General features: G+C 42.4%; 52 protein-coding genes and 2 pseudogenes (1 of these 54 running past the window's edge). 38 read left to right on the top strand and 16 right to left on the bottom strand.

From position 1 onward, the window contains the following. The 3 genes in view from B5F87_RS04565 to B5F87_RS04555 are tightly spaced (each overlapping or abutting the next) and all read right to left on the bottom strand, a layout consistent with a single transcriptional unit that may run on beyond the window. On the bottom strand, positions 1-220 hold the beginning of the coding sequence (locus tag B5F87_RS04565) for a hypothetical protein (protein WP_087277491.1). It extends 410 nt beyond the left edge of the window; only the first 220 of its 630 coding nucleotides appear in the window; it begins with the start codon at positions 218-220; its stop codon lies beyond the left edge, outside the window. Beyond that, a complete protein-coding gene (locus B5F87_RS04560) occupies positions 204-560 on the bottom strand; it encodes a hypothetical protein (RefSeq protein WP_087277488.1) in 357 nt (118 codons plus the stop codon). The genes B5F87_RS04565 and B5F87_RS04560 overlap by 17 nt, the downstream gene beginning before the upstream one ends. Further along, positions 547-1,128, bottom strand: coding sequence for a sigma-70 family RNA polymerase sigma factor (locus tag B5F87_RS04555; RefSeq protein WP_242964264.1), 582 nt, complete (start codon positions 1,126-1,128; stop codon positions 547-549). The genes B5F87_RS04560 and B5F87_RS04555 overlap by 14 nt, the downstream gene beginning before the upstream one ends. A 240-nt stretch (positions 1,129-1,368) precedes the next feature. Here B5F87_RS04555 and B5F87_RS04550 point away from each other — a divergent pair, with 240 nt between their 5' ends. The 8 genes from B5F87_RS04550 (at position 1,369) to B5F87_RS04515 (ending at position 6,939) form a co-directional block, all read left to right on the top strand. Further along, positions 1,369-1,731, top strand: coding sequence for a DUF3784 domain-containing protein (locus B5F87_RS04550; RefSeq protein ID WP_087277485.1), 363 nt, complete (start codon positions 1,369-1,371; stop codon positions 1,729-1,731). Between the two features lie 36 nt (positions 1,732-1,767). Beyond that, positions 1,768-2,142: an ACT domain-containing protein gene (locus B5F87_RS04545; protein ID WP_087277482.1), complete on the top strand. Its 375-nt coding sequence runs from the start codon at positions 1,768-1,770 to the stop codon at positions 2,140-2,142. Between the two features lie 17 nt (positions 2,143-2,159). Next, positions 2,160-3,032 (top strand): GNAT family N-acetyltransferase, encoded by an 873-nt coding sequence (locus B5F87_RS21670; RefSeq protein WP_343215725.1) that lies wholly within the window; start codon positions 2,160-2,162, stop codon positions 3,030-3,032. Continuing rightward, positions 3,025-3,444 (top strand): nuclear transport factor 2 family protein, encoded by a 420-nt coding sequence (locus B5F87_RS04535; RefSeq protein ID WP_087277478.1) that lies wholly within the window; start codon positions 3,025-3,027, stop codon positions 3,442-3,444. Before B5F87_RS21670 ends, B5F87_RS04535 begins: the two co-directional genes overlap by 8 nt. Before the next feature lie 35 nt (positions 3,445-3,479). Continuing rightward, positions 3,480-3,995 (top strand): GNAT family N-acetyltransferase, encoded by a 516-nt coding sequence (locus tag B5F87_RS04530; protein ID WP_242964263.1) that lies wholly within the window; start codon positions 3,480-3,482, stop codon positions 3,993-3,995. Between the two features lie 161 nt (positions 3,996-4,156). Continuing rightward, entirely contained in the window at positions 4,157-5,614 is a 1,458-nt protein-coding gene (locus tag B5F87_RS04525; RefSeq protein WP_087277475.1) for an IS1182 family transposase, read from the top strand. A 664-nt stretch (positions 5,615-6,278) separates the two neighbouring features. Then, positions 6,279-6,440: a DUF6440 family protein gene (locus B5F87_RS04520; protein ID WP_087277472.1), complete on the top strand. Its 162-nt coding sequence runs from the start codon at positions 6,279-6,281 to the stop codon at positions 6,438-6,440. A 61-nt stretch (positions 6,441-6,501) separates the two neighbouring features. Next, positions 6,502-6,939 carry a GNAT family N-acetyltransferase gene (locus B5F87_RS04515; RefSeq protein WP_087277469.1) on the top strand — a complete coding sequence of 146 codons (438 nt, stop codon included), beginning with the start codon at positions 6,502-6,504 and terminating at the stop codon, positions 6,937-6,939. Between the two features lie 54 nt (positions 6,940-6,993). On the opposite strand, the gene B5F87_RS04510 is transcribed toward B5F87_RS04515, so the two are convergent. Then, positions 6,994-7,272 (bottom strand): type II toxin-antitoxin system YafQ family toxin, encoded by a 279-nt coding sequence (locus B5F87_RS04510; RefSeq protein ID WP_087277466.1) that lies wholly within the window; start codon positions 7,270-7,272, stop codon positions 6,994-6,996. After that, positions 7,273-7,545, bottom strand: a complete 273-nt coding sequence (locus B5F87_RS04505; RefSeq protein ID WP_087277463.1) for a type II toxin-antitoxin system RelB/DinJ family antitoxin — start codon at positions 7,543-7,545, stop codon at positions 7,273-7,275. It abuts the gene before it with no gap. Between the two features lie 101 nt (positions 7,546-7,646). On the opposite strand from B5F87_RS04505, the gene B5F87_RS04500 reads away from it, so the two are divergent. From B5F87_RS04500 to B5F87_RS04475, 7 genes and pseudogenes are all read left to right on the top strand, one after another. Beyond that, positions 7,647-8,021: a DUF3795 domain-containing protein gene (locus tag B5F87_RS04500; RefSeq protein ID WP_087277460.1), complete on the top strand. Its 375-nt coding sequence runs from the start codon at positions 7,647-7,649 to the stop codon at positions 8,019-8,021. 26 nt (positions 8,022-8,047) lie between these two features. Continuing rightward, entirely contained in the window at positions 8,048-8,512 is a 465-nt protein-coding gene (locus tag B5F87_RS04495; protein WP_087277457.1) for a GNAT family N-acetyltransferase, read from the top strand. A 65-nt stretch (positions 8,513-8,577) separates the two neighbouring features. Further along, positions 8,578-8,904: a DUF3784 domain-containing protein gene (locus tag B5F87_RS04490; protein WP_087277454.1), complete on the top strand. Its 327-nt coding sequence runs from the start codon at positions 8,578-8,580 to the stop codon at positions 8,902-8,904. 228 nt (positions 8,905-9,132) lie between these two features. Continuing rightward, a pseudogene (locus B5F87_RS21365) lies at positions 9,133-10,218 on the top strand (CDP-glycerol glycerophosphotransferase family protein); the annotation flags it as partial. A 108-nt stretch (positions 10,219-10,326) separates the two neighbouring features. Continuing rightward, positions 10,327-10,926 (top strand): aminoacyl-tRNA hydrolase, encoded by a 600-nt coding sequence (gene pth, locus B5F87_RS21360; RefSeq protein ID WP_242964269.1) that lies wholly within the window; start codon positions 10,327-10,329, stop codon positions 10,924-10,926. Between the two features lie 2 nt (positions 10,927-10,928). Next, a complete protein-coding gene (gene mfd, locus B5F87_RS04480; RefSeq protein WP_087277447.1) occupies positions 10,929-14,447 on the top strand; it encodes a transcription-repair coupling factor in 3,519 nt (1,172 codons plus the stop codon). A 158-nt stretch (positions 14,448-14,605) separates the two neighbouring features. Beyond that, on the top strand, positions 14,606-15,838 hold the full coding sequence (locus B5F87_RS04475; RefSeq protein ID WP_087277444.1) for a peptidyl-prolyl cis-trans isomerase: 1,233 nt from the start codon (positions 14,606-14,608) through the stop codon (positions 15,836-15,838). A 158-nt stretch (positions 15,839-15,996) separates the two neighbouring features. Here B5F87_RS04475 and B5F87_RS04470 read toward each other — a convergent pair whose 3' ends face one another. Next, positions 15,997-16,392 carry a DUF3783 domain-containing protein gene (locus B5F87_RS04470; protein WP_087277441.1) on the bottom strand — a complete coding sequence of 132 codons (396 nt, stop codon included), beginning with the start codon at positions 16,390-16,392 and terminating at the stop codon, positions 15,997-15,999. 783 nt (positions 16,393-17,175) lie between these two features. Between B5F87_RS04470 and B5F87_RS04465 the strand changes: the two genes are divergently transcribed. Further along, positions 17,176-17,595 carry a CBS domain-containing protein gene (locus B5F87_RS04465; RefSeq protein WP_087277438.1) on the top strand — a complete coding sequence of 140 codons (420 nt, stop codon included), beginning with the start codon at positions 17,176-17,178 and terminating at the stop codon, positions 17,593-17,595. Beyond that, complete coding sequence (locus tag B5F87_RS04460; protein ID WP_087277435.1) at positions 17,592-19,193, top strand: RsmB/NOP family class I SAM-dependent RNA methyltransferase; 1,602 nt, start codon at positions 17,592-17,594, stop codon at positions 19,191-19,193. The genes B5F87_RS04465 and B5F87_RS04460 overlap by 4 nt, the downstream gene beginning before the upstream one ends. Positions 19,194-19,354: 161 nt before the next feature. Here B5F87_RS04460 and mtnA read toward each other — a convergent pair whose 3' ends face one another. The 3 genes and pseudogenes from mtnA to B5F87_RS20925 all read right to left on the bottom strand — a co-directional run bounded on the left by mtnA (position 19,355) and on the right by B5F87_RS20925 (position 22,116). Then, a complete protein-coding gene (gene mtnA / locus B5F87_RS04455) occupies positions 19,355-20,545 on the bottom strand; it encodes an S-methyl-5-thioribose-1-phosphate isomerase (protein WP_087277971.1) in 1,191 nt (396 codons plus the stop codon). Positions 20,546-20,590: 45 nt separating this feature from the next. Further along, positions 20,591-21,736, bottom strand: a pseudogene (mtnK, locus tag B5F87_RS04450) (S-methyl-5-thioribose kinase); the annotation flags it as partial. A gap of 227 nt (positions 21,737-21,963) precedes the next feature. Continuing rightward, positions 21,964-22,116, bottom strand: a complete 153-nt coding sequence (locus tag B5F87_RS20925; protein WP_158096952.1) for a hypothetical protein — start codon at positions 22,114-22,116, stop codon at positions 21,964-21,966. Between the two features lie 113 nt (positions 22,117-22,229). On the opposite strand from B5F87_RS20925, the gene B5F87_RS04445 reads away from it, so the two are divergent. The 3 genes from B5F87_RS04445 to B5F87_RS04435 all read left to right on the top strand — a co-directional run bounded on the left by B5F87_RS04445 (position 22,230) and on the right by B5F87_RS04435 (position 26,493). After that, a complete protein-coding gene (locus B5F87_RS04445) occupies positions 22,230-23,843 on the top strand; it encodes an RNA-guided endonuclease TnpB family protein (protein WP_087277432.1) in 1,614 nt (537 codons plus the stop codon). Positions 23,844-24,013: 170 nt separating this feature from the next. Beyond that, positions 24,014-24,550, top strand: a complete 537-nt coding sequence (locus tag B5F87_RS04440; protein ID WP_087277429.1) for a restriction endonuclease — start codon at positions 24,014-24,016, stop codon at positions 24,548-24,550. A 935-nt stretch (positions 24,551-25,485) separates the two neighbouring features. Then, entirely contained in the window at positions 25,486-26,493 is a 1,008-nt protein-coding gene (locus B5F87_RS04435) for a M14 family zinc carboxypeptidase (RefSeq protein WP_087277426.1), read from the top strand. Positions 26,494-26,657: 164 nt separating this feature from the next. Here the strand turns inward: B5F87_RS04435 and B5F87_RS04430 are convergent, their stop codons facing one another. Then, complete coding sequence (locus B5F87_RS04430; RefSeq protein ID WP_158096951.1) at positions 26,658-28,133, bottom strand: leucyl aminopeptidase; 1,476 nt, start codon at positions 28,131-28,133, stop codon at positions 26,658-26,660. A 359-nt stretch (positions 28,134-28,492) separates the two neighbouring features. On the opposite strand from B5F87_RS04430, the gene B5F87_RS04425 reads away from it, so the two are divergent. Together B5F87_RS04425 and B5F87_RS04420 are read left to right on the top strand one after the other, a co-directional pair. Continuing rightward, positions 28,493-29,863, top strand: a complete 1,371-nt coding sequence (locus B5F87_RS04425) for a citrate/2-methylcitrate synthase (RefSeq protein WP_087277420.1) — start codon at positions 28,493-28,495, stop codon at positions 29,861-29,863. 17 nt (positions 29,864-29,880) lie between these two features. After that, a complete protein-coding gene (locus tag B5F87_RS04420; RefSeq protein ID WP_087277418.1) occupies positions 29,881-30,444 on the top strand; it encodes a MarR family transcriptional regulator in 564 nt (187 codons plus the stop codon). A gap of 102 nt (positions 30,445-30,546) precedes the next feature. Here the strand turns inward: B5F87_RS04420 and fsa are convergent, their stop codons facing one another. Together fsa and mazG are read right to left on the bottom strand one after the other, a co-directional pair. Then, positions 30,547-31,200 carry a fructose-6-phosphate aldolase gene (gene fsa, locus B5F87_RS04415; RefSeq protein ID WP_087277415.1) on the bottom strand — a complete coding sequence of 218 codons (654 nt, stop codon included), beginning with the start codon at positions 31,198-31,200 and terminating at the stop codon, positions 30,547-30,549. 226 nt (positions 31,201-31,426) lie between these two features. Then, positions 31,427-32,137, bottom strand: coding sequence for a nucleoside triphosphate pyrophosphohydrolase (gene mazG / locus B5F87_RS04410; protein ID WP_158096950.1), 711 nt, complete (start codon positions 32,135-32,137; stop codon positions 31,427-31,429). Between the two features lie 253 nt (positions 32,138-32,390). On the opposite strand from mazG, the gene B5F87_RS04405 reads away from it, so the two are divergent. The 13 genes from B5F87_RS04405 to B5F87_RS04345 all read left to right on the top strand — a co-directional run bounded on the left by B5F87_RS04405 (position 32,391) and on the right by B5F87_RS04345 (position 49,955). Then, the gene (locus B5F87_RS04405) at positions 32,391-34,103 is read left to right on the top strand and encodes a CDP-glycerol glycerophosphotransferase family protein (protein ID WP_087277410.1); all 1,713 of its coding nucleotides are present in this window, start codon (positions 32,391-32,393) and stop codon (positions 34,101-34,103) included. Then, entirely contained in the window at positions 34,093-35,181 is a 1,089-nt protein-coding gene (locus tag B5F87_RS04400; RefSeq protein WP_087277408.1) for a hypothetical protein, read from the top strand. The genes B5F87_RS04405 and B5F87_RS04400 overlap by 11 nt, the downstream gene beginning before the upstream one ends. Positions 35,182-35,288: 107 nt before the next feature. Continuing rightward, positions 35,289-36,176, top strand: coding sequence for a glucose-1-phosphate thymidylyltransferase RfbA (gene rfbA / locus B5F87_RS04395; protein WP_087277405.1), 888 nt, complete (start codon positions 35,289-35,291; stop codon positions 36,174-36,176). Positions 36,177-36,229: 53 nt separating this feature from the next. After that, on the top strand, positions 36,230-37,264 hold the full coding sequence (gene rfbB, locus B5F87_RS04390) for a dTDP-glucose 4,6-dehydratase (RefSeq protein WP_087277402.1): 1,035 nt from the start codon (positions 36,230-36,232) through the stop codon (positions 37,262-37,264). A 153-nt stretch (positions 37,265-37,417) separates the two neighbouring features. Further along, positions 37,418-38,266 (top strand): dTDP-4-dehydrorhamnose reductase, encoded by an 849-nt coding sequence (gene rfbD, locus B5F87_RS04385; protein WP_087277399.1) that lies wholly within the window; start codon positions 37,418-37,420, stop codon positions 38,264-38,266. Positions 38,267-38,340: 74 nt separating this feature from the next. Beyond that, positions 38,341-39,519 carry a DUF1972 domain-containing protein gene (locus tag B5F87_RS04380; RefSeq protein ID WP_087277396.1) on the top strand — a complete coding sequence of 393 codons (1,179 nt, stop codon included), beginning with the start codon at positions 38,341-38,343 and terminating at the stop codon, positions 39,517-39,519. A gap of 30 nt (positions 39,520-39,549) precedes the next feature. Beyond that, entirely contained in the window at positions 39,550-40,158 is a 609-nt protein-coding gene (gene rfbC, locus B5F87_RS04375) for a dTDP-4-dehydrorhamnose 3,5-epimerase (RefSeq protein ID WP_087277393.1), read from the top strand. A 65-nt stretch (positions 40,159-40,223) separates the two neighbouring features. After that, complete coding sequence (locus B5F87_RS04370) at positions 40,224-41,192, top strand: glycosyltransferase family 2 protein (RefSeq protein WP_087277390.1); 969 nt, start codon at positions 40,224-40,226, stop codon at positions 41,190-41,192. Between the two features lie 46 nt (positions 41,193-41,238). Next, positions 41,239-42,993 (top strand): glycosyltransferase, encoded by a 1,755-nt coding sequence (locus tag B5F87_RS04365; RefSeq protein ID WP_087277387.1) that lies wholly within the window; start codon positions 41,239-41,241, stop codon positions 42,991-42,993. Between the two features lie 48 nt (positions 42,994-43,041). After that, positions 43,042-43,839, top strand: coding sequence for an ABC transporter permease (locus tag B5F87_RS04360; RefSeq protein WP_087277384.1), 798 nt, complete (start codon positions 43,042-43,044; stop codon positions 43,837-43,839). A 12-nt stretch (positions 43,840-43,851) separates the two neighbouring features. Continuing rightward, positions 43,852-45,216, top strand: coding sequence for an ABC transporter ATP-binding protein (locus B5F87_RS04355; protein WP_087277381.1), 1,365 nt, complete (start codon positions 43,852-43,854; stop codon positions 45,214-45,216). A 36-nt stretch (positions 45,217-45,252) separates the two neighbouring features. Continuing rightward, entirely contained in the window at positions 45,253-47,751 is a 2,499-nt protein-coding gene (locus B5F87_RS04350; protein WP_087277379.1) for a class I SAM-dependent methyltransferase, read from the top strand. Between the two features lie 14 nt (positions 47,752-47,765). Then, entirely contained in the window at positions 47,766-49,955 is a 2,190-nt protein-coding gene (locus tag B5F87_RS04345) for a glycosyltransferase (RefSeq protein ID WP_158096949.1), read from the top strand. Positions 49,956-50,030: 75 nt separating this feature from the next. On the opposite strand, the gene B5F87_RS04340 is transcribed toward B5F87_RS04345, so the two are convergent. Continuing rightward, positions 50,031-50,990: a glycosyltransferase family 2 protein gene (locus B5F87_RS04340; RefSeq protein ID WP_087277373.1), complete on the bottom strand. Its 960-nt coding sequence runs from the start codon at positions 50,988-50,990 to the stop codon at positions 50,031-50,033. A gap of 118 nt (positions 50,991-51,108) precedes the next feature. Here B5F87_RS04340 and B5F87_RS04335 point away from each other — a divergent pair, with 118 nt between their 5' ends. Genes B5F87_RS04335 through B5F87_RS04325 form a run of 3 tightly spaced genes read left to right on the top strand, consistent with a single transcriptional unit; the run spans position 51,109 to position 55,504 of the window. After that, positions 51,109-52,491 (top strand): DUF6056 family protein, encoded by a 1,383-nt coding sequence (locus tag B5F87_RS04335; protein WP_087277370.1) that lies wholly within the window; start codon positions 51,109-51,111, stop codon positions 52,489-52,491. Between the two features lie 12 nt (positions 52,492-52,503). Then, a complete protein-coding gene (locus tag B5F87_RS04330; protein WP_087277367.1) occupies positions 52,504-53,454 on the top strand; it encodes a glycosyltransferase family 2 protein in 951 nt (316 codons plus the stop codon). A gap of 28 nt (positions 53,455-53,482) precedes the next feature. Then, on the top strand, positions 53,483-55,504 hold the full coding sequence (locus B5F87_RS04325) for a hypothetical protein (RefSeq protein WP_143405194.1): 2,022 nt from the start codon (positions 53,483-53,485) through the stop codon (positions 55,502-55,504). 113 nt (positions 55,505-55,617) lie between these two features. Here the strand turns inward: B5F87_RS04325 and B5F87_RS04320 are convergent, their stop codons facing one another. The 3 genes from B5F87_RS04320 to B5F87_RS04310 all read right to left on the bottom strand — a co-directional run bounded on the left by B5F87_RS04320 (position 55,618) and on the right by B5F87_RS04310 (position 57,552). Continuing rightward, positions 55,618-56,553, bottom strand: a complete 936-nt coding sequence (locus B5F87_RS04320; protein ID WP_087277360.1) for a glycosyltransferase family 2 protein — start codon at positions 56,551-56,553, stop codon at positions 55,618-55,620. A 266-nt stretch (positions 56,554-56,819) separates the two neighbouring features. Continuing rightward, positions 56,820-57,221, bottom strand: a complete 402-nt coding sequence (locus tag B5F87_RS04315) for a hypothetical protein (protein ID WP_087277357.1) — start codon at positions 57,219-57,221, stop codon at positions 56,820-56,822. Positions 57,222-57,291: 70 nt separating this feature from the next. Beyond that, positions 57,292-57,552, bottom strand: a complete 261-nt coding sequence (locus B5F87_RS04310) for an ATP-binding protein (RefSeq protein ID WP_343215727.1) — start codon at positions 57,550-57,552, stop codon at positions 57,292-57,294. Between the last annotated feature and the right edge of the window lie 119 nt (positions 57,553-57,671).

The raw sequence follows: 57,671 nt of genomic DNA, 5'->3' as shown, positions 1-57,671 counted from the left end.
CTGCAATCCAGCCAATATCCGATACATAGAATATGGGTGATGTATCAGTGATCAAAATCGCATAGAGCAGCCAGTATAGTCCGGCAAGGGCAAAGCAGCCGTAAAAACAGAATAGGATGAAGTAAGGCTGCTTCCGGTCTTTTAGATAGAATATGCCTGAGAAGATACAGCCCAGTAGCATAACGAAAAGTTGAGATAAATTATCAATGATTTCCGGCATTGTTGTTTTCCTCTTTTTTATTGTTCTGCTGAGATCTGCTGAGGCGGAAACACAGGATTGTGACGCATACGCCCAGTAAAAAAGAAAGCACGCCGATTATGATATAACCAATAGATTCGCTGCTGCTGAATATACTTGCCGTTGATGCGAAACCGGTGTAATTGTCTGTGGTAATCTGCGAAATAACGCCGGGCATAAGAACAGATAAAGTGATGATTAATATAAGGCAGGCTGCCGCAGAGCAGGCAGTGATGATCTGACTGTGATGCAGCTTCTTTTGATGTTCTGCTTCTATGATTCGCTGTCTGACAGCGGCAACCCGTTCTTCATGACTGCGCATCAGAAATGCCCTCCTTCTCTAAAAGTTTTCGTAAAGTTTGTTTTCCACGATATACGATGTTTGTGATCTGCTTAATGCTCTTTCTCATGACTGTTCCCGCCTCCTGGTAAGTCATATCTTCAAAATAAATCAGGTAAAGCGCTTCACGGTAAACGGGATTCAACTGTTCCATGCACAAACGCAGAATGTGATGTTTTTCTGCAGTTATGACAATTTCTTCTACCAATACTTTACTTTCGGGTTCTTCTTCCAGAATATCCAGACTGAAACAAGAGTTCCATTTATGTTTATGACGAAGCGCCATATGCCGGGCAGTTTTATAGAGATAAGATTTCAGCTTTCCATCCTGAATGCACGGCTTTTTGGTAAACAGATAAGTGAAAACATCGATCATCAGATCTTCCGCCGCGTGGATATCATGTAAATAGCCAGTTATGTATAAGATCAGTGAAGTCTCATGACGCTTCATTAATGCATCAAGGCATTCTTCATCGCCATTCAGATAGCGGCGGTAATATTCTTCGTCAGTTATGATTGCTGCCTCTTGTTCGGAAAAATACTCTTTCAAGATTATACCGCCTTTCAAAAAATCATGTCATAAAATGAGCAGAACAAAAAGAAAAATGTCTTTGCCCTAATTATTATGTGTCACAAGGCTATAGTACATATTCTATATGAAGATCGGTATTTTTTCAACCATATATGGGAATCATCCTGAATGCTAAAATAAGCACGATACCGATTGAATATTGTAAAAACTATATTGTATAATATCTAAAATAAAACCGATGGAGGGAGGTTCTGCCAGATGAAATTATCTGATATTTCAAACGGCCCGGACTGGGTCCTGTGGGTTGTGATTATTCTTTTTGCCGCTTTGTCCGTTCTTTTTCTGTCCGGCCGCGGAAGCTGGCTGATCGCGGGCTATAACACAGCCTCCAAAGAAGAAAAAGCAAAATATAACACGAAAAAATTATGCAGAGTATTCGGAATAGGGATGACGGTCATTACCCTGCTGCTCGTCGTGACAGGTCTCTTTGAAAATGTACTGCCAGCGGAATTTGTATACATCGCCGCCGGGATCATTCTGGCGGACGCCATCATTATGATAATCCTGGGCAATACGATCTGTAAAAGAAGACAGGACGGGAAACGTCATACGGAGAGGTAAAAAAGAACATTGTACATTTACAGAGGAGGGATGACCATGGAAATCAAGAAACTGCCCGGTATTTTTTCTGTGTGCAAGGTCGAGGATTACTCACTTGTGGACGAACATACAGAGTTTTGCTTTACAGGCAAAACCGACGAGGAAAATTCACTGGTGTGTCCGACGGACAAGGCGCCGGCCAACACGACGGATCGGGAAGACGGATGGAAAATGTTTCGGATTCAGGGCGTGCTGGACTTTTCACTCATCGGAATACTGGCGGACATTTCCCGAATACTGGCAGAAAACAAAATCGGAATCTTTGTCATATCGACCTTTAACACCGATTACATACTGACAAAAGAAGAAAACTATCAGAAAGCGCTGGATGCCCTCAGCCGGGCGGGTTATAAAATCATAGAATTATACTGAGAAAGCGAAGGTACTATATGGAAATAAATATCAAAAAGATAAATAATACACAGATACCCGACGCCCTTTCCCTCATATGGACGACATTTCTACAGTTTGAAGCTCCGGATTACTCAGAAGAGGGCATACAATCCTTTAAAGATTTCATCGAAAACGAAGAGATCATTCAGACGCTGGAGTTCTGGGGCGCATATGACAAAGACGAGCTGAAAGGCGTGATAGCCTCCAACGAGAACCGAAAACACATTTGCTGTTTCTTTGTGAAAGCGCAGGATCACAGGAAGGGCATAGGCAGAAAATTATGGGAACATTTTCTGAAAAACAGCCCTCAGGAGACAATCACGGTCAACTCTTCACCATACGCCGTGCCAGTTTACCATAAACTGGGATTCTCTGATCTAGACACAGAGCAGCTGGCCGACGGTATGCGATATACGCCTATGAAGTTTGAGCGGCAGGAAGTAAGATTTTATGATCAGGTGGATGACAGACTGCTGCAATTCGCTGTTATTATCGCAAAAACCAATGGAAAATGGGTATTTTGCAAACATAAAGAACGGGACACCTATGAACTGCCTGGCGGGCACAGGGAAAAAGACGAGGATATTCTGACCACAGCCAAAAGAGAACTGAAAGAAGAAACAGGAGCGGTAGAATTTCATATGGAACCGGTTTGCGTATATTCGGTTACGGGGAAAACAAGAGTAAATGATAAGGCAGACGAGGAAACATTCGGAATGCTTTTCACTGCCGACATATTTTCTTTTGAACCAATACATAGTGAGATAGAAAAAATTTTGATTACCGAGCATTTAATCGATGATTGGACATATCCTCTGATACAACCAAAATTAATCAGAGAAGCTCGGAGAAGGGGCGTTTATGAATGAAAGAGAAAGAATTATCCGCTCATGGTTTGATATGTGGCTTGTTCAGCGGGACACAGGTATTGACGATATTTTTACAGAAAATGTAATTTACACAGAAAGCTGGGGACCAAAATACAATAATCGAAAGGCCGTAAAACATTGGTTTGAGGAATGGAATACTCGCGGCAAAGTTGTTGTCTGGGAAATCAAACAGTTTTTTCATAAAGGAGATCAAACAGCTGTAGAGTGGTATTTCAAGAATGAGATGAACGAAGGCAGAACAGAAGAATTTGACGGGATATCTCTGGTAGAATGGACGGCAGACAATAAAATAAAATCATTAAAAGAATTTGGATGTAACCGGCATAATTATAATCCATATGAACATGGAGAACAACCTGTATTCACAGATGAAGAAATAAATTGGTTTTAAAATTTTGTGACGGGTTAGAAAGGAAAACTTGAATCATGGAAACACTTAACCATGAGAAAGAGGAAATGTTCGAAATTCAAAAATACAAAAAAGAATACGATGACAGTCTGCTGATATTTCTGCGGACCTGTCTGCCCGAATCAGGAAGAAGGCTGGAACTGCATGGGCGCCATAAAATGTATGGAAACATCGAGGCTTTCTTTGAAGATTTCTGGTGTCTGCTCGACGGAGAAAATATAATTGGAACCGTTGCACTAAAGAGATTAGATGAGGACAAATGCGAACTGAAATCTTTGTATCTTTTACAACAATATCACGGCAGAAAACTAGGATTTCGTCTGCTGAAAACAGCAATATCCAAAGCACGGAGCAGCGGCTACAAAGAAATGTACCTGGACACATTATCCACAAGCAGAGAAGCTATTTCTCTATATAAGAAAATAGGATTTGTCCTGACAGAGCGTTATAATTCCAATGACAGAGCCGATGTGTTTATGGTATTGCGGCTTGATGCTGCTGAGGACGAAGAAGACAAAATGTTGGAAAAATAATTTTTGAATGAAACAAGAATAATTCTGTTGTGATATTTTTTATTTTTGTGATATAATTTAAGGGCTACCACCCCTAGACGGGTAGAGGAGGGCACTGAAAAAGTAGATAACACCGCCTATATTTGGTACAATGTGTATATCAAATATAGGCGGTGTTTTTTATGATCGAACAACAGCAGAAACTAATACTGAGTCCATACATGGAAATATACGAATTAGTAATTCCAAAAGATAATCTTCTTCGGCAAATAAAAGAATTGGTTGATTTTAGCTTTATTTATAATGAACTCCTTGATAAATATTGTCTGGATAACGGACGAAATGCAGTTCCACCTATCAGGATGTTTAAGTATCTGCTTCTAAAATCAATCTATGATCTATCAGATGTTGATGTTGTGGAACGTTCTAAATATGATATGTCTTTTAAATATTTTTTGGACATGGCGCCGGAAGATGAAGTCATTAACCCTAGTTCATTAACTAAGTTTCGCAAGCTGCGCTTAAAAGATATGAACCTTTTAGATATGCTAATCGCAAAAACGGTCCAGATTGCATTGGATAAAGGGATCATAAAATCAAAATCTATCATTGTGGATGCCACGCATACAAAATCAAGATACAACCAAAAAACACCGCGTGAAGCGCTCCAGAATCAATCTAAGAAACTGCGGCGTACCATCTATGAAATAGATGAAACAATGAAAGATAAATTTCCCAATAAAAACACCGAAGATTCTTTAGAAAAAGAATTAGAATACTGTAATCAGCTTATCTCAGTTATTAAGGGAAATGAAAAATTATGCAGTTATCCAAAAGTGCAGGAGAAATTAAATCTGTTGGAAGAATCTGTAAGTGATGATATGGAACATTTGGAAACCTCAAAAGATGGCGATGCAAAAATCGGTCATAAAACAGCCGATACATCTTTCTTTGGATATAAGACTCATATTGCCATGACAGAAGAACGGATTATTACGGCAGCAACTGTTACCAGCGGAGAAAAAACAGACGGAAAAGAATTGCCGATGCTAATCCAGAAAAGCCGGGAAGCAGGGATGGAGATCAAAACCGTAATTGGAGACAAAGCGTATTCAAGCAAAGAAAATATAGAAGCAGCTAAAAATGGAGATTATGAACTTATATCCCGATTAAACAGTATTGTTACCCAAGGGAATCGTACAAAGCCAGATGAATTTGAGTTTAATAAAGATGCAGGCATGTACCAATGTAAAGCTGGGCATCTGGCAATACGAAAGGCAAAAGACAGCAGGAAATCAGAGGGGAAAAATCCAAGAGTCGTATACTTTTTCGATATTGAGAAATGTAAAAGATGTCCATATAGGGATGGCTGTTATAAAGAAGGCGCAAAGTCAAAACAATATACGGAAACTCTTATCTGCGACAGCCATAGTGAACAGGCACAATTTCAGGAAACGGAATATTTTAAAAGCAAGGCAAAAGAACGATATAAAATAGAAGCCAAGAATAGTGAATTGAAGCGTAGACATGGTTATGACGTTGCGTCATCGTCAGGTCTTATTGGCATGGAAATGCAGGGGGCAATGGCTATATTTGCAGTAAACCTTAAAAGGATCATAAAGTTAATAGATAAAAAATAATCAGATTTAGCGTATAATCCATTCAAACAGAATTTAGAAAATCCACCAAAACTCGATTTGAGACTGGTAGATTTCTTATTGTTGAAAATAAAATTTACAAAGACTATGTTTTTCAGTGCCCTCCGGGTAGAGGAAGGGGGTGAGCTGTATTGGGTATATTTTCGTCATTTTTAATCTCTGTTATGGCAGGTATAGTCGCCTACTATATTTGCAAACGGCTGGACGGAGATGATTAGGCGGTAGCCAGCCGAAGGTATAAGCCACCTTTGCCAAAACGGAATAGGAAAACCCGGAGACCGCCATCTCCGGGTTTTCTGCGTGCTGTATTGAGCATTTCTCGTCATTTTGCCTGAACCTAGTATAGCATAAGCGTTTTTTTATTTCAAGTATTCCCTTTTTGAAAATGAAAAATTCAAATTTATTATAATGGAAAAATTGGAGTGCTGCTCACAGAGGACATAGCTGTCCGATAATAGTGAGTTTAGATAGTTAAAGACAGCGACCTGTGTTATACTGATGTTATAGAAAACTGAAAATAAAAGACAAATATAAACATTTGTTATAATTATTTAGGGCAGGACAGAAAAAGAGGATATCTAAATATAGAGACAGGGTGGCTTTTATACATTTGGCAAACAAATTTCGTGAAAAAAGGAGGAAGATTATGGAACGCTTTAAAAAGATTTATCAGCAGGGAACCATTGATGTAATTGAAATCTGGCTGGACACCGAAACCGGCGTACAATATGTATTCCACAGAAACGGAAACGCGGCAGGCTTCACGCCGTTGCTTGACAAAGATGGCAAGCCGGTAGTGACGCCGTAGCGTGGAGACATAGAGAAGGGCGGCAAGTGCGAAAGGCTGTTGTTCAGCGAGGTGAAACACGATGGTGAGAGAAGCAACGAAAAATGATTTGAATGATCTGCTTCAGTTATATCTACATTTGCATGAAGATAAGATTCCGGAAGACTCGCAGAATCTGAGAGAAACATGGGAGACGATCCAGGGCGACAGAAATCATCATATCATTTTAAATGAAGTAAATGGAATCCTTGTGTCCTCCTGTGTGTGCGTGATTATCCCGAATCTCACAAGAAATGTCCGGCCATATGCCTTTGTAGAAAATGTAGTTACACATGAGAAGTACAGGGGACGAGGATATGCAACGGAGTGTCTGAACTACGCAAAGCAGATTGCGATAGAAAACAACTGTTATAAAATGATGCTCTTAACAGGTTCCAAAAAGCAAAGTACATTAAACTTCTATGCAAAGGCCGGTTATAACAATACGGACAAAACAGCATTTATTCAGTGGCTGGAGTAACAGTCGTCATACAAAATGAGACGGAATCCCTTTGATAGAGTTCCCGTCTCATTGTTAAAGCTTAAAAATATCCGAATGTGTCCCGGTGTCTACGAGCGTAAGTGTCAGAATATCATTTTCAATCAGATAAACCAAAAGCCAGTCCGGTTTGATATGGCATTCTCGGAAACCTTTGAATTTGCCGCTTAATTCGTGATCACGGTATTTCGCATCAAGTTGTCTGCCCTGACGGAGTGCATCGACAACATTGTCCAGAAGGGAAAGATCAAAACCACGTTTCTTCATAAGCTTATAGCTTTTCTTGTAAGCGGTTGTGAATTTTACTGTGTACATTTATTCTTCAAGTGCCTTTCGCAGTTCGTCCATGCTGGTATATCCCTTGACGTCAGGATCATGGGAAATGCGTCTGGCTTCATCCATGGCATCAAGTGTGTGTTGGCTGTAAGAAGGCATCTCTACAGTAAAAGGAAGCCCACCTCTCAGGACGCACTGATGGAGAAAAAGATTAACTGCGCTGGACATATCCAGACCGAGATTGTTGAAAAGGTCTGTAGCTTGTTGTTTAATATCTGCATCAATTCTGATTTGAGTAGGTGTTTTAGCCATGTTATCACCGCCTTTCAATTATATTATATGCATTTTGGTTTACAATGTCAATTAAAATGAAAATATTTACAACGTGAAGTTGGAGTTTTGGAGGTACCCCTATGAAGAGAGAACTTGGAATCGCGAGATGTGGACTTGCCTGCGGCCTGTGTTCTGAAAATGTAACCTGCGCTGGCTGTGATTCGGGTGAATGTCCAGATAAAGACTGGTGTGAGAACAGAAAATGTTCCATCGCAAAAAATATTGCGCATTGCTACGAATGTGGTGAAGCGTGCAGAAAAGGATTGCTGGGTAAGATCAAGCCCTATGCTTTTACAGAGTTCGCCAGAAGATATGGTGAGGATGAACTTCTGGACTGCCTTGAACGGAATGAGAAAAATGGAGTGGTTTATCACCGGGAGGGCATAAACGGCGACTATGATGATTTTGATGATGTGGAAACATTGATAGAGTACATAAGAACAGGGCATAAATAATCAGGATTTAGGAAGTGGAGATAAAAATGAGCATAAGACAGGCTGTTTTATCAGATATAGATACAATCAAATACATTTCAGAAAGAACAATCTCTGAGATTTATCCACATTATTATCCGGAAGGAGCGGTAAAATTCTTCCTGGAGCACCACAGCGAAGAGCATATTTTAAATGATGTGAAAGCAAACAGGGTATTTCTCTGTCTGAATGTCTCGCAGAAAGTCATTGGAACCATCACTATAAAAGCCAATGAAATATGCCGCCTTTTTGTCCTGCCCTCCTGCCAGGGGAAAGGATATGGCACAGAGATGCTTCAGTTTGCAGAACACAGAATCCTGACTAAATTTCCAACCATCATACTGGACGCATCTCTTCCGGCCAAAAAGATATATCTCAAGAGAGGATACAAAGATGTTTCATTTCATATCGTCCCCACAGGAAATCAGGATTTTTTGTGCTATGATGTTATGGAAAAGAAGACGGAATCATAACGCAGTACGGATGATTTTTGAGCAAATGATTTGGCAAAAGGACGGAAAGCAGCGGGAGGCAAAAGGTGTTTCAGATATTCGTGATTATATTTGATTTGTTCATGGCATTATTGATGTTTTTTATGGGACGATACTTCTGTAATTCCAAAGGCAGAGCAAGTAACCTCCTGACTGGATATAATATGCGCCCCGAAAATGAACGGAAGCAATTCGATGAAGATGCCATGTGCCGCATTTACGGAAAGAGAATGATGGGGATGGCGGTTCCTTTTGTATGCGGAGCAGCTATTGACTTTTTTAAACCCGGCGTAGGATGTACGGCTGCGTGGGTCGTGTGGATCGTTCTTTTTGTAATGTTGTGTATAAAAAGAACATCCATGGAGAAGAAGTAGTGCTCTGAACGGTACAATCGCGGAAGCAGCAGGCAATCCGGCGGAATTTCTCTCTAATGTCTGAACAGAGGGCGTCGGCGGCTGAATTTTTATGTCCGTCCTGCCGTCGTCTGTGTATCATTCCTTATCACCTCGACAAATCCCTATTTTTTCATTGAGAGAATCTCCCGGGAAGTGTATAATAATCCAGATACAGACGTATAAGTATAAAGAAAAGAGAGAGCTATCATGAATACAAATAAAATCTTCGCCCGGGCGTTTAATTTTTTCCGCCACTGGAAGGTAAGGGAGAACCGGGTGACCCTCATTGAGAAACTGGACACCGGCGGCGTCGGCAGTTTGTTTGATATACAAAAGGAATGTGAGAGACGGGGGCTGCCCCTGTCTTTTCATGTCATCCGACATTCGGATTATGAGGTGAGCCTCCGGAATCTTCCGGGCCTTTTTGCGCTCTTTACCAAAAAGGCTTACTATATGGCGACTTCCGCCCACATTTTTCTCAACGATAATTTCATGCCTATGGCGTACATGGATATCGCGTCGGAGACCACGGTGGTGCAGCTCTGGCACGGCATGGGTTCCTTTAAGAAGTTCGGCGGTTCCACCGAGCTGGAGCCGGAGCTTCTTGCCGAGCTGAAGCAGGTCAATGAAAATGTAACGCACATCCTCGCAAGCTCCGAACATATCCGGGAGAATTACGCGGAGGCGTTCTGCGTGCCGGAGGGCAAGGTGCTGGCCATCGGCTGTCCGCAGGCGGATTATTATTTCAGAAAACATAATGTGCAGGCCATAAGAGAGCATCTGGAGCAGCAGTTCCCGCAGCTGAAAGGACGGAAGCTGGCCCTCTATGCGCCGACCTTCCGGGACGATGAACAGAGAGACCGGGAGCTGCTCTCTCATTTTGATTTTGAACGGTTTGAGCGGGAGTGCGGAGATGAATACTGTCTGGCCGTTCGTCTGCATCCGCAGATACAGTCCTCGAAGGTGCCGGAACAGGTGCCGAATCTGACCGGCTGGCCGGATGTGCGGGAGCTTCTGCTGGCGACGGATCTGCTCATCGCCGATTATTCTTCCATCGCGGTGGAATATTCCCTGCTGGAGCGGCCTATCCTGCTTTATGCTTTCGATAAAAAATGGTATCTTGACCAGGACCGGGGATTTTATTATGATTATGAAGAAACTGCGCCGGGGCCAATCCTCACGACCATGGACGACCTGTGTGCCAGTGTCCGGCAGCAGAGCTGGGATATCGGGAAGGTGCGGGCCTTCGCCAGACTGCACAACGACTACTTTGACAGTCAGTCCGCCCGCCGGGTGGCGGAATTTTACTTCCCGCCGGGATGCATGGGAGCGGAAGCTGCCCCGGAGGGAGCCGACACATTTGCCAATGAAGAAAATCAACGAAAGGAAAAGATTCAAAATATGAAGATTATCGCAGGTCTGGGTAACCCGACCGATAAATATAAAGGAACAAGACACAACGTGGGATTTATGGCCATCGACAAGCTCAGCGAGGCGCTGGGCATCGCCGTAAATCAGCACAAACACAAAGCCATGACCGGCAGCGGGTTTATTGCGGGTCAGCGGGTGCTGCTCATGAAGCCCCTGACTTACATGAATCTGAGCGGGGAGAGCATCCGCGCGGCAGCGGACTTTTACAAGGTGGAGCCGGAGGATATCCTCATTATCTATGATGATATCAGTCTGGACCCGGGCATGCTGCGCATCCGGAAGAAAGGCAGCGCCGGCGGGCATAATGGAATCAAGAGCATCATCAGCCATCTGGGCTGCGATACATTTCCTCGCATCCGGGTGGGCATCGGCGGAGAGAAACATCCGGGGCAGGATCTGGCCGACTATGTGCTGGGGCATTTCTCCGGCGAAGAGAAGGAGAAGCTGGATGAGGCTCTGGAAAATGTGGTGAAGGCCGCGGAGCTCATCGCCATGGACGAGATTGACGAGGCCATGAACCGTTACAGTGTGGGAAAGAAAAAGAGAGCAAAGAAAAATGAAGAGGTGTAACTGTGGGGGTATTAGCGGAACCGCTGCGGCGGCTGAGTGAATATCGGGAAATAGAAAAAAATCAGAAAGAGGGCCGGTATCCTGTGGGGATTACCGGCTGTGTGGACTCCCAGAAAGGCCATTTTATCGCCAATCTGGGAGAAAAAGCGCCCTGCCGTCTGGTCGTGACCTGGAAAGAGGAAAAGGCCAGGGAAATGTACGAGGATCTGAGCTTTTTTGACCGGAACACCATGCACTATCCGTCCAAGGATATTCTGTTTTACAGCGCGGACGTGCACAGCAACCATACGGCCATGAAGCGTATGCGGGTGCTGAAACGTGTGGCGGAGAGGGAGCCGCTGACCATCGTTCTCTGCTTTGACGTACTCATGGAAAAAATGATTCCGCCGGAGGCGTTTCAGGAAGCCAGTCTGACCATCGGCCTGGATTCGGTCATAAAAACCGATGAGCTCCGGAGGACTCTGGTGGAGATGGGATACCAGAGCAGCGGACTGGTGGAAGGCCCGGGCGAGTTTTCTGTGCGGGGCGACATTGTGGACATTTTCCCGCTGACAGAGGAAAGTCCTGTCCGCATTGAGCTGTGGGGCGATGAGATTGATTCCATGCGCTCCTTCGATGTGGAGAGCCAGAGAAGCATCGAGAATCTGGACGAGGTGCGCATTTATCCGGCATCGGAAATGATTCTTCCTCAGGACAGAATGCCGGAGGCCATCCGGCGGATGAAGGAGGAATACACCCGGCAGGCAGAAGTTTTTAAAAAAGAGAAGAAACGTCAGGAAAAGGAACGACTTCGGAAAATGGTTGAAGCGACAGAAGATGAACTCTCTTCCCTGGGCACCGCAGCCGGAAGTGAAACTCTGCTGTCGTATTTTTATGAGAAAACAGCGTCGTTTCTGGATTATCTGCCGGAAGATACGATGATTTTCATTGACGAGCCCCATCGGGTGGAGGAGAAAGGCAGAACCAATGAGCAGGAGTTTTCCCTGTCCATGCAGAGCCGTCTGGAAGGCGGCTACGTACTGCCGTCCCAGGCAGATCTGCTTTACGGCTGTGAGGAGACGGTTTTCCGCATCCTGCAGCGCCCGACGCTGCTGCTGTCCGGTATGATACAGCAGTATGAGCTGTTCAAACCGAAGGAGTCAGTGCATATAGAAGCCAAATCCATTTATTCGTACAATAACAGCTTCGACCAGCTCATCAAGGATCTGCAGCACTGGTGCAGGGAGAAATATGAGATCATGCTCATGTCCGCCTCAGCCACCCGTGCCAGAAGACTGGCGGAGGATATCCGTGAGGAGGGACTTCTGGCTTATTTTGTCGACGACTATGAGCGGGAAATGCATCCGGGCGAGGTGATGGTCACCACCGGACGGCTGAACAGTGGTTTTGAATACCCGGCCATCAAGTTTGTGGTCCTGTCGGAGAAGGACATTTTCAAGGAGCGCAGACAGAAGAGCCGGAAGAAAAAGAGTCAGTACAGCGGCCAGAAAATCCGCTCCCTTGCCGATATTTCCATCGGGGATTATGTGGTTCACGAGAAATACGGCCTCGGCATTTACCGGGGTATGGAGCAGATTGAGACCGACGGCGTGGCGAAAGACTATATCAATATCGAATACAAGGATTCCAGCAATCTGTTTATCCCGGCGTCTCAGCTGGAGATCATACAGAAATACGCCGGCGTGGGGGCGAAGAAACCGAAGCTTAACAAGCTGGGAGGAAATGAGTGGGAGAAAACCAAGTCGAGAGTCCGTTCTCAGGTACAGATTGCGGCCAGGGATCTGGTGGAGCTTTACGCCCAGCGGCAGGCCAGGGAAGGCTACGCCTACGGCCCGGATACCGTCTGGCAGACGGAGTTTGAAGAGCTGTTTCCGTACGAGGAGACCGAGGACCAGCTTACCGCCATCGAGGACACCAAGCGGGATATGGAGAGTCACAAAATCATGGACCGGCTCATCTGCGGCGATGTGGGTTACGGCAAGACGGAAATCGCCATCCGGGCGGCTTTCAAGGCGGTCATGGAGAGCAAACAGGTGGTGTACCTGGTGCCGACAACCATTCTTGCCCAGCAGCATTATAATTCTTTTGTGGAGCGCATGAAGCATTATCCGATAAAAATCTGCATGTTATCCCGTTTCTGTACGCCAAAGGAGACAAAGCAGATTCAGGACGCGTTGAAAAAGGGAACCATGGATATTGTGATCGGCACCCACAAGGTGCTTTCCAAGAGTATCCAGTACAAAAATCTGGGACTCCTCATCATCGACGAGGAGCAGCGGTTCGGCGTAAAACAGAAGGAAAAAATCAAACAGATGAAAAAAGATGTGGATGTGCTGGCTCTGTCGGCGACGCCGATTCCGCGGACGCTTCACATGAGCCTGGCGGGCATCCGGGACATGAGTGTGCTGGAAATGCCGCCGGTGGACAGGAGGGCCATCCAGACCTACGTCCTCGAATATAACGAAGAACTGGTGAGGGAGGCCATCGAGCGGGAAATTGCCCGGGGCGGACAGGTGTATTACGTGTACAACCGCGTCAATAATATTGACAGCGTGGCCGCCGACGTGCAGAAGCTGGTGCCGGGGGCTGTGGTTGAATTTGCCCATGGGCAGATGGGAGAGCGGCAGCTGGAGCAGATTATGTTTGCTTTCGTCAACAAAGAGATTGACGTGCTGGTGTCCACCACCATCATCGAGACCGGTCTGGACATTTCCAATGCCAACACGATCATCATTCATGACGCCCAGAACTTTGGCCTGTCCCAGCTTTATCAGCTCCGGGGACGGGTGGGGCGTTCCAGCCGGACGGCCTACGCCTTCCTCATGTACCGGCGCAACTCCATCTTAAAGGAAGAGGCGGAAAAACGTCTCAAAGCTATCCGGGAGTTCACCGATCTGGGCAGCGGCTTCAAGATCGCCATGCGGGATCTGGAGATCCGCGGCGCCGGCAATCTGCTGGGGGCGGAGCAGTCCGGCCACATGGAGGCCGTGGGCTATGACCTTTACTGCAAAATGTTAAACGAAGCCGTCATGGAGATGAAAGGCGAGAAGCACGAGGAAGATACCTTCGAGACCACCGTGGACTTATCCGTCGACGCCTACATTTCGGCGTCCTACGTGGGCAATGAAAGTCAGAAGCTGGAGCTTTACAAACGAATCGCCGTCATCGAGAATCAGGAAGAATATGAAGATCTGACCGAGGAACTCACCGACCGCTACGGCGACGTGCCGGCGCCGACCCTGCGGCTCATGGATGTGGCTCTGGTAAAACAGCAGGCACACCGGGCCTGGATCCTAGCCATCGAGCAGAAAGGCACCGCCATTTCCTTTATCATGAACGCCCGCGCCAAAGTAAAAGTCGACGAGATAGACGACTTCCTGAAGACCTTCCGCGGACGCATGCGCATCCGGCCGGAAGTGAACCCGGTCTTCGTCTACGACCCCGGCGAGATTCCGAAAAAAGACCTGCTCCCGCGGGTGAAAGATATCATCGAGCGTATCAGCGGGCTGCTGGAGCGGTAGAGGACGGTACCATGGGTGCGTCTGGCGATGTCAGAGCAGCCGGAGGAAATGTACGTGCAGGAAAAATGCAGACCGCGCCTGCGTCAGAAATATATTTTGACCATAATATAGAAATATTGTACAATACAGAGAGGAATTAACTAAGCAGGAGGTACAAAATGAAACACAATACAAAACGCCTGGCAGCAGCAGCTCTTACAGCAGTTTTGGCCGTCGGCGCCATGACCGGCTGCGGCACATCCGGCGGACAGGGGGAAGTAACCCAGAATGGAAATGAGACGTTGTTCACTTATGACGGCGTGGATGTGACGCTGAAAAAAGCGTGGATATACGGTAAAATGACTGCTGCCCAGTATGAGTCATCCTATTCTTCCTATTTTGGAGAGAATTTCTGGACAATGAGTATGGGTACGGATGAGGAAGGCAATACAACAACATTTGAGGATTATGCGAAAGAGCAGATTATTGCCCGGATCAAACAGATCATCGTTCTCAATAACCATGCCGAGGAGGCGGGAGCATCTTTGACTGAAGATGAACAGACACAGTGTGAGGAATACGCCGCCGCTTTTGCGGAAGATACATCCGGCGCTGCAATTCTCGCTGAGTGCGGAGCTACCGAAGACGATATGGTGGAGATCTACGAAGAAAATGCACTGGCAGCCAAAGTGCAGGAATACATGATAAAAGACACCGACACCAATGTCAGTGACGATGAGGCAAGAGAAACCACCATCACCCGTGTGGTATTTGCCACCACAACCACAGACGATGAAGGAAACACCGTAGACATGAGCGACGAAGAAAAAGCGCAGGTTCTCGCTACTGCACAGTCCGCCCTTGCCAAAGTACAGGCAGGCACCGACATCGCCGATGTGGCTGAAGAACAGGAATACACCAACACCACAGAAACCTTCGCCGCAGGCGAATCCGAAGAAGGCGAAGAATTCGAACAGCTGCTCGCCACCATGAACGACGGCGACATCACCCAGGAAGTACAGGAATGCGACAACGGTTACGTCATCGCCAGACTGGATGCCTACACCGACACGGACGCCACAGAAAGCAACCGCCAGTCCATTATCGCCGAACGCCAGCAGACCAAATTCACAGAAGTTTACGATGGATGGACCGCGGATCTGGAAGAAGAATGGAACTACGACGAAGACGTCAATCAGGAACTCTGGGCAGAACTTGTCCTCCACGAAGACACCGCCGCAGAGTCGACCACAGCTGCCGGTGCCGCAGATACAACCGCGGCATCTGATACAACCACAGCAGCAGCAACGACCGAAGCCGGAGCGGCGGACACAACCGCAGCGGCAGCGACGACCGAAGCCGGAGCGGCAGACACAACCGCAGCGGCAGCAACAACTGCAGCCGGTAATTAAAACTGCCGTGTAAATCGGTGATAGTCGGCTGTATAAAAAGTTTTTGAAAATAAAATGCCGGATACAAGCTTCTGGAAAGAGTTGTATCCGGTGTTTTTCTATTTCACATTTCCAGGAAATCCTGTTGGAATTTCCGGGAAAATGGATTTGACATTAGACTATGCTTTGTCAGATACATCGCCATGCAGGGAAGCATGCTCTTTTACCAGTTCATCGTGAAGAGAAACAGAATCCCACACAGCGTTATGTTCCGTCAGAGAAGCCTTTAAATCAATTTTTGGCACCCGTTTTTTCGCCATCTGAGACAGAAATTCATTAAGCCTTCCGCCGGAGAATCCGGCAAACACCAGCATGGCATCATCAAAACCCGCAGAGTCTTCCGTAAGATACTCCTTCTGGTCGTCCACCTGACCAAACGCCAGCAGCCCCAGAGGCATACGATACTGAGAAGGAGACACCGCCCGGACACGAACCTTCATCTGGACGGCAATCAACTGGATGGCACTGCGGGCTTTTTTATCATCAATATTATATAACAAAACAGTTTCTCTCATAAAACGCAACCTTTCCTATTATGAATTATGCCAGAACAAAACATACAAAAATAAGTCTGACATTTTCAAAATTATAACATGGGGTGGGAAAAGAAAGCAATTGGGATTTGTCGAGGTGATAAGGAATGATACACAGACGATGACATAAGACCACAGACAGGTTCGCCCGACTCGGCCCTCACTCGGTCTGAACGACAGGATACATCTATTCAGGAAATATGACAGTCCTCGTTCACAGCTCGCGGTCGAAAGCTGTCTGTGTCCAAAATGTCATCTGTGTTGTGTAAACTTTCCTGCTTCTTATCACCTCGACATAATCATGTGTATAAATGCCGGGGGTTCACAGGAAACACAACCGGAATCAGCCACAATGGTACAGATGCCGTCGAGATGGAACGGGAGTTTTGCCACAATCTTAATGATGCAATAAGACAGAGATTTGCGGCATCATATCTCAATAGAAAAGCACAGCGGGAAAGGTCGGCGACGACTGTGAGCGCAGGCGTCATGGGGATAGTATCGTTTGTGCTCCCATGATCAGCCTGCCGAGGTGGAGGAGAAGAGCTTCCCGCCTGCGTTTTCTATAGTGTATACAGCATCGCAAATCTCGTCTGCTCCTACATCCTCAGATTTTATTGAACCCCACAGTTCCACCTCGACAAATCCCTATTTTACAAAAATATGAAGATTTCATGAAGGTTCTGTATTTTTTCTCCTAAAAGCCGCCAAGTGTGGTATGATAAGGCAATGATGAGAAAATAAAAGAAATGCAGGGAGGGTGACATGAATATTTCTTTTTTTCTTCTTCCGAAGAGTGAAGTGACATACATTGAGCAGGAGGATACCGTCGGCAGGGCGCTGCGGGTCATACATAAGAACGGATTTCAGGCGGTGCCGGTCATCGATGAGGAAGGCCGTTATGTGGGAACTGTCACAGAGGGGGATTTCCTCTGGAATCTCATTGAGGACTATCATATGGATATGGAGGCCATGCGGAAAGTGGGAGTTGCGTCTCTGCGGAAGAAATGGGATTATAAGGCAGTGAGTATTGATGCGAATATGTCCGAGCTGGAACAGTATATTATGAATCAGAACTTTGTTCCGGTGGTGGACGGAAGAAATGTATTTATCGGAATTGTCACACGTAAACAGATTATCAGTGAGATGATACGCAAGAAAAACAAAAATGGAGAGAACCAATGACACAATTGCAGTTACCGGAATCTTTTCTGGAGATGATGAGGCAGCTTCTCGGCGAAGAGTTTGACGCATTTTTGGAAGGATTTGACGGAAGAAGACAATTTGGTCTGCGGGTAAACACATCAAAAATGGAACTGGAGGAATTCGAAAGAATTGCTCCTTTTCATTTGAGAAAAATCCCGTGGATTCCGGAAGGATATTTTTATGAGGAAGAGGATGCTCCGGCCAGACATCCGTTTTATGCGGCGGGGTTGTTTTACCTGCAGGAGCCGAGCGCCATGACTCCGGCTTCCCGGCTTCCGGTACAGCCTGGAGAACGGGTGCTGGACCTGTGCGCCGCACCCGGCGGCAAAGCGACGGCTCTGGGAGCGCGGCTCAGAGGCGAAGGACTTCTTGTGGCTAACGATATCAACACTGCGCGGGCAAAAGCGCTTCTGCGGAATCTGGAGCTGTTCGGCATTTCCAACGCCTTTGTGACCAATGAGCCGCCTTATGTCATGGCGGAACGCTATCCGGAATATTTTGACAAAATCATGGTGGATGCGCCCTGCTCCGGCGAGGGCATGTTCCGGAAGAATCCGGCGGTCATTGACGCGTGGCAGGAGAAGGGACCGGAATATTTTTCCCGGCTGCAGAAGGAAATCATCCTTCACGGCGCCGATATGCTCCGTCCCGGCGGTCAGATGCTTTATTCCACCTGTACGTTTTCTCCGGCGGAAAATGAGTCGGTTATCGCACATTTGCTCCGGGAGAGACCGGAAATGGAAGTCATTCCCATGGAGGATTACGAAGGATTTTCCCATGGTCTTACCAGTTTTGACGGCGAATCTTTCCACGAAAGCTGCAACCTCTGCCGCCGCATCTTCCCGCACAAGATGGCGGGGGAAGGACATTTTATGGTTCTGCTGCGCAAAAAAGAAGAGGAAGAGGCCCGCTCAGATAATATGTGGTCAGAAAATGTACAGCCAGGAAATGCACAGATGGAAGAGGACAGTTGCGGCAAACGTAAAAAAGATAAGAAAAAACGCAAAAAAACGTCCCGTCAGAATCAGCGGGATGATCAGAATAAAAACTGGTGGGATGCCTGCAGAGGTCTTGATAAAGAACAGCGCCAGGCTCTTGCCGAATTTTTCTCGCATGTCTGTCTGCCGATTCAAAGCGAACGCATCGATATCCGCGGTGATAAAATTTACTATGTGCCGGAGGAGACCCGCGCTGACCGCATGAGCGGCAGGATACATTTCCTGAGAAACGGCCTGTATATGGGAGATTTGAAGAAAAAACGCTTTGAGCCGTCCCAGCCTTTTGCTCTTGCGTTGTCCCGGGAGACTTTTGACAGCTGCCTGAATTTCCCGGGCGAAGACGAACGGCTGCAGCGCTACCTTCGGGGAGAGAGCTTCCAGCTGAGTGCGGAGGAGCAGGCAGGAATATTCTTTGGCCGGCAAAAGGAACCGGCAGAACAGATAGAGCGACAGTCGTCACAGACCGCCTTACCGAACGGCTGGTATCTGATTCTTGCCGACGGTTATCCGTTGGGCTTTGGCAAACTGGCCGGGCAGACCGTGAAAAATAAATACCCGGCGGGCTGGAGGAAGAATTAATTGAAAGTTATCGCGTGATGGTTTGATTCTCCGAATATAACAATAGCTGTCTTATAAGAATAGGTGGCTTATAAAAACAGCCGGCGCAAAACTGTTTTCAGCATATGCGTCGGCTGTTCGTTCTTTTATTAACATTAATTCATTTGGCGGTTGAGCCGCATTTATTTTATATCCATATCCTTCATCATCCGCTGTACAGTATCCCGAATCTGTTTTTTCAAAAATATCTCCTGAAATGATTCATTGTACGGCGGATATGCAATACCAAATTCAGTGACAATGCCTGTGATCAGATCGTGGTCGGTCACGTCGAAAGCAGGATTGTAAACCTTTACACCGGGAGCGGCCATTGGCTTTTCGTACCACATGTCAGTGACCTCTTCCGGTTTTCTCTGTTCGATGACAATATCGTCGCCGGTGGCGGTGTCCATATCGATGGTGGAGGTCGGCGCGCACACGTAGAACGGTACATTGTATCGCTTAGCGGCGAGAGCCGCCATGGAAGTACCGATTTTGTTGGCGGTATCTCCGTTGGCCGCCACACGATCGCATCCTACGAACACAGCCTGAATCTTGCCTTCACGCATAAGGGAGGCGGACATGTTATCGCACAGCAGCGTAACGTCCAGACCGGCGCTTGACAGCTCGAAACTGGTAAGTCTTGCGCCCTGAAGCAGCGGACGAGTCTCATCACAGTATACTTTGAAATTATAGCCCTTTTCCTGCCCCAGATACATCGGGGCGGTGGCGGTGCCGTATTTTACCGTGGCAAGCTGTCCGGCGTTGCAGTGGGTCAGCAGGCCGTCGCCCGGTTTCACGAGAGACAGTCCGTATTTGCCGATGGACCGGCAGACCAGAATGTCCTCTTCGCGGATGGCTAAGGCTTCATCATGAAGAGCGTCGATAATCTGCGGCACAGAAGCGCCCTTGTGCTCAAGCACCACATTTTCCATGCGACGAAGCGCCCAGGACAGATTGACCGCCGTCGGCCGGGAGGAATTCAGATACTCAGAAGCCTCGCGGAAACGGCGAAGGAACTCATTGTAATCCGGAGTGGTTTTCCCTTGCCCTGCGGAATCGCCGCTCTGTTCTGCCATGGAAATCGCAATCTCTCTTGCCGCCAGGTACACCCCGATGGCGGCAGCCACGCCGATGGCAGGAGCGCCGCGCACTTTCAACAGGTAGATGGCGTCCCAGATATCCTTCTGAGCAGTGAGCGAGAGAATCTCAATGCGGGAAGGCAGCTTGGTCTGGTCGATGATCACAAGGGCGTGTTTTTTATCATCGAGTGCCACTGTGTCATAATCAAGAATGGTTTTCTCCGGGCCGATGAGAGGATTGTCCGGCTCCATGGCACGGATGGCGTCTGTCATGGCGCGATAATACTCTCCGGCCGTCTGGAAATCTTTCTGATGCATGATCAGATCTTTGGCGAAGGTCAGCAGAATCTTCTCTGCTGTCGCACGTTTATCTATATCTTCAATAACAGTAATATCTTTATTATGCGCCATGCCCACGATTCGGCGGATGCATTCGGTACCGGCGTATCCGGCTGTGTCGGCAAGGATTTCCGACAGATAAGATGCTTTGAAGTCGTCGGACTTGGCCAGCGGCTCTGTTACCTGCTCGTCATAAAGACGAAGAAACTTCTCTCTGAACAGATCAACGATTTCCATGATGGCGCACATACACCAGCCGCAGAACTGCGCCTTTTCCTCTGGATCGCTGATGGTGGCGTTGCCGTTTGCCCACGCAAAAAACAGGTTGGCTATTACATTTCCTATGTCATAACCCATCGGGCCGAAGAAGGCAAACTCCGGATCAAATACGAAAGTATGCTCCTGGTTGATAAATACCGAACCAGTGTGCAGGTCGCCGTGGATCAGCGACTGGGCGTGATTCATAAAACGGAATTTGAGCCGTGCCACCTCCGCTTTCAGGGCCTTGTCGCCGTAAATTTCCTTCTCCACAAAATCTTTCACAGGAGGAAAGACGTCGTTTCGGCCGTTGTAGTTGAGGATCGGCTCGCCAAACACGAGATTCTCCGTGATGTCGCACAGTTCCGGGTTGGAGAACTCACGCACCAGAGCTTTACGTTTCTGATGATCCATGACGATATCGGTGGTCATCAGAAGACTGTTCACAAGAAATGTACTGATCTGTTCCGGAAACTTCGGATACATCTCATGATGAATCAGTCCGGTGCGCATCATTGTATGCCCGATCATATCCTCCATGATCATGGCGCACATTACCCCGTCATAGAGGTATACCTCAGGAACCAGTCCAGGGCACAGAGCGCCCTGGAGTTTCAGAATACTGGCCTCAATCCGTCCCCGGTCTGTGGTCAGAGTCATTTTATCAGAAATACGAAGATGCGTTCCCGCCTGCTTGACGATGATGGAACGCCCGCTTTTTTCATCCTTCACCCGGAAAACATAATTAAGATTGCCGTCGCCGATCTCTCTGCAGGTAAGAGACGACTCCGAGTCAAAATAATGGAGCTTCGCCTGCACGTAATCGATGACGTCCGGCTCCTTCATCAGAAAATAGCTGCTGAAATCAGACAAATCAATCTCCCCCTTTCCACAGGAAATGTAATTTCTCCCGTATGCCTTCTCTTTAATCTCCGGCCCGCCTGCAGCCCGGAGAATTCTGCACAAATAAACACATTTGCCGTTACTGTTTGCACAGCGACCGGCAATCATTTGTTATTATTATAAAATAGCTCTTTGCGAAAAACAATGAAAAAATCGGGGGATTATGATAGTTAAAAGAGAAAATCCCGTGCGACGGATGTCGTTCGGGGATGGATCATCCAAGGCAGAGCTTCCCTGCCTTTTTTCTGCTTCCGATATTTTGTGACAAAGACCATATGACAGGTGAGCAGATAGACCGCATGCCGCTTCCCGTTGTGATCCATGATACGCCTCCATCAGAACAAAACATCTGTTTGCATAGTAATCCCATATATGATATAATCAGAGTATAAAACATCCCGGCGTTTTGCAAGCGGAAAAGGAAGGAGGATGCGGTATGCTGCGGACGCTGACCATTGACCTGAAAAAAGATTGCCCGGCCTACGTTTACTTAAAGCGGAACACCACCGGGACCAGGGCGCTGCGGAATACCGCGCTCTTTTACCTGCGGAACACGATGACCGGACTGCGGAAATCCCCGGAGGAACGGACGAAGCTGGAGACGGAGGTCCTGCATGATGTCTTTACCGGGATCCATATGGCAAATGAAGCCAAAGGAAAACGGTACCGGGAGCGGATGCTGCGGCTGAGAGCCTCCGGGATGCATGGGATGCCGGTCTACGGCTATATCATGGGCGCGGTACGGGACGCGAAGCCCCTGCCCTGCCCGGATGAGACGCACTGGCACCTGTCTTACGCCCAGCTGGACGCCATCCTGAAGTTCACAAAGAACCCGTCTTACTATAGCTGTACTTCCCAGGTGAACCAGCAGGCGGTCAAAAAGACCGTGCAGGCATGGAAGTCCTGGCTCTCCGCCCTGTCGGACTGGCGGGGGCATCCCGGGAAATACCGGGCGAAGCCGAAGATGCCGGGGTATATCCGGGCGAAGGAAGCGACTGCCCACTTCACGAACCAGGTGGCGAAGATCGCCGTGGCAGGGGATGGGCGGCTGCGGCTCACTTTTTCCACTCCGCGGGGCTGGGAGAAAGCACCGGTGCTCTACCTGGGGCCAGCCTCTCTCCTGAAAGGGAAGTATGTGAAGCTGGAAGTGAAGCCCTACCATGGGAAGTATCGTCTGCTCCTCACTTACGAAGACAGAACGGAGATGCCGGGACGCCCGGACCATCCGGGACGGATTCTGGGCCTGGACCCGGGGCTTGATAACTTCCTGGCCGGGGTCACCAACACAGGAGCCCTGCCGTTCCTGATCAGCGGGAAGTGGCTGAAATCCCGGAACCAGTGGTTCAACAAGGAGCGTGCCCGGCTGCTGTCCGCCAGGACAAAGGGCAAAGACTCCCGTCATTCGGAGAAGGCATCCAGGCGGCTGTCTGCCCTCAGCCGGAAGAGGGAGGATACTTTCCGGGACTTCTTTTACAAGGCGGCCCACTGGGTCTGCCGGTACTCCGTGAGATACCGGATCGAAGCCATCGTCATCGGGCATAACGAAGGGCAGAAGCAAGAGCTTCCTTTCCGGAAGAAGGATAACCAGAACTTTGTATCCATACCTGTCTCCCGCTTCCTCCTCTGCCTGCAGTCCGTTGCGGCCCGGTATGGGCTGCCGGTCATCATCCGGGAGGAAAGCTATACCTCGAAAGCCAGCCTGCGGGATGGGGATCCTATCCCGACCTATGGGGCAGATGACCCAAAAGAAGGTGACACTTTTTCCGGGAAAAGGGTCAAACGGGGGCTGTACCGTGCCGGGGATGGGACGGAATGGAACGCGGACCTGAACGGAGCCGGGAACATCCTGCGAAAAGAATACCCATACGCTTTTGACGGGAAAGAACCGGCAGCCAGCCCGATCCAGGTCATCACCCGGGAGCAGCTGTGCCATGCGAAAAAGAAGGCGCCGGCAGCAACTTACCGCCGGGAGAAGAGCCTTATTTCTCGCCTGCGGCACGAAGAGCGGAAAGAAAGACGCCGCGCCTGCCAGGAAGCATTTGCGGCGTAGGGAAGTAAACCCGTCACAGGGGATAGGGGGCGTGTGTCCGCCCCGTGAGGCCCAGAGCCTCACAAAGAAGCTCCATGCGACGCCAGTCGCTTGGGGTAGTTCACAGTATAATTACTTGCAGGATAAAAAGCGACAGATAGAAGACAGAACAGAAAGGAATAATTTGACCAATGACAGGATTTGATATGATCACGGGAATACTTGCCGCGGCGGTTATCGCCGCTTACGGAAAAGGATACATATCGTTTGCGGAGGGAAGAGGGGAAGAATGTGTTCTGTACACCATGCTGTGCGCCGTCGGGCTGATTTTTCTTGTCCGCCGGCTCATTAGCCGCCGATACCTGAGAATGTCTATGAGAAAGGTGGATAAATTAAGCGGCCGAGCCTTTGAAAAATATCTGCGGGCGCAGTTTAAGCATCTGGGCTACCGGGTGACGCTGACCGACTACAGCCATGATTACGGCGCCGATCTGATCGTCCGGAAGCGGGGAGAGAAGATTGTTGTTCAGGCGAAGCGCTATGAAAAAAATGTAGGTATCGCGGCCGTTCAGGAAGCGGTGGGATCCGTGGCATATTATGACGCTGACAGAGCCATGGTAGTTACTAACAGCGGGTTTACAAAGAGCGCCCGCAATCTGGCGCGGCAGAACGATGTGGAACTTTGGGGACGTTATGATATTCAGAAGAAGTTCAAGATCCGAGAATAACTGTGATTTCAAAATTATCAGAAAAATATTAAAATAAAGAGATGAAAACTAATATTTATCAGAATATTTAATCATTTTTGAAAAACAAAAATTTTTTTGAAAAATAGTATTGACAAAAAATAAGCTTTATATTATAATGCAGATACAAACAAAGAAAGGACGGATTAGTCCATTATATAAATCTTGTAGTTGTTAATTTTCAGTTTTTTGTCAAAGAAAAAGAGGTGAGACCACCAAGAAGGTTAATTTAATTTCAAGATTTAAATAAGCACAGGAGGTACAGACCGCCAGAAAGACTAATTTGAACTCAAAACTATACTAAGTAAAGGAGGTACAGACCACCAAAAACTTTAATCTGACACTCAAACGATACTAAGACAGGAGGTACAGACCACCGGAAGTAGTAAGTAAGGAATTCAGGAGAAGCTGAAGGAAGAGGTACAAGAGGTAAGGGGTTATCGATAGCAGAGCCTGATGAGTTGAGAAGCAGAAGTTGTACAGGTCACCGCGCAGTTTGTCTTAGGATTCAAAGGATTGGCACTTTGAAATTGTGATTACAGGAAAGTTCGCTCGAGATTTTAAGGAAGCTTGAAGGTGGAGGAGAATAACCGGTTATAATTGTGTAGGGATAGGTAAATGAATTGGTGAAAGTTTCCCGGAGAGTTTTTCTTAGAGTTAAGAGGAAAAGTATTTGAGGTACGGTCCGAAGAAAACATAACGTAATATTCGAAACGATATTATGAACAGGAGGTATAGACCGTTGGACATAATAAGTGAACAGTGAAAGGGAGCATCCGAATTGGTAGTCAGATGCTCTCTTTTACTTTGCCTGTAAAATCCTTTGTTGACGATTCTTCTTTTTTAATGTAAATTATTAATAGAATGTTACAGTTATTTTACAATTTTACAAAAAGAAGAAGGAGAGACAGCAAATAATGAATATTGTAAAAAGGTTACGGACATTTCTGACTCTGTGTCTGGTTCTGGGAGTTATGATCTGGCTGGGACATGGGATGGAGACGAAGGCAGCCATTGTATCGACAGGGCATCAGAAGTATTCATACACGGAATACCGGAAGGATCTGCAGCAGCTTCAGAAGAAATATCCGGAATACTGTCAGGTCAATGTGATTGGAAAATCAGCTGATGACCGGAATCTCTATGAAGTGATTCTGGGCAATGCACAGGCAAAAAAGCATCTGGTCGTGATTGCAAATCTTCATGGACGGGAATATATGACAACACAGCTTTGCATGAGCCAGATAGAGTATTATTTGAAAAAATATAATAAAAAAATCAACGGCACAAAGGTATCTAAGGTGCTCAATGAGGTGGCTATTCATTATGTGCCTTCCAGCAATCCGGATGGAACGGCAATCAGTCAATTTGGGTTCGGTGCGATACGCAATAAAAGTCTTCGGGCTGCCTTGCGGAAGATGCCGGGAAGTACCACCAGGTGGAAAGCCAATGCAAGAGGTGTGGATCTGAACCGGAATTGGGCCGTGGCGTTTCGTAGAGGAGGAACCCGTGGCTACGCCGGATTCCATGGCAATAAGGCAGCCAGTGAGCCTGAGGTAAAGGCTCTGGTGAAGATAGTCAATCGTATTGAAAAAAGAGGGAAAATTGTAGGGGTTGTCAGCTATCATTCCACAGGATCGATTCTATATGGAAGGTGCGCGAGCAATGCCACATCAAAGGTGGAGCAGATTACAACCCGGATGTATAAAACAGCTCAGAGTCTGACGGGTTACAGGCTGATGCCGACGGAAAGTATCAGTTCTGCCGCCGGATGCTCCAGAGAGTATTTTCTTTATGAAAGGGATATTCCATGTATAACGCTGGAAATTGGCCGCGGCGCCTGCCCGCTGAGTATCCGCGAGTTTCCGTCCATCTGGAAGAAAAATAAAGATGTTGTGATCCGGGAAGCAATGCTGTTTGACTGATCCGGATAAAAATCAAAAAGGAGCGCTGTCCCCGTAAAAAACGGTTGACAGCGCTCCTTTTGTATCCTCAAGGTATTCTGTGCAGAAAGATATTGGGATATCACTGAACCAATGGCGGCAGGATGCCTCGTCTCAATGAGGATATGTACAATATGCCGTTTGCTTTAATAACTCTTATATGGTTTCTCCATTAATTTGACAAACTCGTATAATGTCATGGCGGTAACGCCGGTGCCGCCTTTGGAGTAGATCTCTGTGTCGGCGTCGGAATCTGAGGTGCCGGCGATATCCATGTGAATCCAAGGCTTGCGCTCCACGAACTCATTTAAGAATCTGGCAGCTGCGATGGCGCCGCATTGTGTACCACAGTTGGCGATATCGGCAACGGAAGACGCGTTCAGATCTTTATATTCATCGTCGCCGAGAGGCATACGCCAGATATTTTCTCCAGCGAGAATGGAAGCCTGCACCAGCTTGGCGATGAGCTCGTCGCTGTTGCTGAATACGCCGGTGTAACGGCTGCCCAGAGCAACCTGACATGCGCCTGTCAGTGTGGCAACATCAATGAGAGATGTGGCGCCGCATTCGCGGATGGCGTATGTAATGGCGTCAGCCAGAGCCATGCGGCCTTCTGCGTCTGTGTTGGCAACTTCAATATACTTGCCGTTCATGGAAGCGATGATGTCTCCCGGTTTCATGGCTTTGCCGGAAACCATATTTTCGCAGGCAGGAATCACGGCAGTCACATTGATGCCGAGCTTTGCCTGAGCGATGGCGCTCATGGCGGCGATGACAGCGGCGGCTCCACCCATATCGCCGTGCATTCCTTTCATGGAAGCGGAAGGCTTCAGATTATAGCCGCCGGCGTCAAAACAGATGCCTTTGCCGATCAGAGCAATCTTTTCTTCGTCTGTCACCCGTCCGTTATACTCCATGACGATAAACTTCGGAGGCTGTTTGGAGCCTTTGGCAACAGACAGGAAAGCATTCATGCCCAGAGCCTCGCAGTCCTCTTTTTCAAGGATAGTACATTTGATGTTATGTTTGTCGCAGACAGCCTTTGCCTCCTCAGCCAGAGCAGAAGGAGTCATTACATTGGCAGGTTCGTTGACCAGATCGCGTGCCAGCGCTACAGCGGAGGCCATCATATGGGAATACTGCTCCTCTTTCTTGAAAGAGGCGGAATCTACGCCGGTCAGAATACCAAGATTCAGTTCCGGAGTCTCTTTTTTGTCAGAATGATATTTATCAAAGGTATAGTCTGCCAGGAGAATTCCTCTCATGGCGGAATTAAGCCAATAGGAAACGTCGTCACCGATGGCGGTCATCAGAAGATTATGTCCTTTCAGCTTCTTGGCCTCTTTCAGAGCTGCCCCGAACTGAAGCTGATATCTTCTCGGCGAAGCATGTTCCGGAATGCCGATAAAAATCAGATTGTAGTAAGGCTGCCCCTGGTAAGAAAAATCTTTGCCGCGAAGTCCGTACACCTTGCTCCCACCAACCAGCTCATCTTCCTGAAGTCCCTTAAAAATCTCGCTGACTTTGCCAAGTTCGATGCTCAGGCGGTTTTTGTGGTTATATGTAACGAGCAATGTATCAAATTCGTAATCCTCCAGGTCTACGAGACGTTGTATTTGCATTTTGATACGCTCCTTTCTTAATATTGACATCTGTTTTCGATGAATTGCCGTCTGTTATCCGGAAATGGGGAATATATCTGTCTGTGCCGGCATACCGGCGTACTTTCCCCTTATAAAAGATAGCTTTAGTATAGCACAATTAGAATTTGAAAAACAGAAAAAACTTGTACATAATACATAAATTTTTAGTGATGAGAAATCTGTTTTTGCATAAACTTTTTATGTACAGGGTAATTTTTTGCTTCTTTTATCGAAGATTGACAAGAAGAAATTTTTCCAGTATAATAATTAACATAGTTAATTAACAAGACAAACTAATTTGTGTATGATTTGGTTTTATAGAAAGGGGACTGACAGACATGAATGAATATTCTGCAATGACACCGGAGATTCAGAAGCTGGCTTCCATAAGTATGGAACATGGTCAGATACCGGCGGGACTGTACGACACCTATCACGTTCTCCGGGGTCTCAGAGATGTAAATGGAAAAGGAGTCCTGGCAGGACTTACAGACATTTCCACGATCATATCCTCACGGATCGTAGATGGAAAGAGTGTTCCCTGTGAAGGCGAGCTGAGATACCGGGGATATGATATCAAGGATCTGGTTGCCGGCTTTGCCAAAGAAGAACGATTTGGTTTTGAAGAGACAGCATTTTTAATCTTATTCGGACGTCTTCCGGACGCAGAGGAGCTTGACAGATTCCAGAAGCTGCTGGGAAGCTACCGTACACTGCCGACGAATTTTGTCCGGGACGTCATTATGAAGGCGCCGAGCAACGATATGATGAATACTCTGCAGAGAAGTATTCTGACTCTTTACAGTTATGACGATATGGCGGATAATATCCAGATTGATAATGTCCTGCGGCAGTGTCTGCAGCTGATCAGCACTATGCCGATGCTGGCGGTATACGGCTATCAGGCTTACAACCATTATGTGGAGGGCAAGAGTTTCTATGTGCATTCCCCGAAGCCTGAACTGTCCACAGCGGAGAATATCCTACGGCTCCTGCGTCCGAACAAGGAGTATACTAAGCTTGAGGCGAGGATTCTTGATATCGCTCTTGTGCTTCATATGGATCACGGCGGAGGTAATAACTCCACGTTTACAGACCATGTGGTGACTTCCTCAGGAACAGATACCTACTCAGCTATCGCTGCTTCCCTGGCGTCCTTGAAAGGACCGAAACACGGCGGTGCAAACCTGAAAGTAGTCCGCATGTTTGACGAGATGAAGGAAGAGGTTAAGGACTGGAAGGATGAAGAAGAGATCAAGGCGTATCTGCTGCGTCTGCTGAATAAAGAAGCGTTTGATCACAGCGGACTGATCTATGGTATGGGACATGCCGTTTACTCTATCTCCGACCCGAGAGCGCAGATATTTAAAGGATATCTGGGCAAACTGGCTATAGAAGAAGGCTATGAGGATGAGTTCCATTTCTATGAGACAGTGGAGCGTCTGGCGACAGAACTCATCACGAGCCGCAGAAAAATATACAAAGGCGTCAGCGCCAATATTGACTTTTACAGCGGATTTATGTATCGTATGCTTGGTCTGCCGGATCAGCTCTTCACACCGATGTTCGCCGTGGCCCGTGTAGTCGGCTGGAGTGCGCACCGCATTGAGGAGCTCATGAACTGTGATAAGATCATACGTCCGGCGTACCAGAGTATTGCGGCAGAGGAAACATATGTGCCAATCTCTGAAAGAAAGGCAGAAGAATAAAAGATCTGGGAGGAATTATGGAATTCGAAGAAGCAGGATCATCGGAACAAAAAACGCAGCAAGTTCAAAGAAGAGATGATAATCAGAACGGAAAACGTCAGGAAGAGAATGATGACAGCGGCTGGCCTGTCGGCAGCGTCAGTACGGATGATTATAAAGAACTGATCGTACAGATGCGCAAGTCCAATCTGCTGTTTCAGCAGATGAGCAGCGTGCCGCTGGGGGAACTGACGATGCTCCTTGCCATCAGCCGTCAGTCGGAGAGAATCGGCGCCGTCCGGGTTTCGGGATTGGGTAATGCCATGAAGCTGTCCCGTCCGGCTGTTTCCCGTATGCTTCATGTTCTGGAGAAAAAGGGATATATTCAGATGAAGAACGGCGAGGAGGATCAGCGGTATGTTTTTGTTTCGCTTACTGATAAGGGACAGAAACTGCTGCACCAGGAGATGGCCTATGGCTACCATGTGCTGGAAAAAGTGCGGGAGAGGATGGGCGATCGGTGCCTCCATGATTATCTGCACTATTGCGGGAAGTTTCACGAGATTCTGTCAGAAGAGATTATAAAGCTGAACAGCAAATAAAAAGAGCCCCATAACCCATGGGTGACGACCGTCTGTCGACAGTCAGAGAATATCCGGCTTTTGACAGACGGTTATCAGCAGGGTTATGGGGCTGTCTTTTTGTTATTCCCCAAACACAGCAATATAGTCTTTCTTAAACTTCTCAATACCTGCATCGGTCAGCGGATGTTTGGTCATTGTCTCGAGCACGCTGTAAGGAACTGTTGCGATATCAGCGCCTGCAAGAGCGCAGTCTGTCACATGAATCGGGTTGCGGACGCTGGCAGCGATGATCTCTGTATCGATATCAGATACGGCAAAGATCTCAGCAATCTCACGAATTAAATCCACGCCGCGTACATTGATGTCATCAAGACGTCCCAGGAATGGAGAAACGTAGGTGGCTCCTGCCCGTGCAGCCAGAAGTGCCTGATTTGCGTTGAAGATCAGAGTTACATTTGTTTTAATGCCCTCTGCACTTAACACTTTAACAGCCTTCAGTCCTTCCACAGTCATAGGAATCTTTACAACCATATTCGGATGAATGGAAGCAATCTCCCGGCCTTCCTTGATCATACCTTCCGCGTCGGTGGTGGTAGCCTTTACCTCGCCGCTGATCGGGCCGTCCACGATGGTGGTGATCTCCTTGATAACTTCGTTAAAATCCCGGCCTTCCTTTGCAATCAGGGAAGGGTTGGTGGTCACACCGCAGATCACGCCCATATCATTTGCCTTGCGGATATCCTCTACCTTAGCTGTGTCAATAAAAAATCTCATAATACAGTCCTCCTCACATATGTATTGCCCTGATGGCTGCACCTTAATATGTAAATGTGCCGGCCGCAATAAAATGCACTGGCCACATAGTATGAATGACAGATCTGTCGGGACAGACGTCTGAAAATGCAGTCATCATAAATAAAAGTATCTATCGCAACATTTTTTCCAAAAGAAAAATGCAGTTGCCAAATCTTCGTAATGGCCGGAAACCGACGCAGAACCGTCAGCGCTTATTGTCGTCAATAAACTTCTCGGTCTCCGCCGTCAGCGCCATCTCGCTGTGAATATTGTAAAGAGCCGCCAGTTTGCTGACTGCAAATAACATTTTCCCCATTGTTGCCGTCAGCTGATCTTTGTTCTCCAGGCTGGCAGCGGCCTGCTGCAGCTTCACCACAGATTCCAGTATTTCCTTGAAAATGTCTTCTTCCCGGAAGGAAACTAGACCGCTCTTGTTTGCCTTCTTTAAAACCTTCTGGCTGCGGATCAGAGCCGGAAAGGCAGCCGGTACATTTTCAAGTTCGGAACGGGGCGTCTGCCCGTTATCCTGGTGTTCCTGCGCTTTGATAGCTTCCCAGGCTGCCCGGCGTTCTTCATCGTTCTCGTAAGTTTCTCCGCCAAACACATGAGGATGCCGCCGGATCATCTTCCGGGTGATGCCGTCGATGACATCCTCCAGGGTGAACTCTCCGTACTCCTCGGCAATCTGGCTGTGAAGCATCACCTGCAAAAGCAGATCGCCCAGCTCCTCGCACAGATTATCAGGATTGCCGGTGGCAGTCAGATCGCTCACCGCCTGATTCACTTCATACGCCTCTTCTATCGTATTGCCCTTCATGCTCTCGTGGGTCTGCGCCTTGTCCCAGGGGCAGCCGTTTTCGCCGCGGAGAGCGGCAACTACCGCATGAAGTTCTTCAAAAGTAAATTGTCTGTCCATTTTACACTCCGTTTCCTCACGTTCAGTCATTGTGTAGGCAAAAGAAAAGCGAAAAGATTCGCTCTTTTGCTATCGGATTACTTTATATTCATTATAGCAATGCGACTGGAAAAAATCTACGTACTTTTCTTGTGTTTTAGCTGGAATCTATTATAATATTTAATAAATATTCCTTTCCGGGAGAGCGCTTTTTTGATGTTCGGGCTGTCAAACACCAGACAAACTCCTGGTATTGGAATTATCGGAGGATCATATGAAAAAATTTAATTACAGAACAACCGTCAATATCACCGATGATCTCATGCATCTGGGATTCCGGTGCAAATTGCCGGACGAAATGCAGAATAAAAAAATACGGCTGCAGGCCATTTTTGCTCAGCGGCAGGTGGACCGGCGCTTTCCTTTGGAAGTGCGTGTGGAAGAGAGTGAAAACGGTCCGCAGATACTGGCGGACGCGGAGATCGAGCTGCCGTACGTATTCCGTCAGCCACCAAGACACAAGGTGACCGTTACATTTGCCCTGTGGTGCGGCGTACAGGAATGGATTCTTGACGATCAGCCATTCCCGGTACAGAGAGAACTTTTTGCCCGGCCGGAACAGACCAGCAAAAGAAATCTGTTTGTCTTCGGCTGCTGTACGATCGGGCTGCCTTTTTTCATTGCCCGAGCATGGCTCAGGGAAAATAAAAATCTCTCTAAAGCCGTCAAAAAAGCAAATGAAACGGTATACCGCCTGAGCGGCTATAATTACAGTCCGAGGCAGCGGCATACGGATTATTTTGCCGCAAAATATGAGCAGTATGTATCTCTTCACAAAAAACTGTCTGGCAATAAGGTGCTGTTTTTATCCGAGCGTCTGCCGGAAGAAGGCGGCAATCTGCAGCTGATCCGGGAAAGATTTGCCGGCGACCCGGACATAGAAGTCACAGAATTCATCAACACCCACACCGTGGATGCATTAAATAAAAAAGACCTGAGGGAGTGTGCCAGAAAATGTGCCGAAGCCCGGGTAATCATCCTGGAGGACTTCTACCCGCAGCTCCACCAGCTGAACATCCGCCGGGAGACCAAGATTGTCCAGCTCTGGCACGCCTGCGGCGCCTTTAAGACCTTCGGCCTCACCCGAATGGGCAAGCCTGGCGGCGCGCCGCAGAGCTCCATGAATCACAGAAACTATGACTTCGTCAGCGTCAGCAGCGAAACAATCCGCGACATCTACGCGGAAGCCTTCGCCATTCCGACCAGCAAGGTGAAGGCTCTCGGCGTGCCACGGACAGATGCACTCTTCGACTGGGAGCGAAAACGTAAAACAAGGGAGGAACTCTACAAGAAATATCCGTTCCTCCGCGACCAGAAAGTGATCCTTTTCGCCCCGACCTTCCGTGGCGACGGCAACAAGGACGCCTATTATCCGGAAGACGCCTTCCGCCTGGAAGCATTTATGGAAAAAATGCCGGAAGACACCGCATGCATCATCAAACACCATCCGTTTGTTCATCAGCCGGTGGAGATACCGCCAAAATGGCAGAACCGCGTGCTTGACCTGACCGGAAAAGACCATATTAACGATCTGATGCTCATCACCGATCTGCTCATTACCGACTACAGCTCCAGCATCTTCGAGGCAGCGATCCTGGAAGTGCCGATGCTCTTCTATGCCTTCGACGAAGAAGAATACATGGCAAGCCGGGACTTCTACTTTGCCTATGAAGAAATGGTTCCGGGCCCGGTGGAGCATACCTTCCCGGCCATGACAAGAAAAGCGGCCCGTATGGTGACTGGACAGTGGGACCCGACAGAGGAAGAAAGAAAAAAAGATGTGCTGGCAGAGACAGCGGACGCAGCCCTGTCCCTGTCGCAGCGGATGGAGCAGTTCCGGGAAGCGTTCCTAAGTGCCCTGGACGGGCACAGCACCGAGCGGATTGCGAAATATATCAAGGAGAATTATCTGGAAAATGGGGAATAAAAGAATAAAAAAACTGGTGACAGCTGTCTGCATGACGGTTGTCGGTCTGGCAGCGGGAATAATGACCGCGGCGGCACTTTGCCCTTCCGTGGCGACACCCCTTCAGGCGCAGGCAAAAGCCATCACTACAGTGAAGAAAAAACAGAATATTAAAATGAAGAAACTAACGCCGGCCCTGAAACGCAAAATCGCAGCCTCCACCCCGGCAGAGAACGCCGGCAGCGACCTGACGCTGCGCTATCCGGCTGCCCGGCTCACCACGGCAAGGCTGCCGCAGGGTTACACCCACGACGATACATATTATTATTACCTTTCCCAGCTGGCCAACACCGGAAAACAGAAAAACGACCTGCGGCTCACCCGCATAAAATACAAAGGATTCGGGAAATATACCATAGACTATATGACCCTAAAACAGTTCGGCCACGGAACTAACCTGGATTGCGTGACCGTGGATGGAGTCACCTGGCTCTGGACCGGCAGCGACCCCGCCGGCAGCAGCCGGAGTACATCCACTGTCACCTGTTTTACCTTCCACGCCGGTACAACCCTGCGCCGCCACGGCCAGTATACTTACCGCATCCTGGTCTCCGGCTCCGGCGGCAGCCGTTACGCCGCCAACTGCTTCCCGGCCATCAGCGCAGACGGCCGCCAGCTGGCAGTACGCTTTACCAGTAATGGCGGTCAGCAGTTCCAGATCTACGATCTGACAGACGGCACGACCATCCGCCCAAAGAAAGTTAAGAAAACCGTAAGAATAAAAAGCACACCCGGCGACTTCCAGGGGTTTGACATCTGCGGTACAACCATATATACTTTGGAAGGCACCAGAAGCAGGAGCGAAATGCGCGAGTTGGGCAAAGTCTCCGACTTCGCCCCGATCCGCATCCGTGCCTACGATTACAAAACGAAAACTACCACAACCCGCAAAATCAGAGGCGCCAAAGCCATAAGCCACCGGGAACCGGAAGGCATACAGGTGGCAGCGGACGGAACCATCGAGCTTATGATTGCCTCCCATTACAAAGAACTGTACACCTGTGTCAACATATATGAGGTAAAGGGCGGGACAAAATAGGCAGTTTTCCGTTGTCTAAAAAGAAAGAATATGATATAGTATATGAAATTAATTTGCTAAAATATGACATTTTAAAAATATCCATAATACAGGAGGAAATGTAGATTATGAAAGGTATTATCCTGGCAGGCGGTTCAGGAACCAGACTGTACCCGCTTACAAAGGTAACCAGCAAGCAGCTGCTTCCGATTTATGACAAGCCTATGATTTATTATCCGATGAGCGTGATGATGATGGCGGGAATTCGTGATATCCTGATTATCTCCACACCGATGGATACGCCGAGATTTGAAGCCCTCTTGGGAGACGGCCATCAGTTTGGTGTTAATTTAAGCTACGCCGTACAGCCGAGCCCGGACGGTCTCGCACAGGCATTTATCATCGGAGAAGAATTTATCGGCAACGATTCGGTTGCCATGGTCCTCGGCGATAATATTTTCCATGGACATGGTCTTAAAAAGCGTCTTCGCGCAGCGGTAGAAAGAGCAGAAAAGGATTCCGGAGCGACAGTATTCGGATATTATGTGGATGATCCGGAACGATTCGGCATCGTGGAATTTGATAAAGAAGGAAAAGCTATTTCCATCGAGGAAAAACCGGAACATCCAAAGAGTAATTACTGCGTAACTGGTTTATATTTCTATGATAACCGCGTAGTAAACTATGCCAAGAATCTAAAACCATCTGCCCGCGGCGAGTTGGAGATCACTGATTTGAACAGAATTTATCTGGAAAATCAGGAGCTTCATGTGGAACTGCTGGGACAGGGATTTACCTGGCTGGATACCGGAACCCATGAGAGTCTTGTGGATGCAACTAACTTTGTGAAAACCGTTGAGCAACATTCTCACAGAAAAATTGCCTGTCTGGAAGAATTGGGCTATATCAATGGCTGGATTGGCGAGAAAGAAATGCTGGAGACTTACGAGATCATGAAGAAAAACCAGTACGGTCAGTATCTGAAAGATGTGTTAGACGGAAAATACCTGGATTAAGATTAGTTTTTATATTCGCAAAAAATAAGATTAAGAATAAAGAGGAAAGAGTTATGACAATAATTGTGACCGGCGGAGCCGGATTTATCGGAGCAAACTTTGTATATTTGGAGTTAAAAGAACATCCGGAAGACCGGATTGTCTGCATTGACAAACTGACTTACGCAGGTAATCTGGAGACATTAAAAGACGCCATGGAGAACCCGAACTTCCGTTTTGAGAAGATGGACATCTGTGACAGAGAAGCAGTATTTAAACTGTTTGAAGAAGAAAAACCGGATATCGTTGTGAATTTTGCAGCGGAGAGCCACGTGGACCGTTCCATCGAAGACCCGGGTATCTTCCTGCAGACCAATATTATCGGAACCCAAGTGATGATGGACGCCAGCCGTAAATATGGTGTAAAACGTTATCATCAGGTGTCCACAGACGAGGTATACGGAGATCTTCCTTTGGATCGTCCGGACTTATTCTTCACAGAAGAAACTCCGCTGAAAACCAGCAGTCCGTACAGCTCATCAAAAGCAGGGGCAGACCTCCTGGTAAATGCATATCATCGTACTTTTGGGCTGCCGACTACAATCTCCAGATGTTCCAATAATTACGGACCATATCAGTTTCCGGAAAAATTAATTCCGCTGATGATTGCCAATGCCCTGGCGGACAAACCGCTTCCGGTATATGGAGAAGGATTGAACGTCCGTGACTGGCTCTACGTGGAAGATCATTGTAAAGCTATTGACTTGATTATCCGAAAAGGTAAGGTCGGAGAGGTCTACAATATCGGTGGACACAATGAGATGAAAAATATTGACATCGTAAAGATTATCTGTGAGGCTCTGGGCAAACCGGAATCTCTGATTACCCATGTCACCGACCGTAAAGGACATGACATGCGCTATGCCATTGACCCGGCAAAGATTCACAGAGAGCTGGGCTGGCTTCCGGAAACCATGTTCAAGGACGGAATCAAAAAGACAATCCAGTGGTACCTGGATAATAAAGAATGGTGGGAAAGAATTATTTCCGGCGAATATCAGAACTACTATGCATCCATGTACGGCGACCGCTTAAAAGACGCCGAATAGACAGAAGAAATGATACGCCCTATTTTGATGAAAGTTGAGATAGGGCTTTCGCTGCGTTCAGGGATAATTCATAATTCATTTATAGACACAATTCGAACAGAATAGTAGTATATGTTGACAGATAACAGATGTTGACAAACACAGGAGGCAGAAATGAAAGTATTTGTTACGGGTGTCAAAGGACAGTTGGGCTACGATGTGGTCAATGAGCTGGAGAAACGAGGACATGCAGCTATCGGCGTCGATATCGAAGATTTGGATATCACAGATGCCGCAGCAGTAGATAAAATGATTACAGAAGCAGCGCCGGAAGCGGTTATTCACTGCGCAGCCTGGACGGCGGTGGACGCTGCAGAGGACAACGAAGAAAAATGCCGTCAGGTTAACGTTAACGGCACAGAAAATATAGCGAAGGTCTGTAAAAAACTTAATTGCAAAATGATGTACATTTCCACAGACTATATTTTTGACGGAAAGGGAACCCGCCCATGGGAACCGGATGACCCGGTTACAACTCCGCTGAATGTCTATGGTCAGACAAAATACGAAGGCGAGCTTGCCGTTCGTAATAACGTGGAAAAATTCTTCATCGTCCGTATTGCCTGGGTATTCGGCAAGGGCAAAAACTTTATTAAAACGATGTTGAACCTGGCAAAAACTCACGATCACCTTACGGTGGTCAATGACCAGTATGGAACGCCGACTTACACCTATGATCTTGCCAGACTGCTGGTGGATATGATCGAGACGGATAAGTATGGTAACTATCATGCCACCAACGAAGGCGGATACATCACCTGGTATGACTTTGCCTGCGAGATATTCCGTCAGGCAGGCATTGATATCGAAGTGGAGCCGGTGAACAGCGCTCAGTACGCGGCCAAGGCAAAACGGCCAGAAAACAGCCGGATGAACAAACAGAAGCTGGTGGATAACGGATTTGAGCCATTGCCGGATTGGAAAGATGCGTTGAAGAGATATTTGAAAAACTTAGAAGAATAAAGAATAGAATAAGAATAGTTTTTAAAGAAAAACAGGATGAAATAATGTGTAATAAGCATGAGCAGGAGGAATTCATGGTTTCGGATCAAAAGCAACACGTATTTATCGTTGGATCTAAAGGAATTCCGGCAGCCTATGGTGGATTTGAAACTTTTGTAGAGAAATTGACAGAATACAGAAAAAGTAAAAACATTCAATATCATGTGGCGGTATTGTCAGATCATACAGAAGAATACACACATAACGGAGCGCATTGTTTTTGTATAAAAGTACCTGATATTGGTAGCGCAAAGGCTGTTTATTATGATGGGGCAGCATTGGACTATTGTATCTTTTATTGCAAAAATCATAAGGAAATCAGACATCCGATTTTTTATGTACTTGCCTGTAGAATAGGACCGTTTATTCCTTATTACAAGAAGCAGATTCAAGCATTAGGAGGGAAATTATATGTAAATCCTGATGGACATGAATGGAAAAGGGCAAAATGGAATAAAGTTATCCGAAAATATTGGAAATATTCTGAGAGAGGAATGGTTCGGCAAGCAGATTTGTTGATTTGTGATAGCCAAAATATTGAAAAATATATTCAAAAGGAATATGAAAAATATAAACCGGATACAACGTTTATCGCTTATGGTTCTGATACCAGCAGGTCTGCGCTGTCTGATAATGATAAGATATGGGTAGAATGGTATCAAAAGAATCATGTAAAGCCCGGAGAATACTATTTAGTAGTAGGGAGATTTGTACCGGAAAATAATTATGAAATAATGATTCGAGAATTTATGGAATCAAAAACAGATAAAGCGTTTGTTTTGATTACAAATGTCAGTGATAAATTTCTTGCTGCATTGAAAGATAAAACTGGCTTTCATAAGGATTCCCGCATTCATTTCGCGGGAACTGTTTATAACCAGGAATTGCTGAAAAAAATAAGAGAAAATGCATATGGGTATTTCCATGGACATGAAGTTGGAGGGACAAATCCGAGTCTTCTGGAAGCGTTGAGTTCTACCAATTTAAATCTACTGTTAGGAGTGGGATTTAATCGGGAGGTGGCTGGGAAAGCCGCTCTTTATTGGTCAAAAAGAAAAGGAAGCCTTTCAAAATTGATAGAGAAAGCCGATGCCATGTCTGAAAAAGAAATAGATAGCTTTGGAGAAAAAGCAAAAAAAAGGATACAGGAGGCTTATACCTGGGAGAATATTACAGAACAATATGAAAGATTATTTTTGAATAGTAGCAAATAAAGATCAATAACAGAAAAGTGGAGGTTAACTATGGGTCAGATTAAAGTAGAAAAATGTCCAATAGAAGGATTATATGTCATTGTGCCAACGGTACATGGAGATGACAGGGGATATTTTATGGAAACCTATAATCAAAATGATATGCATGAAGCAGGACTTGACATGGTATTTGTGCAGGATAACCAGTCTATGAGTAAAAAGGGCGTTCTGCGTGGGTTACATTATCAGAAAGAATATCCGCAAGGTAAACTGGTGAGAGTAATAAAAGGAGCAGTTTTTGATGTGGCAGTGGATCTTCGTGTTCACAGTAAAACTTATGGCCAGTGGTTTGGTGTAGAGCTGACAGAAGAAAATAAAAAACAATTCTATATCAGCGAGGGTTTTGCACATGGCTTCTTAGTTCTTTCTGATGAGGCAGAATTTTGTTATAAATGTACAGATTTCTATCATCCGGGTGATGAGGGTGGAATGGCATGGAATGATCCGGACATTGGAATTGAATGGCCACAGCTTTGTGGAGAATACAAGGGAACTCCATCTGCAGAAGGATATCATCTGGAAGATGGTACTCCGCTGAATCTTTCTGACAAAGATCAGAAGTGGCAGGGATTTAAAGATACTTTCAAATTTGATAAATAGTTATTTATCAAATGAGTTCCAAACATAGTTGAGGAGAATGTGAGAACGAAAGCAGGCAGATAAAAATGACAAATGACAACAACAATCAGCCACTTCCACAAATTTTAATTTGTATGGCCACTTACAATGGAGAACGATATCTGGAGCAGCAATTGGAATCTCTTTGCAGGCAAACCTGCCAGGATTTCCTCTTGTTTGTTCATGATGATGGATCAACAGATAATACAGGGGATATTCTCAAAGCTTGGGAAAGAAGTGATAAACTGAATATGGTGGTGTTGGATGATGGCCTTTGCTTTCATGCTTCTTCAAAGAATTTTGTTCATCTATTATCCCAGGCAGAAAAGAGATGGGGCGAATTCCCCTACTACATGTTTTGCGATCAGGATGACATTTGGAAAGATGATAAAATCGCGGTCACATTAAAAAGGATGAAAAAAGCAGAAAAAAAATACAAACAGCCAATTTTGGTGCATACAGATTTGGAAGTAGTGGATTCCGATTTACATTCGATTGCGCCCTCTTACCTGAAATATCGCTCCATCAATCCTTGTATTAAAAAATTAAATCGATTGTTGATACAAAATAATGTGACAGGCTGCACCATGATGTGGAATCAAAAGTTAAATCAAGTTCTTAATTGGAAAAATGTGAAGCCTGCTATGCACGATTGGTGGATTACTTTAATTGCAAGTTTGTTTGGACAGATTGTTTTTTTAGACAGAACAACAATTCTGTATAGACAGCACGAAGATAATGTGGTTGGGGCAACAAAAGTGAAATCGATTTCTTTTGTGATATATCGTCTTTCCAATTTACAGTATGTCAGGATGAAGTTCCGACAAGCAGTACAGCAGGCAGGAGATTTACTAAAAATATACGGGCCAACCTGTGACAAAGAAGAGAAGATGCTTTTAAGACAATTTTCCAGATTATATGATGTGAATAAGTTTAAAAGGACATATCTGGTAGTAAAATATAAATTTTTTAAGCAGTCTCTGATACAAATTGTAGGGGAGTTATTGTTTATATAGTAACAACTATTTACTATGAGTAAAATAAACGGGAGAAGAGAAAAGAATGATTTCTGTTTTTTCTACAATGAAACAGTCTATTTTTTATATTAAAAGATATGGAGTGTTTGCAACATGTAAAAAAATAATTGGTAAAATTAATTTTTCGAAAAGATATAAAAAATGGATTATAAATCATGAAAAAATAGACAAAGAACAAATTTTGCACGATATTGAGAGCTTTTCTTATCTCCCTACATTTTCTATTTGCATTCCGGTGTACAATGTAGAAGAAAAATGGCTTAGAAAATGTATTCAGTCGATACAAAAACAATGGTATACAAATTGGCAGCTTTGTATGGCAGATGATTGTTCTACGGATGAAAATGTAAGAACAGTTTTAAAGGAATATGCTCAAGTGGATAATAGGATCAATATAGTTTACCGTTATAAAAACGGCCATATATCTGAGGCAACAAATTCGGCTCTTCAAATTGCAACAGGAGAGTTTATTGTTTTGGTAGACAATGATGATGAGTTAGCGCTAAATGCACTATACGAAGTAGCAAAAATTTTGCAGGATCATAGAGATTTGGATGTCATATATAGTGATGAAGATAAGATAGATGAAAATGGCAATAGAACAAATCCCTATTTTAAGCCAGATTATTGCCCGGATACGTTACTGTCTTATAACTATATATCACATATGGGAGTATATAGAAGGACCTTGATAGAACAGATAGGTGGATTTCGGAAAGGTGTAGAGGGTTCGCAAGATTATGATTTGCTTCTTCGAGTAATTGAATTAACAGAAAATATTTATCATATTCCTAAAATATTATACCACTGGAGAGCGATTTCCGGTTCTACTGCTTTAGACGGTGCAGAGAAAAGCTATGCATATATTGCGGGTAAAAAGGCTTTGGAGGATACAGTAAAACGACGAAAATATAGTGCAGAAGTAAAATATTTGGAGAACTGTCCATGCTATAATGTTTTATTTTATCCAAGAAAGAAGCATTTCATTTCTATTATAATATTAGTACACGATCAATCAGAAAAAATAGAATGTTGTTTAAAATCAATAAATGAAAATATAATAGATAATAATTATGAAGTAATTCTTGTTGACTGCCATTCAGAGAAAAAGAAAACGAAGAAATTTTTGGATAAATATAAAAAGTATCCAGAATATAGTGTGATTAAAATACATCAAAAATTATGTTGTACTGCCATTCAAAATTTAGCAGTAAAAAGAGCAAAAGGGGATCTTATTGTCTTTCTAAATAGTGAAATAGAAATTCAGACTAAAGAATGGCTGCTGCACATGGCGGGAGAAGCGGAAAGAGAATGTGTAGGTGCAGTTGGAGTGAAAATACTGCATCCGGAGAATGTAATTCACAATGCGGGAATTAGTTTAGATAAAGAAAAACTATGTATAGATATCGGAAAGGGCAGAAAGAAGAATGAAAGCGGATATATGTATTATTTATCCACCAGAAGAAATTACAGTGCTGTTTCCGGTGATTGCTTAATGGTAAAGAAAGATATTTTTGAACAAGTAGGAGGTTTTGACGAAAACTTAAAAAATAATTTATATGATGTCGATTTATGTCTACAATTACAGAAGAGGGGATATCATAATATTTTTATACCTGATGTACAAGTATACTTAAATATGAAGAAATTTAGCTTAAATACATTAAATAAAAAAAAGAATAAAGAAGAAATATTTTATTTGAAGATGAAATGGAATGAAACAATTCTGGAAGATCCATGTAGAAGTAAAGTTACTGAGTTAGATCCGACCAGAGTTTAAATATATGGTAGATGAGTTTTCGGATAAATAAAGGAGTAAAAATAAAAAATGAACATAGTTAGTTTTATTCGCAATTTATATGAGAATCGAAAATTGATTGGAAATCTGGCAAAAAATGATTTTAAAACAAGATACGCCGGTTCCTACTTGGGAATTATGTGGGCGTTCATCCAGCCAATAGTGACAATATTGGTATATTGGTTTGTTTTTACAGTGGGATTAAAATCTGGAACTGTGAATGACTTTCCGTTTGCCCTATGGCTCATGGCAGGAATTATTCCGTGGTTCTTTTTTCAGGATGCGTTAAATAGCGGTACTTTAGCATTAGTTGAATATAGCTATTTAGTTAAAAAAGTAGTTTTCAAAATTGACATATTGCCGTTTGTTAAAGTGTTATCAGCGCTATTTGTACATGTTTTCTTCATATTCTTTGTGATACTTGTTTATGTTCTAAATGGATATATGCCGACGCCATATACTTTGCAAGTATTTTATTATTCATTTTGTCTTATCTGCATTGTAACAGGTATGGTGTATTTTACCAGTGCTATAATGGTTTTTCTTAGGGACTTAAACCAGTTAATCAGTGTTATTTTACAGGTGGGAATCTGGATGACTCCGATTATGTGGAATATTCAGATTCTTCCGCAAAATCTTCTCTGGATTTTTAATTTGAATCCGATTTATTATGTCGTTGTAGGATATAGAGACGCATTTATTTACCATGGGGTCTTCTGGCAACGGCCGGAAACTACCATTTATTTCTGGGTATTTACCATATTAATGTATATTATCGGGACTAAAATATTTAAGAGCTTACAGGTGCATTTTGCGGATGTATTATAGGAGGAACAAATAATGAGTGAATATGCCATTGACGTACAAAATGTCAGTAAAATATATAAGCTTTATGATAGATCCAGAGACAGGCTGGCAGAAGCGTTGCATTTGACAAAAAAGAAATTATCAAAAGATCACTATGCTCTTGATCAAATAAATTTTCAAGTAAAAAAGGGAGAGACAGTGGGAATTATCGGAACAAATGGTTCCGGTAAGTCAACAATCCTTAAAATTATCACCGGCGTATTAAATCCAACAGCCGGTAAAGTAGAGATAGACGGCAGAATATCAGCTCTTTTGGAGCTGGGCGCTGGCTTTAATATGGAATATACAGGAATACAAAATGTTTATTTGAATGGGACAATGATTGGTTTCAGTGAAGAAGAAATAAAAGACAAATTGGATGATATTCTTGAATTTGCTGATATCGGAGATTTTGTTTACCAGCCGGTAAAAACATATTCCAGCGGTATGTTTGTTCGATTGGCCTTCGCTGTGGCCATCAATATTGATCCGGAAATATTAATTGTCGATGAGGCCCTCTCTGTGGGCGATGTATTCTTCCAGGCAAAATGTTATCATAAATTTGAGGAATTTAAAAAAGAGGGTAAAACTATCGTTATTGTAAGCCATGATTTGAGCAGTATTAGTAAATACTGTGATAGGGTTATTTTGCTCAATAAAGGACATAAGCTGGCAGAAGGTGAGCCAAAAAAGATTGTGGATCTTTATAAGAAGTTGTTAGTGAATCAATTAACGGATGATGATTTGGAGGATTATGAAGAAGAAGCCGGCGAAAATGTAGAGAAGAAATCAAAAAAAGAACATACTGAAGATGCAACGGACAATCTGGATGTAATAACTGATGCTTCTGCCATAACACCAGAGTCTGTTGAAAAAGAGGGGAAGTTGTGGAAAGACTACATGATGGAGAATCCGGATGTTATAGACTATGGTACAAAAGAAGTAGAGATTATAGATTATTGTATATTAGATGAGAAAGGGTATATATCTAATAATATTGAAAAAGGTTCCGGATATACTGTAAAATTCAAAGTGCATTTTAATGAGAAAGTGAATGAGCCGATTTTGGCGTTCACAATTAAGGATATAAAGGGAACGGAAGTAACGGGAACGAATACAATGTATGAAAAAATTGATTTTGAGTCAGAGCAGGGGCAGACATGTGTTGTTAGCTTTACACAGAAGATGAATCTGACAAAAGGAGATTATTTAATTTCATTTGGATGTACAGGGTTTCGTGATGGAAATTTTACAGTATATCATCGTAAATATGATGTAATGAATCTATTAGTAATTGCAGATAAAGAAAATGTAGGTTTTTTTGATATGTTTTCTGAAGTAACTGTAAGTCAGGGTTAATAATGGAGATGGACAGAAAGAGTTTGAGGAAATAGAATGGAAAAAAAAGAGATAGTTGGGAATGTTGCATTGGACTATGAGTTCTACTCCGGTGAAGATTATTATTCAGAAGGAGATATTGAGGACGAGTTGTTAAAAATAGTGCAGAGCAATGATGAGGATGGATTATATACGCTGATTAACACAAAAAACAAATGGGAATATCTTTATCATTTTTCACAATTTAGAAAAAATATTGTAGATTGGATTCCTTTTACGGAAAACGCTAAAATTCTGGAAATCGGTTCAGGTTGTGGAGCAATTACAGGAGCATTGGCGGAAAAAGGAAAACAGGTGGATTGTGTGGAATTATCCAGAAGAAGAAGCCTCATCAACGCTAATAGGAATAAAAAATATGAAAATATAGTTATTAAAATAGGTAATTTTGAGAAAATTGAGCCATATCTTGACAAGGATTATGATGTTATCACGTTGATTGGCGTATGGGAGTATGCAGGAGTCTATTTGTCATCGAAAGAACCATTTGGTGATTTTTTGGATTTATTAAAAAAGCATATTAAGTCAAATGGAAAAATAGTGATTGCTATTGAAAATCGATTTGGTTTAAAATATTGGGCTGGTTGCAGAGAGGATCACACAGGAATGTTTTTTGAAGGCCTCGAAGGATATACAAAATCTAATGGAGCAGTAACATTAGGAAAGAATGAGATGACACAATTATTCTATGAAAAAGGATATTATTCTCAATTTTATTATCCATACCCAGATTATAAAATTCCATTTCAAATTTTTTCTGATGATTATCTGCCGAAACCAGGAATGTTGACAGATAATGGAAAAAATTTTGATAATTCTCGAATGGTATTATTTGATGAAGAAAAAGTGTATGATTCTATTATAAAAAATAATATGTTTTCTTTTTTTTCTAATTCTTTTTTAGTTATTTTGAGTAAAACTAATTTGGAAAAAGTTGAAAGTAAAGTAGTTTATTCTAAATATTCTAATGAGAGAGTGAATTGTTTTCAAATACGGACAGATATAATAAAAGATATCTCCGGAGATTTTTTTGTTTGTAAAACGCCATTAAATGAAACAGCAAAGACGCACATACAGAATATTTATAAAATGTATAAAGTTTTAAAAGCTAATAATACGGATGAACAATTGAAATATAATAAATGTTTGTGGATGAATGATACAGCGAAGTTTGAGTATATTGAGGGAAAGTCTGCCGGGGATATGCTGGAAACCTATCTTTCTGTTGGTAAAAAGCAAGAGGCAAAAGCTTTGATTGATGAAATAGTGAAGATTATTCAAAGTATGCAAAATACTAATTTTAGGGAAACCCAAGATTTTGTTAGTATTTTTGGACATTGTCCATTGGAAGGTGTTCCAGCAGTTAATGGAGCAGATATAGATATTACTTTTGAAAATGTGATTTATAGGGAGGGTGTTTGGAATATCATAGATTATGAATGGTCGTATGATTTTTCGATTCCTGTAAACTATATTATATATAGATTATTATATGATCAAGCGCCAGAAGAAATTAAAAAATGGAATCTTTGTGAAAAATATGGAATGAGCAAGGAGGAACAGTCCATATATTTCCAAATGGAGCGGCATTTTATGGAAGAATACGTCTATAAAAATAGATATGTATTGTCTGGTTCTCAAATTATAAAACCAAAGTTTGTTATTAACGATGCAACTATTAAAAATAGAATTGAAACAGGATCAGAAATCAAAGTTTATTATGACTATGGCGAGGGATTATCAGAAATGAACACCAGCTATTTTTCATGTGTGGAAAAAGAAAAAACATCTCTGAATATCCCGATTAACAAGGAAGTTAAGAGTATCAGAATTGATCCAATGGAATGTGCAGGAATTGTAAACTTAATAAGAATTCAGGCATGTTCTGATGAAGAAGATTATACACCATTTTTTAATGTAAATGGAGTGATAACCGATAAAAATTATATTTTATATAATACTAGTGATCCTTGGATACACATTCCAGATATAAAAGAAGGGACAAAATCTATTAATATAGAAATGATAGTGGATAAAGTTTCTTCTGTGTTTCTCGAGGAGAGTAACCGACAATATAATAGAGTTCAAAAGGAATTGGAAATAAAAATATATTTCGATTGTGGAACCGGATTATCTGAGTCAAATACATCAATATATCATTATAAAGATAACGAGAATATACAATTGGATATCCCTTTGACAGATAATATAACAGGGCTTCGTATTGATCCAATGGAATGTGAGGGTATTATTCGTATAAAGAATTTAACTGCCATAGTTGGAGAAGAGACATATGATCCAATATATGAAATAAATGGAGATGTTTTGGAAAAGCATTGTTATATATTTGATACAGAAGATCCATGGATATATTTGACACAGTTAAAAGAGGGAACAAATAGTCTCCATGTAGAGTTGAGTTTGGATAAAATATCAAAGGAAACTATAAAAAAACTGCGCAGTTATTTAAAAAAGATGCCAAAACGAAAAAGAAAATAAAAATGGAGAGAAAAATGGAAAAAATGAAAAGAATTATAAGATACATTATAAAAGGTTTGAAAATGACTTTGCGCGAAGGTGTTTTAGTAACTTTGTATTTTTGGAATGAGAAAAAAAGGACTTTTGCTGCAGAAAAAAATGAGTATGAAAAATGGATAGAGCAGAATGAAAAAAAAGCTAAAGAACAAAAAAAGTTAGATTATCAGCCATTAATTTCAGTAGTAATTCCAGTATATAATGTGCCGGAAAATATGTTGGTTGAATGTATTGAATCTATTTTTCATCAAACTTATATGAATTGGCAGCTTTGTCTGGCAGATGACAATTCTTCATGGGAAAGCATGCGAGAAATATTAAAAAAATATGAAAAAGATCCACGGGTAAGAGTAGTTTACCGAAAAGAGAATGGACACATTTCCAGAGCTACTAACAGTGCAATTGAATTAGCAGATGGAGAGTTTATTGCTTTTATGGATTGTGACGATCTAATTCCCGAAAATGCACTTTATGAGGTGGCTCTAAAACTGAATGAAAATCCAAGTTATGATTTTATTTATACAGACGAAGATAAAATTGATGAAAAAGGTGAAGTAAGGTGGGAACCGCATTTTAAGCCTGACTGGTCACCGGATACTTTAATGACTATGATGTATACTTCTCATTTGGGAGTGTATCGTACAAGCATAGTTAAAGAATTAGGTGGTTTGCGAGTGGGATATGAAGGCTCTCAGGATTATGATTTTACATTACGGTTTGTAGAAAAAACATCACCTGATCGAATTGCTCATATTCCTAAGGTGCTCTATCATTGGAGGCAAAGAGAAGGTTCAACGGCTGTGACGCCAGAGGCAAAACCATATGTATTTGAGGCGTCCAGAAAAGCTTGTGAAGAAGCAATAAAAAGAAGGCATATTGAAGGTAAAGTGGATGATGAGTTGAAGTTATATCAGGCCCATGTGACTTATTATAATTCATCTAATCCTCTAGTTAGTATAATTATACCATCTAAAGATAATTTTAATGTATATAAAAGATGCGTTGATACCTTACATCAATTGACAGAATATGCAAACTATGAAATTATCCATGTGGATAACGGCAGCAATGAAGAGAATAGAAGAAATTATGAGAATTTAGATAAAAAATATCATCATATATATATGTATGAAAAAATGGAATTTAATTTTTCAAAAATGTGCAATATTGGGGCGGAAAAAGCAAAAGGAGAATTTCTGCTATTTTTAAATGATGATATTGAAATTTTCAAAAAAGACTGGCTGAGTATACTGGTTGGACAGGCATCTTTGGATTATGTAGGAGCTGTAGGCGCTAAATTATATTATCCAAATAGCACGATTATTCAACATTGTGGTATTATAAATATTCAGCAGGGACCGGTACACATGTTTGGAGGATGTGATGACAAAAATTTATATTATTTCGGAAGGAATAGGTTGGATTTTAATGTGATTGCAGTGACTGGAGCTTGTTTAATGGTAGATAAAATGAAATTCCAGGAAATAGGTGGATTTGATGAAAAGTTGGCTGTCACTTATAATGATGTGGATCTTTGTTTCAAACTTCTAGAGCATGGATATTATAATGTGATTCGTAATGATGCCATTCTTTATCATCATGAATCGATAAGTAGAGGTAATGACGTACTCGATGATAAAAAAATGAGGAGATTGATTCAGGAACGAGAGAATCTTTATAAAAAGCACCCTAAATATTATTATAGAGATCCATTCTATAGCCCCAATTTATCTCAAGTGCATAATGATTTTCGTATTTATGTCAAAGGTAATGGTGAAAATAAACCTACAATGAATCATGTGAAAAAGATAGATTCTTTTGATAAAGAATTTAAGCTAGATAGTCGTATCAGAGCAAAATTTGACTGTATTTCTATAGATTGTTGGGATTATATCTTTTTACAGGGATATGCATTTTTTGAAAATCGCATTAATAATAATAAACGAATTTCTCAGTTGCTATTTGAAGGTGAGACAGAGACTTTGCTGATTGATACAAATAAAATATATCGTCCGGATTTACGGGTGCTGGCGAATACAAGAAAGTATGTTAATTTAACAGGATGGAATTGTTATTTAGATTCTGAAGAATTCCATGATAAAAAATATATCATGAGAATTATCTTGGATGGTAAATTGGCCGATGTGGAGGAAGAATTAGAATTATAAAAATGGTCATCCCCATTTTTATTAAACAAGAAGATATTCTAAAAAACAGAATGAAAATAAAATGGGGATGCAAAATTATAGATACAGAAGTTCACCGATAATTTGAATAAAATTTTGCTTTAAAAAATGATATTTAAAAGCAATAAGGATACGCATAAATTTATTGTGTTTAGTGATATTAATAAAGGCATTTAATATCTGGATTTGTTCGGGCAACAATTCTTTGCGGTAAACATGTAAAAAGGTTTGTGCCTGTGCGATAGAAAGATTTAAAGTTTCTTTTATCTTTGTGTCACCAGACAGTCTTTTAAGAAGAAAAAGAGGGGTATTGACTTTGGTAGCCCCAACTACATTTTTTTTATGTTGACGATAGAGGATGGTTGGCTTTTGGATACAAACTATTTTTCCGAAACAGGAGGCTGCCAAAGTGACCCACCAATCATGCATGGCAATATTTTCATTATCAAGATGTAGTATGTTATTCAGAGCCCGATTCCACATCATAGTACAGCCAGTGACGTTATTTTGTACCAGCAGATGGGGTAAATCGATTACATTGGTATTTAAGGCTCTATATTTGAAAAAAGATTCTCCTAACGGATTTAAATTCTGATCAACGACTCTAAGGTCAGTGTGTAGGAGAATAGGCATAGATTTGGACAGGAGGTTTTCTGTTTGATGTAACTTTTTAACAGAATCTTCAATCTTGCTTTCAAGCCATATGTCATCCTGATCAGAGAACATATAGTAATCAAAAGAATAATGCTTATTTATCCACTTTAATATAGAAGTAAAATTATTCTTGGAACCAGAACTTTTTCTGGCAGAATTAGGGATAATAATTATTTGTTCTGGATAACGAAGAGCGTAAGATTGTAATATCGATAAAGTGTTGTCTTTTGAGCAGTCATCGCGTATAAATAATATCCAATTATGATATGTTTGAGTTAAAATGGAGTTGAGCTGAGCTTCTATATAAGATTCTCCGTTATAGGTTGCCAGGCAGATAGCAATATGTTTATTAAAATAATACATAGTATATGATATAATCCTTTCTTTTTAAGGTTATATTATCATGTGAAATGTAATAATACAACAAAAAAATCTTTCTATGTTACATTATATATTATTAATTGAGTAGGAGTTTAATGAAATGGTGTATATTGCTACTATAAAAGAAAAAATGAATAAAATTATTATATCACAATATTTTCCGTTTGTTTTTTGGGGATTATTGGTTGCTTTAATCCATTATGATATTAATTTGCAATGGGGCGATGATGTTTATTTTTCCGATGTTTTAGGGGATAATGGGACATTTGAAGTATGGAGACAATATTTGGGACAAAGATATCACAATTGGACTTCAAGATTAATTATAGAAGGTGTCTTAGTTATAGTTGTTCATTATCCTTTATTATGGAAAATTATTGATACAGTTTTAATGATATGGATAGCAAAAGCAATATCTATTTTTTTTAATGATACAAAAAATGTAAAGATGAATTGGTGGATTATATTAATAATGTTGGCTTTTCCTTTTGAAATAATGAATTCTGCGGGATGGATAGCAACGACTCTTAATTATTTATGGCCATTGGCTTTTGGTTTTATTGGTATGATTCCAGTAAATAATTTAATTAAAAAGAAAAAAAATTCTATGTTAACAATATTTTTTTCTGTGATTGCATTATGTTATGCAATTAATCAAGAACAGATGTGTGCAGTGATTTGGGCAATTTATTTCTTGTGTGGTGTCTATATGTATTTAAAAGAAAAAAAATTGCCTTGGATTATTGTTTTAGGTTTGCTTTTAAGCACTATAAGTTTGCTTTTTATTATAAGTTGTCCAGGAAATATGATTAGAACAGAACAGGAAATAGCAACATGGTTTTCATCATTTAGAGAGTTATCTTTTTTTAATAAATTAGAAATGGGATATTCCTCCTCTTTGTTTGAGTTTTTTATGAAGCCTAATCTAGTTTTCTTTTTGTTTTCGTTACTACTTATAGTATTGACATATTATTATAATAAAAAAATAATTTATCGTATTATTGCAAGTTTACCTTTTATAGTTAGTATAGTAATTGGACTGTTTGGAAATATTTTTTCTTTAGTTTTTCCCAATATTATTGCATTAACAACAAGTATGACAGAAACAGGAACAAATATAAAATTAACAGAAATGCGTATGTGGATTCCTGACACATTTATTACATTGATATTGGTATGTATTATCATTAGTATATGGCAAGTAGTAACAAATAAAAAAATGGCAATAGTATTAATTTATATAGGAGCGATAGGCTTCGTAAGTCGTATTATAATGGGATTTTCACCAACAATTTGGGCCTCGGGGACTAGAACATTTATTTTTATGTATTTTTCTATAATGATTATAAGCGTTATATTATTTAAAGAAATTTTAAAAATTAAATGTTCACAAGAAAGAATGTTTAAAATAATGCCATTAGGTATTGGAATAGCAAGTATATTCATAATTGACCATATATTGTATTATATTAATTCGTTTTAAGGAGTGAAAGTTATGAATCTTTTATCATTAATTGTTCCTTGCTATAATGAGGAAGAAGCATTACCATATTTTTATGAAGAAGTAAAGAAAGTCGTAAAAAATATACATTCATTTGATTATGAAATTATTTTTATAAATGACGGTTCAACAGATAGAACTTTAGACATTATAAAAGAGTATTCTATAAATGATGATAAGATTATTTATTTATCATTTTCAAGAAATTTTGGAAAAGAAGCTGCAATGTATGCGGGGTTTTGTAATGCAAAAGGAAATTATATAGCTGTAATGGACGCGGATATGCAAGATCCACCAAATCTTATTCCTAAAATGTTAAAGATATTATTAACCAAAGAATATGATAGTGTTGCGACTCGGAGAATGGATAGGAAAGGAGAGCCGATAATAAGAAGTTGGTTTGCAAGAAAATTTTACAAAATAATCAATAAAATTTCAGATTCAGATATTGTTGATGGTGCTAGAGATTTTCGTATGATGAGAAAAGAAATGGTTGAGGCGATAATATCTATGGAAGAATATAATCGTTTTTCAAAAGGGATTTTTGGATGGATTGGGTTTAGAACATATTGGCTGCCTTATGAAAATGTGGAACGCATTGCGGGAAAAACAAAATGGAACTTTTGGACGTTATTTAAATATGCAATAGAAGGAATCATTAATTTTTCTCAAGCACCATTGAGTATAGCATCTTGGTTTGGTATGATTATGACAGTAATTTCTTTTTTTATGCTTCTGTTAGTTATTTTGCGTAGAGTTATTTTTGGTGACCCGGTTGCTGGATGGGCTTCCATCATATGTGTTATGGTTTTTATTGGTGGAATTCAAATGTTTTGCTTAGGAATAATAGGCCAATATTTATCTAAGACTTATTTAGAATGTAAAAAAAGACCTCATTATATTATAGCTGAATCTAATAAATCATGTTTTGAAAGAGTAAAATAAAAATATTTTGAGATTATTTAAGGTGCTTATGAAGAAAAAAATCATTGTAGTTTTTATAATATTGTTTATAGCATTAGCGTTAGAAATACTATTATTTAATTATCGTGCAATAGAATCTAGATTTTTCTATAATATAAAAGAATATAATATTAATTATGGAAAGGGAATAGATAGAATACGTTCAAATTATATCCAAATAAATGATTCTGAAGATTCTTATATAGAATTATCTCAAATTAACCGAAAGGTAAAAAATATATTTTTAAATATAGAAGGGGAACAAGATGTATATGATATTCAAATATCTTTTATAGATGATGCAAATGAATTTTATTTTAATATGCCATCACAAAAGATTTTATATGAAGTGGAAGATAGTAAATATATACGTTTATATCCATCAGGTAATGCAGAAAAAATCAAAATTAATTTTTTGAATTGTGAAAACGAGAAAATAATAATTCATAATATTGAATTAAATAAAGAAATTCCAATAAAATTATGCTGGGAGAGAATGGCAGTTATCATTTTAATATTAGGTATAGTTTATATATTTAGATATTCTTCTTTTTTGTGGAAGATAAGAATCAGTGATAAATTAGGAATATGCAAGGTAATTATTTGTGCTTATATTATATTGCAAATAACATTATTTTGGAGTATGTCTTCGATTAATCCTTGGTTAATTGCTAATGAAAAAGCATTGATTAATCAAATTCAATATTGGAAATTAACGGAAGCAATTTTTGATAAAAAGGTAAATGTGGATATAGAAGTAACAGAAGAATTAAAGCAAATGGAAAATCCATATGATTATAATGCTCGTACGAAAAAAGGAATTGAGGCCCCATGGGATTATGCATATTATGATGGAAAATTTTATGTTTACTTTGGTGTTGTGCCTGTTCTTTTAATTTATATTCCATGGTATTTGATTACTGGAACAATGCCGTTAAATCATTACGTTATTATGTTCCTAATGCTATTTTTTGTTATAGGAGTATTATTGTTACTAAAAGAAATTGCTTTAAAATATGTCCGAAACGTATCAGTTGTACTATATCTTATAATGTCAGCAGTTATTATAAATGGCTGCGGAACACTATATATAGCAAAACGTCCTGATTTTTATTCCATTCCCATTTTAATGGGACTCACTTTTACGGTTTATGGATTGTATTTTTGGATAAAAGCTATAAAAAATGAGGAACAATTGCAAAAAATCTATATATTGTTAGGCTCTCTATGTATGGCATTAGTGGCTGGATGTAGACCTCAATTATTATTGGGGAGCTTTTTAATAATACCTTTGTTGAAGGATGTTATAATAAAAAAATATAAAAGAGGGATAAAATTAAAAAATACAATTTTAGAATTTTTATGTTTGGTTTTGCCATATATGTTGGTTGCTATTGGATTAATGTATTATAATTATATACGTTTTGATTCAGTATTTGATTTTGGGGCTAATTATAATTTGACGAGTAATGATATGACAAAAAGAGGGTGGGTATGGGCTCGTACAGGATTAGGATTATTTGTCTATTTATTTCAACCACCAACATTATTAGCTAAATTTCCATTTCTGTATGCAAGTAATTTAGCGAATGATTATCAAGGAAATACGATTATGGAAATATTATTTGGTGGGATGATAACATCGAACTTAATTTTGTTATTTGGTTGTGGTTCGTTTAAATTGAAAAATATATTAATGAAAAAAAGGTTATACTTATTTAATGTTTTGTCCATTGTTTTTGCGATGATTATAGTAATAGTCGATACGCAAATGGCAGGGTTATTAATACGATATACAAATGATTTTGGATTATTTCTATTTTTACCAACTGTAATTACAATTTTTGTATTGATGGATACTTATAATAAATTAGAAATATATGGTTATTTGAGAAGTATAGTAGTATTTTTGTCTATTTTATCATTGATATATAATAGTATGGTAATATTTGCAAGTGATATGCAGTCCTATCAAGAAATGTGTCCGGTATTATATTATAAAATAGCCTATGGGATACAATTTTGGTTGTAGTTATTTTTATTGAATTAGATTAATAGTAAATGATTAATCTGAAGAGAAAATATAAAAAGAAAAATATTTCCGGGTTAAAGTGGTGTTTATCCCGGAAATATATGAACTAAATATTAAATAAGATGTTTTTTATTTTCAGATATATATATTAAATTCATCTCAAAATCTTGCCGATCTTTTTGGCGCAGCGTCTGAAGAACAATACCGGTAAAAAGAGACATCAAAGCTGCCATAACAATAAATCCGCAGACAATCAAAGTAGGAAAGTTAGGAACCAAACCAGTTTTGGTGTAGGTAATCAAAATTGGTATAAAAAATGCAGCAGAAATCACGATCAGTAGTAAAGCAATGATGCTGAAAAAATTAATTGGTTTATAATTGCGGTATAACCGGAAAATGGTAAAAAGAACTTTTAATCCATCAGAATAAGTGTTCAGCTTTGATTCGCTGCCTTCTGGTCTGTCACGGTATTCTATAATTACATTTTCAATGGACATATTTTTGTCAATGGCATGAATGCTCATTTCTGTTTCAATTTCAAATCCTTTAGATAAAACTGGAAAACTTTTTACAAATTGATAACTGAATGCGCGATAGCCAGTCATAATATCTTTGATTTCGCTTTTAAATAAAAAATTAATGGATTTACGGACAATAGAATTCCCCATGTTATGGAAAGGGCGTTTATTTTCTTCAAAATAAGTGGAAGAAAGCCGATCACCGACGACCATATCTACATTTCTCTGAAGAACTTTATCTGCCATTTCACGGGCATATTCGGCAGGATAGGTGTCATCACCGTCTGTCATGATATAACATTCGGCGTCGATTTCACGAAACATACGCCGTATCACATTTCCCTTTCCTTGCTGATATTCATGGCGGACAATAGCTCCGGCTTTTTCGGCAAACTCAGCGGTATTGTCCGTAGAATTGTTATCGTAGACATAAATAGTTGATTCCGGTAATGCCTGTTTAAAATCTTTGACAACTTTGTCAACAGTTTTGCCTTCGTTATAACATGGAATTAATACTGCGATTTTATCCATCTTATTCTCTCCTTTGGTTTAGTATAGCATATAATCTCGTATAAAATACAATGTGCTTATTTTACCACAGCGGCGAAGAATAAATATTAGCAAACCAAACTTTCTGACACAGAATTTCTTTTGTGGATATCTTTCCACTGCCTGCCCCGTTTTTTTGAAGTTATCCACATCCCATAGCTGCATTTCTCCTGACATTTTTATTTTTCGTCAGTTTTTTGTTTGGTTTCCTATTCCATTCCACCACCACCTGTTGTATAATAGCCTTGTTATTCAAGATATACTGTTGTGTATCTCTGGATGTAAAGTACATCTTCATCCGTTATTGTTTGTCTGCGAAAACTTTCCAGTAGCCTTGAAGATGTATTTTTTATGCTCTGCCCTGTCTCTCGGATCAATGGACTCCATACCAGATACATCTGCATCATGATATCTGCGATCTGCGTCAGCAGATAATGGTTTTTCATCGCATTGCTGTCCCTGCTGTTCAGATGCTCTATATCATAGATCCCGTTTTTCTGGTTATTAAATCCTTCGTTTTCTATTTTCCATCTCCCACGCCCTGCGCAGACCATTTCTTCCAGGTTTTTCTTTGTCAGGCTGATATTTGTGCTCCATTGGAATCCGTGTCTCTCTTTTCCATCTGCATTTCCCTTTCTGTTTTTTGTCAAGTATTTTTCCTTAAAAAAGCGTTGGAAATCCCTTTCTTCAGCAAGGGATTTCCCCTGCCTTCAGCGGGCATTATGCATCCCTGCGCATAAGGGCATGTTCCATCCGGTAGCTTTTCCCCTCGAAGATCAGTAAATGTCCGTGCTGGACAAGCCGGTCGATCATTGTAGCGGCCATCTGGTCATCCGTAAAGATCCCGCCCCATTTTGAAAATTCCAGATTTGTTGTCAGGATCAGGCTCTTGCTCTCATAGCTGTCAGATATGACACGGAACAGTAGCTGGGATCCGTCCTTATCGACAGGGACATATCCCCATTCATCCAGTATGAGCAGGTTGGTCCTATGTCAAGAAAAAGTACAAATTAAATATGCCCTTTTAATGTTGAGTTACCCTGCTAAAGCTTCAGCTCTTTCATCTAATGCTGCATAGTATTCTTTTTCATACTGATCTG

Source organism: Eubacterium sp. An3, assembly GCF_002159465.1.
In the GTDB taxonomy this organism is placed as follows: Bacteria; Bacillota; Clostridia; order Lachnospirales; family Lachnospiraceae; genus Anaerobutyricum; species Anaerobutyricum stercoris.
Note: the sequence above shows the minus strand (reverse complement) of the source record. Positions and strands in the feature narration are given on the sequence as shown.

Bases quoted from the DNA above. Each gene is read 5' to 3' on its own strand.
- B5F87_RS04560 (WP_087277488.1), bottom strand. From the start codon at position 560: ATGCGCAGTCATGAAGAACGGGTTGCCGCTGTCAGACAGCGAATCATA.
- B5F87_RS04550 (WP_087277485.1), top strand. From the start codon at position 1,369: ATGAAATTATCTGATATTTCAAACGGCCCGGACTGGGTCCTGTGGGTT.
- B5F87_RS04545 (WP_087277482.1), top strand. From the start codon at position 1,768: ATGGAAATCAAGAAACTGCCCGGTATTTTTTCTGTGTGCAAGGTCGAG.
- B5F87_RS21670 (WP_343215725.1), top strand. From the start codon at position 2,160: ATGGAAATAAATATCAAAAAGATAAATAATACACAGATACCCGACGCC.
- B5F87_RS04535 (WP_087277478.1), top strand. From the start codon at position 3,025: ATGAATGAAAGAGAAAGAATTATCCGCTCATGGTTTGATATGTGGCTT.
- B5F87_RS04530 (WP_242964263.1), top strand. From the start codon at position 3,480: ATGGAAACACTTAACCATGAGAAAGAGGAAATGTTCGAAATTCAAAAA.
- B5F87_RS04525 (WP_087277475.1), top strand. From the start codon at position 4,157: ATGATCGAACAACAGCAGAAACTAATACTGAGTCCATACATGGAAATA.
- B5F87_RS04520 (WP_087277472.1), top strand. From the start codon at position 6,279: ATGGAACGCTTTAAAAAGATTTATCAGCAGGGAACCATTGATGTAATT.
- B5F87_RS04515 (WP_087277469.1), top strand. From the start codon at position 6,502: ATGGTGAGAGAAGCAACGAAAAATGATTTGAATGATCTGCTTCAGTTA.
- B5F87_RS04510 (WP_087277466.1), bottom strand. From the start codon at position 7,272: ATGTACACAGTAAAATTCACAACCGCTTACAAGAAAAGCTATAAGCTT.
- B5F87_RS04505 (WP_087277463.1), bottom strand. From the start codon at position 7,545: ATGGCTAAAACACCTACTCAAATCAGAATTGATGCAGATATTAAACAA.
- B5F87_RS04500 (WP_087277460.1), top strand. From the start codon at position 7,647: ATGAAGAGAGAACTTGGAATCGCGAGATGTGGACTTGCCTGCGGCCTG.
- B5F87_RS04495 (WP_087277457.1), top strand. From the start codon at position 8,048: ATGAGCATAAGACAGGCTGTTTTATCAGATATAGATACAATCAAATAC.
- pth (WP_242964269.1), top strand. From the start codon at position 10,327: ATGAAGATTATCGCAGGTCTGGGTAACCCGACCGATAAATATAAAGGA.
- B5F87_RS04475 (WP_087277444.1), top strand. From the start codon at position 14,606: ATGAAACACAATACAAAACGCCTGGCAGCAGCAGCTCTTACAGCAGTT.
- B5F87_RS04470 (WP_087277441.1), bottom strand. From the start codon at position 16,392: ATGAGAGAAACTGTTTTGTTATATAATATTGATGATAAAAAAGCCCGC.
- B5F87_RS04465 (WP_087277438.1), top strand. From the start codon at position 17,176: ATGAATATTTCTTTTTTTCTTCTTCCGAAGAGTGAAGTGACATACATT.
- B5F87_RS04460 (WP_087277435.1), top strand. From the start codon at position 17,592: ATGACACAATTGCAGTTACCGGAATCTTTTCTGGAGATGATGAGGCAG.
- mtnA (WP_087277971.1), bottom strand. From the start codon at position 20,545: ATGGAGCCGGACAATCCTCTCATCGGCCCGGAGAAAACCATTCTTGAT.
- B5F87_RS20925 (WP_158096952.1), bottom strand. From the start codon at position 22,116: ATGGATCACAACGGGAAGCGGCATGCGGTCTATCTGCTCACCTGTCAT.
- B5F87_RS04445 (WP_087277432.1), top strand. From the start codon at position 22,230: ATGCTGCGGACGCTGACCATTGACCTGAAAAAAGATTGCCCGGCCTAC.
- B5F87_RS04440 (WP_087277429.1), top strand. From the start codon at position 24,014: ATGACAGGATTTGATATGATCACGGGAATACTTGCCGCGGCGGTTATC.
- B5F87_RS04435 (WP_087277426.1), top strand. From the start codon at position 25,486: ATGAATATTGTAAAAAGGTTACGGACATTTCTGACTCTGTGTCTGGTT.
- B5F87_RS04430 (WP_158096951.1), bottom strand. From the start codon at position 28,133: ATGCAAATACAACGTCTCGTAGACCTGGAGGATTACGAATTTGATACA.
- B5F87_RS04425 (WP_087277420.1), top strand. From the start codon at position 28,493: ATGAATGAATATTCTGCAATGACACCGGAGATTCAGAAGCTGGCTTCC.
- B5F87_RS04420 (WP_087277418.1), top strand. From the start codon at position 29,881: ATGGAATTCGAAGAAGCAGGATCATCGGAACAAAAAACGCAGCAAGTT.
- fsa (WP_087277415.1), bottom strand. From the start codon at position 31,200: ATGAGATTTTTTATTGACACAGCTAAGGTAGAGGATATCCGCAAGGCA.
- mazG (WP_158096950.1), bottom strand. From the start codon at position 32,137: ATGGACAGACAATTTACTTTTGAAGAACTTCATGCGGTAGTTGCCGCT.
- B5F87_RS04405 (WP_087277410.1), top strand. From the start codon at position 32,391: ATGAAAAAATTTAATTACAGAACAACCGTCAATATCACCGATGATCTC.
- B5F87_RS04400 (WP_087277408.1), top strand. From the start codon at position 34,093: ATGGGGAATAAAAGAATAAAAAAACTGGTGACAGCTGTCTGCATGACG.
- rfbA (WP_087277405.1), top strand. From the start codon at position 35,289: ATGAAAGGTATTATCCTGGCAGGCGGTTCAGGAACCAGACTGTACCCG.
- rfbB (WP_087277402.1), top strand. From the start codon at position 36,230: ATGACAATAATTGTGACCGGCGGAGCCGGATTTATCGGAGCAAACTTT.
- rfbD (WP_087277399.1), top strand. From the start codon at position 37,418: ATGAAAGTATTTGTTACGGGTGTCAAAGGACAGTTGGGCTACGATGTG.
- B5F87_RS04380 (WP_087277396.1), top strand. From the start codon at position 38,341: ATGGTTTCGGATCAAAAGCAACACGTATTTATCGTTGGATCTAAAGGA.
- rfbC (WP_087277393.1), top strand. From the start codon at position 39,550: ATGGGTCAGATTAAAGTAGAAAAATGTCCAATAGAAGGATTATATGTC.
- B5F87_RS04370 (WP_087277390.1), top strand. From the start codon at position 40,224: ATGACAAATGACAACAACAATCAGCCACTTCCACAAATTTTAATTTGT.
- B5F87_RS04365 (WP_087277387.1), top strand. From the start codon at position 41,239: ATGATTTCTGTTTTTTCTACAATGAAACAGTCTATTTTTTATATTAAA.
- B5F87_RS04360 (WP_087277384.1), top strand. From the start codon at position 43,042: ATGAACATAGTTAGTTTTATTCGCAATTTATATGAGAATCGAAAATTG.
- B5F87_RS04355 (WP_087277381.1), top strand. From the start codon at position 43,852: ATGAGTGAATATGCCATTGACGTACAAAATGTCAGTAAAATATATAAG.
- B5F87_RS04350 (WP_087277379.1), top strand. From the start codon at position 45,253: ATGGAAAAAAAAGAGATAGTTGGGAATGTTGCATTGGACTATGAGTTC.
- B5F87_RS04345 (WP_158096949.1), top strand. From the start codon at position 47,766: ATGGAAAAAATGAAAAGAATTATAAGATACATTATAAAAGGTTTGAAA.
- B5F87_RS04340 (WP_087277373.1), bottom strand. From the start codon at position 50,990: ATGTATTATTTTAATAAACATATTGCTATCTGCCTGGCAACCTATAAC.
- B5F87_RS04335 (WP_087277370.1), top strand. From the start codon at position 51,109: ATGGTGTATATTGCTACTATAAAAGAAAAAATGAATAAAATTATTATA.
- B5F87_RS04330 (WP_087277367.1), top strand. From the start codon at position 52,504: ATGAATCTTTTATCATTAATTGTTCCTTGCTATAATGAGGAAGAAGCA.
- B5F87_RS04325 (WP_143405194.1), top strand. From the start codon at position 53,483: ATGAAGAAAAAAATCATTGTAGTTTTTATAATATTGTTTATAGCATTA.
- B5F87_RS04320 (WP_087277360.1), bottom strand. From the start codon at position 56,553: ATGGATAAAATCGCAGTATTAATTCCATGTTATAACGAAGGCAAAACT.